This window comes from Zymomonas mobilis (assembly GCF_006715975.1).
Classification (GTDB): domain Bacteria; phylum Pseudomonadota; class Alphaproteobacteria; order Sphingomonadales; family Sphingomonadaceae; genus Zymomonas; species Zymomonas mobilis_B.
On sequence record NZ_VFOF01000001.1, the window covers coordinates 1,878,015 to 1,935,685 of the forward strand.

General features: G+C 45.8%; 49 protein-coding genes and 2 tRNA genes (2 of these 51 cut by a window edge). 21 read left to right on the top strand and 30 right to left on the bottom strand.

Going from position 1 to position 57,671, the window contains the following annotated elements; translation table 11 throughout:
* The 4 genes from metH to FBY58_RS08220 all read right to left on the bottom strand — a co-directional run.
* Nucleotides 1-582, bottom strand: partial view of a methionine synthase gene (gene metH / locus FBY58_RS08205; protein ID WP_141920478.1) — the start only. 2,031 nt of this gene lie to the left of the window's left edge; only the first 582 of its 2,613 coding nucleotides appear in the window; it begins with the start codon at nucleotides 580-582; its stop codon lies off the left edge, out of view.
* A gap of 51 nt (nucleotides 583-633) precedes the next feature.
* A complete protein-coding gene (locus FBY58_RS08210) occupies nucleotides 634-1,692 on the bottom strand; it encodes a homocysteine S-methyltransferase family protein (RefSeq protein ID WP_141920479.1) in 1,059 nt (352 codons plus the stop codon).
* A gap of 66 nt (nucleotides 1,693-1,758) precedes the next feature.
* A complete protein-coding gene (gene metF, locus FBY58_RS08215) occupies nucleotides 1,759-2,664 on the bottom strand; it encodes a methylenetetrahydrofolate reductase [NAD(P)H] (RefSeq protein ID WP_141920480.1) in 906 nt (301 codons plus the stop codon).
* A 5-nt stretch (nucleotides 2,665-2,669) separates the two neighbouring features.
* Complete coding sequence (locus FBY58_RS08220) at nucleotides 2,670-3,614, bottom strand: metalloregulator ArsR/SmtB family transcription factor (protein ID WP_141920481.1); 945 nt, start codon at nucleotides 3,612-3,614, stop codon at nucleotides 2,670-2,672.
* A gap of 254 nt (nucleotides 3,615-3,868) precedes the next feature.
* On the opposite strand from FBY58_RS08220, the gene FBY58_RS08225 reads away from it, so the two are divergent.
* From FBY58_RS08225 to FBY58_RS08240, 4 genes are all read left to right on the top strand, one after another.
* Entirely contained in the window at nucleotides 3,869-4,894 is a 1,026-nt protein-coding gene (locus tag FBY58_RS08225; RefSeq protein ID WP_141920482.1) for a VacJ family lipoprotein, read from the top strand.
* A gap of 1,109 nt (nucleotides 4,895-6,003) precedes the next feature.
* A complete protein-coding gene (locus tag FBY58_RS08230; protein ID WP_260432160.1) occupies nucleotides 6,004-6,288 on the top strand; it encodes a hypothetical protein in 285 nt (94 codons plus the stop codon).
* Between the two features lie 177 nt (nucleotides 6,289-6,465).
* On the top strand, nucleotides 6,466-6,753 hold the full coding sequence (locus tag FBY58_RS08235; RefSeq protein WP_141920483.1) for a hypothetical protein: 288 nt from the start codon (nucleotides 6,466-6,468) through the stop codon (nucleotides 6,751-6,753).
* Between the two features lie 342 nt (nucleotides 6,754-7,095).
* The gene (locus tag FBY58_RS08240) at nucleotides 7,096-7,923 is read left to right on the top strand and encodes a ferredoxin--NADP reductase (RefSeq protein ID WP_141920484.1); all 828 of its coding nucleotides are present in this window, start codon (nucleotides 7,096-7,098) and stop codon (nucleotides 7,921-7,923) included.
* 140 nt (nucleotides 7,924-8,063) lie between these two features.
* Here the strand turns inward: FBY58_RS08240 and FBY58_RS08245 are convergent, their stop codons facing one another.
* A complete protein-coding gene (locus tag FBY58_RS08245; RefSeq protein WP_141920485.1) occupies nucleotides 8,064-9,440 on the bottom strand; it encodes an NAD-dependent succinate-semialdehyde dehydrogenase in 1,377 nt (458 codons plus the stop codon).
* Nucleotides 9,441-9,741: 301 nt separating this feature from the next.
* Nucleotides 9,742-10,632 (bottom strand): thymidylate synthase, encoded by an 891-nt coding sequence (thyA, locus tag FBY58_RS08250; protein ID WP_141920486.1) that lies wholly within the window; start codon nucleotides 10,630-10,632, stop codon nucleotides 9,742-9,744.
* Between the two features lie 390 nt (nucleotides 10,633-11,022).
* On the opposite strand from thyA, the gene FBY58_RS08255 reads away from it, so the two are divergent.
* Both FBY58_RS08255 and FBY58_RS08260 read left to right on the top strand, forming a co-directional pair.
* Nucleotides 11,023-12,360: a GntP family permease gene (locus tag FBY58_RS08255; RefSeq protein WP_260432161.1), complete on the top strand. Its 1,338-nt coding sequence runs from the start codon at nucleotides 11,023-11,025 to the stop codon at nucleotides 12,358-12,360.
* 109 nt (nucleotides 12,361-12,469) lie between these two features.
* Nucleotides 12,470-12,967 (top strand): gluconokinase, encoded by a 498-nt coding sequence (locus tag FBY58_RS08260; RefSeq protein ID WP_141920488.1) that lies wholly within the window; start codon nucleotides 12,470-12,472, stop codon nucleotides 12,965-12,967.
* A 102-nt stretch (nucleotides 12,968-13,069) separates the two neighbouring features.
* Here FBY58_RS08260 and FBY58_RS08265 read toward each other — a convergent pair whose 3' ends face one another.
* Both FBY58_RS08265 and FBY58_RS08270 read right to left on the bottom strand, forming a co-directional pair.
* Nucleotides 13,070-14,104: an outer membrane protein assembly factor BamD gene (locus tag FBY58_RS08265; RefSeq protein WP_141920489.1), complete on the bottom strand. Its 1,035-nt coding sequence runs from the start codon at nucleotides 14,102-14,104 to the stop codon at nucleotides 13,070-13,072.
* A gap of 260 nt (nucleotides 14,105-14,364) precedes the next feature.
* Nucleotides 14,365-15,567 carry a penicillin-binding protein activator gene (locus FBY58_RS08270; protein ID WP_260432162.1) on the bottom strand — a complete coding sequence of 401 codons (1,203 nt, stop codon included), beginning with the start codon at nucleotides 15,565-15,567 and terminating at the stop codon, nucleotides 14,365-14,367.
* A gap of 93 nt (nucleotides 15,568-15,660) precedes the next feature.
* On the opposite strand from FBY58_RS08270, the gene rsmI reads away from it, so the two are divergent.
* Complete coding sequence (gene rsmI / locus FBY58_RS08275) at nucleotides 15,661-16,548, top strand: 16S rRNA (cytidine(1402)-2'-O)-methyltransferase (RefSeq protein ID WP_141920491.1); 888 nt, start codon at nucleotides 15,661-15,663, stop codon at nucleotides 16,546-16,548.
* Complete coding sequence (locus tag FBY58_RS08280; RefSeq protein ID WP_141920492.1) at nucleotides 16,541-16,918, top strand: YraN family protein; 378 nt, start codon at nucleotides 16,541-16,543, stop codon at nucleotides 16,916-16,918. Before rsmI ends, FBY58_RS08280 begins: the two co-directional genes overlap by 8 nt.
* A gap of 116 nt (nucleotides 16,919-17,034) precedes the next feature.
* On the opposite strand, the gene FBY58_RS08285 is transcribed toward FBY58_RS08280, so the two are convergent.
* From FBY58_RS08285 to FBY58_RS08320, 8 genes are all read right to left on the bottom strand, one after another.
* Nucleotides 17,035-17,649: a hypothetical protein gene (locus FBY58_RS08285; protein WP_260432163.1), complete on the bottom strand. Its 615-nt coding sequence runs from the start codon at nucleotides 17,647-17,649 to the stop codon at nucleotides 17,035-17,037.
* Nucleotides 17,650-17,707: 58 nt separating this feature from the next.
* Complete coding sequence (locus FBY58_RS08290) at nucleotides 17,708-19,225, bottom strand: L,D-transpeptidase family protein (protein WP_141920493.1); 1,518 nt, start codon at nucleotides 19,223-19,225, stop codon at nucleotides 17,708-17,710.
* Between the two features lie 205 nt (nucleotides 19,226-19,430).
* A complete protein-coding gene (locus FBY58_RS08295) occupies nucleotides 19,431-20,402 on the bottom strand; it encodes a zinc transporter ZntB (RefSeq protein ID WP_141920494.1) in 972 nt (323 codons plus the stop codon).
* Nucleotides 20,403-20,491: 89 nt separating this feature from the next.
* Nucleotides 20,492-21,358 (bottom strand): UTP--glucose-1-phosphate uridylyltransferase GalU, encoded by an 867-nt coding sequence (galU, locus tag FBY58_RS08300; protein WP_141920495.1) that lies wholly within the window; start codon nucleotides 21,356-21,358, stop codon nucleotides 20,492-20,494.
* 124 nt (nucleotides 21,359-21,482) lie between these two features.
* On the bottom strand, nucleotides 21,483-22,748 hold the full coding sequence (gene lysA, locus FBY58_RS08305) for a diaminopimelate decarboxylase (RefSeq protein WP_141920496.1): 1,266 nt from the start codon (nucleotides 22,746-22,748) through the stop codon (nucleotides 21,483-21,485).
* Nucleotides 22,749-22,762: 14 nt separating this feature from the next.
* On the bottom strand, nucleotides 22,763-23,023 hold the full coding sequence (locus FBY58_RS08310) for a hypothetical protein (protein WP_141920497.1): 261 nt from the start codon (nucleotides 23,021-23,023) through the stop codon (nucleotides 22,763-22,765).
* Nucleotides 23,023-24,396: an argininosuccinate lyase gene (gene argH / locus FBY58_RS08315; RefSeq protein WP_185738200.1), complete on the bottom strand. Its 1,374-nt coding sequence runs from the start codon at nucleotides 24,394-24,396 to the stop codon at nucleotides 23,023-23,025. The genes FBY58_RS08310 and argH overlap by 1 nt, the downstream gene beginning before the upstream one ends.
* Nucleotides 24,397-24,796: 400 nt before the next feature.
* Complete coding sequence (locus tag FBY58_RS08320) at nucleotides 24,797-25,954, bottom strand: iron-containing alcohol dehydrogenase (protein ID WP_141920499.1); 1,158 nt, start codon at nucleotides 25,952-25,954, stop codon at nucleotides 24,797-24,799.
* 219 nt (nucleotides 25,955-26,173) lie between these two features.
* Here FBY58_RS08320 and FBY58_RS08325 point away from each other — a divergent pair, with 219 nt between their 5' ends.
* Nucleotides 26,174-27,169: an NAD(P)H-quinone oxidoreductase gene (locus FBY58_RS08325; protein WP_141920500.1), complete on the top strand. Its 996-nt coding sequence runs from the start codon at nucleotides 26,174-26,176 to the stop codon at nucleotides 27,167-27,169.
* 106 nt (nucleotides 27,170-27,275) lie between these two features.
* On the opposite strand, the gene FBY58_RS08330 is transcribed toward FBY58_RS08325, so the two are convergent.
* From FBY58_RS08330 to FBY58_RS08340, 3 genes are all read right to left on the bottom strand, one after another.
* Nucleotides 27,276-28,106: an aldo/keto reductase gene (locus FBY58_RS08330; RefSeq protein ID WP_141920501.1), complete on the bottom strand. Its 831-nt coding sequence runs from the start codon at nucleotides 28,104-28,106 to the stop codon at nucleotides 27,276-27,278.
* A gap of 264 nt (nucleotides 28,107-28,370) precedes the next feature.
* Nucleotides 28,371-28,446: transfer RNA gene (locus FBY58_RS08335), tRNA-Ala, on the bottom strand.
* A gap of 165 nt (nucleotides 28,447-28,611) precedes the next feature.
* Nucleotides 28,612-28,920 carry a hypothetical protein gene (locus FBY58_RS08340; RefSeq protein WP_185738187.1) on the bottom strand — a complete coding sequence of 103 codons (309 nt, stop codon included), beginning with the start codon at nucleotides 28,918-28,920 and terminating at the stop codon, nucleotides 28,612-28,614.
* A 474-nt stretch (nucleotides 28,921-29,394) separates the two neighbouring features.
* Between FBY58_RS08340 and FBY58_RS08345 the strand changes: the two genes are divergently transcribed.
* A complete protein-coding gene (locus FBY58_RS08345; protein WP_141920503.1) occupies nucleotides 29,395-32,013 on the top strand; it encodes a M1 family metallopeptidase in 2,619 nt (872 codons plus the stop codon).
* A 513-nt stretch (nucleotides 32,014-32,526) separates the two neighbouring features.
* Entirely contained in the window at nucleotides 32,527-33,651 is a 1,125-nt protein-coding gene (locus FBY58_RS08350) for a CDP-glycerol glycerophosphotransferase family protein (RefSeq protein ID WP_141920504.1), read from the top strand.
* 12 nt (nucleotides 33,652-33,663) lie between these two features.
* On the opposite strand, the gene FBY58_RS08355 is transcribed toward FBY58_RS08350, so the two are convergent.
* The 4 genes from FBY58_RS08355 to FBY58_RS08370 form a co-directional block, all read right to left on the bottom strand.
* Nucleotides 33,664-34,683 carry a DUF475 domain-containing protein gene (locus FBY58_RS08355; RefSeq protein ID WP_141920505.1) on the bottom strand — a complete coding sequence of 340 codons (1,020 nt, stop codon included), beginning with the start codon at nucleotides 34,681-34,683 and terminating at the stop codon, nucleotides 33,664-33,666.
* Between the two features lie 197 nt (nucleotides 34,684-34,880).
* Nucleotides 34,881-35,282: a putative quinol monooxygenase gene (locus FBY58_RS08360; protein WP_141920506.1), complete on the bottom strand. Its 402-nt coding sequence runs from the start codon at nucleotides 35,280-35,282 to the stop codon at nucleotides 34,881-34,883.
* Nucleotides 35,283-35,331: 49 nt separating this feature from the next.
* Entirely contained in the window at nucleotides 35,332-35,640 is a 309-nt protein-coding gene (locus FBY58_RS08365; protein ID WP_141920507.1) for a putative quinol monooxygenase, read from the bottom strand.
* A 151-nt stretch (nucleotides 35,641-35,791) separates the two neighbouring features.
* A complete protein-coding gene (locus FBY58_RS08370; protein WP_141920508.1) occupies nucleotides 35,792-36,922 on the bottom strand; it encodes a mechanosensitive ion channel family protein in 1,131 nt (376 codons plus the stop codon).
* Nucleotides 36,923-37,094: 172 nt separating this feature from the next.
* On the opposite strand from FBY58_RS08370, the gene FBY58_RS08375 reads away from it, so the two are divergent.
* Entirely contained in the window at nucleotides 37,095-38,090 is a 996-nt protein-coding gene (locus FBY58_RS08375) for a hypothetical protein (protein WP_141920509.1), read from the top strand.
* A 70-nt stretch (nucleotides 38,091-38,160) separates the two neighbouring features.
* Here FBY58_RS08375 and FBY58_RS08380 read toward each other — a convergent pair whose 3' ends face one another.
* Both FBY58_RS08380 and FBY58_RS08385 read right to left on the bottom strand, forming a co-directional pair.
* On the bottom strand, nucleotides 38,161-38,400 hold the full coding sequence (locus tag FBY58_RS08380) for a hypothetical protein (protein WP_141920510.1): 240 nt from the start codon (nucleotides 38,398-38,400) through the stop codon (nucleotides 38,161-38,163).
* A gap of 351 nt (nucleotides 38,401-38,751) precedes the next feature.
* Nucleotides 38,752-40,620, bottom strand: a complete 1,869-nt coding sequence (locus FBY58_RS08385; protein ID WP_141920511.1) for a hypothetical protein — start codon at nucleotides 40,618-40,620, stop codon at nucleotides 38,752-38,754.
* 217 nt (nucleotides 40,621-40,837) lie between these two features.
* Between FBY58_RS08385 and FBY58_RS08390 the strand changes: the two genes are divergently transcribed.
* Nucleotides 40,838-42,616, top strand: coding sequence for an ABC transporter transmembrane domain-containing protein (locus FBY58_RS08390; RefSeq protein WP_141920512.1), 1,779 nt, complete (start codon nucleotides 40,838-40,840; stop codon nucleotides 42,614-42,616).
* 196 nt (nucleotides 42,617-42,812) lie between these two features.
* Nucleotides 42,813-44,210, top strand: a complete 1,398-nt coding sequence (locus tag FBY58_RS08395; RefSeq protein ID WP_260432165.1) for a glycosyltransferase family 39 protein — start codon at nucleotides 42,813-42,815, stop codon at nucleotides 44,208-44,210.
* A gap of 80 nt (nucleotides 44,211-44,290) precedes the next feature.
* Here FBY58_RS08395 and ilvD read toward each other — a convergent pair whose 3' ends face one another.
* Nucleotides 44,291-46,150, bottom strand: a complete 1,860-nt coding sequence (gene ilvD, locus FBY58_RS08400; protein WP_141920514.1) for a dihydroxy-acid dehydratase — start codon at nucleotides 46,148-46,150, stop codon at nucleotides 44,291-44,293.
* Nucleotides 46,151-46,251: 101 nt separating this feature from the next.
* Between ilvD and FBY58_RS08405 the strand changes: the two genes are divergently transcribed.
* A complete protein-coding gene (locus FBY58_RS08405) occupies nucleotides 46,252-47,166 on the top strand; it encodes a LysR substrate-binding domain-containing protein (protein WP_141920515.1) in 915 nt (304 codons plus the stop codon).
* Nucleotides 47,167-47,351: 185 nt separating this feature from the next.
* Here the strand turns inward: FBY58_RS08405 and FBY58_RS08410 are convergent.
* Both FBY58_RS08410 and FBY58_RS08415 read right to left on the bottom strand, forming a co-directional pair.
* Nucleotides 47,352-47,427: transfer RNA gene (locus tag FBY58_RS08410), tRNA-Ala, on the bottom strand.
* 83 nt (nucleotides 47,428-47,510) lie between these two features.
* Complete coding sequence (locus tag FBY58_RS08415) at nucleotides 47,511-47,834, bottom strand: TIGR02300 family protein (RefSeq protein ID WP_141920516.1); 324 nt, start codon at nucleotides 47,832-47,834, stop codon at nucleotides 47,511-47,513.
* 291 nt (nucleotides 47,835-48,125) lie between these two features.
* On the opposite strand from FBY58_RS08415, the gene aroA reads away from it, so the two are divergent.
* The 3 genes from aroA to rpsA all read left to right on the top strand — a co-directional run bounded on the left by aroA (nucleotide 48,126) and on the right by rpsA (nucleotide 52,085).
* Nucleotides 48,126-49,484 carry a 3-phosphoshikimate 1-carboxyvinyltransferase gene (aroA, locus tag FBY58_RS08420; RefSeq protein WP_141920517.1) on the top strand — a complete coding sequence of 453 codons (1,359 nt, stop codon included), beginning with the start codon at nucleotides 48,126-48,128 and terminating at the stop codon, nucleotides 49,482-49,484.
* A complete protein-coding gene (gene cmk / locus FBY58_RS08425; RefSeq protein ID WP_141920518.1) occupies nucleotides 49,481-50,113 on the top strand; it encodes a (d)CMP kinase in 633 nt (210 codons plus the stop codon). Before aroA ends, cmk begins: the two co-directional genes overlap by 4 nt.
* Before the next feature lie 265 nt (nucleotides 50,114-50,378).
* A complete protein-coding gene (rpsA, locus tag FBY58_RS08430) occupies nucleotides 50,379-52,085 on the top strand; it encodes a 30S ribosomal protein S1 (RefSeq protein ID WP_141920519.1) in 1,707 nt (568 codons plus the stop codon).
* Nucleotides 52,086-52,233: 148 nt separating this feature from the next.
* Here rpsA and FBY58_RS08435 read toward each other — a convergent pair whose 3' ends face one another.
* Nucleotides 52,234-53,073: a PhzF family phenazine biosynthesis protein gene (locus FBY58_RS08435; RefSeq protein WP_141920520.1), complete on the bottom strand. Its 840-nt coding sequence runs from the start codon at nucleotides 53,071-53,073 to the stop codon at nucleotides 52,234-52,236.
* Between the two features lie 274 nt (nucleotides 53,074-53,347).
* On the opposite strand from FBY58_RS08435, the gene FBY58_RS08440 reads away from it, so the two are divergent.
* Together FBY58_RS08440 and FBY58_RS08445 are read left to right on the top strand one after the other, a co-directional pair.
* Nucleotides 53,348-53,632: an integration host factor subunit beta gene (locus tag FBY58_RS08440; RefSeq protein WP_141920521.1), complete on the top strand. Its 285-nt coding sequence runs from the start codon at nucleotides 53,348-53,350 to the stop codon at nucleotides 53,630-53,632.
* Nucleotides 53,633-54,136: 504 nt separating this feature from the next.
* Nucleotides 54,137-55,570 carry an amino acid permease gene (locus FBY58_RS08445; RefSeq protein ID WP_141920522.1) on the top strand — a complete coding sequence of 478 codons (1,434 nt, stop codon included), beginning with the start codon at nucleotides 54,137-54,139 and terminating at the stop codon, nucleotides 55,568-55,570.
* A gap of 70 nt (nucleotides 55,571-55,640) precedes the next feature.
* Here FBY58_RS08445 and FBY58_RS08450 read toward each other — a convergent pair whose 3' ends face one another.
* A complete protein-coding gene (locus FBY58_RS08450; RefSeq protein ID WP_141920523.1) occupies nucleotides 55,641-56,294 on the bottom strand; it encodes an HAD family hydrolase in 654 nt (217 codons plus the stop codon).
* A 291-nt stretch (nucleotides 56,295-56,585) separates the two neighbouring features.
* On the opposite strand from FBY58_RS08450, the gene FBY58_RS08455 reads away from it, so the two are divergent.
* On the top strand, nucleotides 56,586-57,671 hold the 5' portion of the coding sequence (locus FBY58_RS08455) for a TonB-dependent receptor (RefSeq protein WP_141920524.1). 1,281 nt of this gene lie beyond the right edge of the window; the window shows 1,086 of its 2,367 coding nt (coding positions 1-1,086); it begins with the start codon at nucleotides 56,586-56,588; its stop codon lies beyond the right edge, outside the window.

A 57,671-nucleotide genomic window follows, 5' to 3' on the forward strand; every position in this document is an offset into this window, starting at 1 on the left:
GCCACGATGTTCGTCGATGCCAGTGGCGACCGCAAAAATATTCGGATCGAAGATGATGTCTTCTGCCGGAAAGCCGATACCCGTCAGGAGATCATAAGCCCGTTTGCAAATTTCGATTTTGCGATCGCGGGTATCCGCCTGCCCTTTTTCATCGAAGGCCATCACCACAACTGCCGCACCATAGCTCATGGCGACACGGGCATGATCTAAGAAGATGTCTTCACCTTCTTTCATGCTGATCGAATTGATGATCGGTTTACCGGAGACGCATTGCAGTCCAGCTTCGATCACTTCCCAACGGGAGCTATCGACCATGATCGGCAAGCGCGCGATATCAGGTTCAGCCATTAACAGATGCAAAAAGGTAACCATGGCCTCTTTGGCGTCCAACAGACCTTCGTCCATATTGACATCAATGATCTGCGCACCGTTTTCAACCTGTTGACGCGCGACTTCGACTGCGGTCGCATAATCCCCTGACAAAATCAGCTTTTTGAAACGGGCGGAGCCGGTCACATTGGTGCGTTCACCAATATTGAAGAAACGGGCTGCTTTGTTGTTGTCAGCAGAAAGGTCTGTCACTGTTATAATATCCGGAAAATGAAAGGGCAGGCAAAAGGAATTAAACGCGGGTTATTCAGCCGGAACGATCATCGGATCAAGTCCGGCGAGACGCATTGCGGGCGCTAATTCTGCCATTTTTCTGGGAGGATAGCCTTTTACTGCCGTGGCCATAGCAGCGATATGTTCCGGCGTAGAACCACAGCAACCGCCGACGATATTGACCATGCCGGTTTGCGCCCATTCTTCGATAAAATGGCCGGTTGTTTCCGGCATTTCATCATATTGGCCAAGATCGTTTGGCAAGCCTGCATTTGGGTAGGCCATCAGCAGGGTATCCGCCAAACCGGAAAGCGTTTTGACATGAGAGCGGAGCTTGTCCGCACCAAAGGAGCAGTTAAGACCGATGGTTAACGGATTGGCATGACGCACCGAATACCAGAAGGCTTCAATCGAATGGCCGGAAAGATTGCGTCCCGACATATCGGTGATGGTCATCGAAATCATCATCGGAATTTCGCGTTGTAGACGCTGGCTTTCTTGCATCACAGCCATGATGCCTGCTTTGGCATTCAAGGTATCAAAAATCGTTTCGATAAGGATGAAATCCGCACCGCCTTCCATCAAACCGGCGATTTGATGGGCGTAAACGTCTTTTAAAGTATCAAAATCAATCGCCCGATATCCCGGATCATTAACGTCAGGCGATAAAGACAAGGTTTTATTGGTGGGGCCAACTGCTCCGGCGACGAAGCGAGGGCGACCGTCTTTGGCCTGATATTCATCAGCAGCTTTTCTAGCAATCGCCGCCGCCTGCCGGTTCATTTCGGTTACCAGAGCTTCTGCCTTGTAATCAGATTGGCTGATTTTATTGGCATTAAAGCTGTTAGTCGAAACCATATCAGAACCGGCATCAAGATAGGCACGGGTGATGGCATCAATAACGTCAGGGCGGGTCAAAACCAGAAGGTCATTATTCCCTTTTTGGTCATGATCTAGCTTGTAATCGCCCCGATAAGCGGCCTCATCGAGATTATAGCGTTGAATCATGGTGCCAAAAGCACCGTCCGTCAGCAAAATGCGCTTGCTTGCTTCTTCCCGCAGACGTTGTGCTGCTGCACTTTTTTTCATGGCTTTTATCCCTTTTAACCGCTTTGATTAGCTAGATAGCCATTGTTCTTCGAACTGTCATCACTTTCAAAGAGCGGGCTGCCTACCAAGCAACCGACAAAGTGCGGACGTAATTTTAGCCCGATTCATGGTGTAAAAATGGAAAGACTCGACGCCTTCTTTTGCAAGTTGGCTACACAGGTCGGAAACAACCGCCATCGAAACCATCTGTTTGACGGAAGGTTCGTCTTGATCGAGACTGGCCATCAGATGATCCAGCTTTTCAGGTATCGCAATACCACAGCTAAGCGCCATACGCTTTAAGCCGCTGATATTAGAAGTCGGCATGATGCCCGGTAGAATTTCAGCGGTGATACCAGCGGCGACCACCCGATCACGAAAGCGCAAGAAGGCTTCTGGTGAAAGGAAAAATTGGCTGATTGCGCGCGTGGCTCCGGCATCGAATTTGCGTTTTAAAAAGTCGATATCGGCTTCTGGGCTGAGCGCTTGCGGATGTGTTTCGGGGTAACAGGCCACCGATATTTCAAAATCGGCAATCCGTTTCAGACCCTCGACCAACTCGATAGCATTGGCATAACCATCGGGATGTGCCTGAAAACGCTCTCCACCGGGAGGATCGCCCCTTAACGCAACGATATGGCGGATGCCGGCATTCCAGTAATCCCGTGCAATATCGTCGATTTCGTCACGGCTGGCATTGACGCAGGTCAGATGCGCGACCGCAGGAATAGTCGTTTCCCGAGCGATACGGGTGACCGTCGCCCGCGTTCTTTCGCGGGTTGATCCCCCTGCCCCATAGGTAACAGACATGAAGCGCGGTTTAAGCGGTGCCAAACGTTCGACCGATTGCCATAAAAGCTTGTCGGATTCTTCATTTTTAGGCGGGAAGAACTCAAAAGAAATATGGGGTTCTTTATCACCCAGAAAAGGCACTGTGGCAAAATCCGGATTTTCTTTAAGTATCCTATCCATGTAATTCAGCTCTTTCGTGAAAGATTATCCGAACGCGTTGCCAGCCATAACTTAACCGTCAAGCTGCCCCCCTTTAACTGTTCGATTTGTTTAGTCTCAAGGCCAGAAGCCAAAAACCATTCGTTGATTTGTTCGTCCGAAAAACCAAGGCGGGCATGGGCATTGTTGATACGGAGTTCTTCTTTGTCATGAGATGCGAAATCAATAATCAACAAATGCCCGTTTTTATCGAGAACCCTTGTTGCCTCCTCTATCGCGAGGGCAGGCTGTTGGGCATAATGCAAGACCTGATGTAAAATGACCCAGTCAGCCGTTTGCTCTTCCAAAGGCAAGGCATACATGTCACCCTGACAAAGGCTGGTCGGGGGTAAATTTTTGCCTGTCAATTTGGTGCGGGCGATCCGAAGCATTTCAGGGCTGCGATCAAGGCCGATCATCTTTTCGGCTTTTGATCCAAGCAATTCCAACATGCGTCCTGTGCCGGTGCCTATATCAACCAATCGTCCGATTTTCCGATTACCGACCATAGCCAGTATCGCCTGTTCGACTTCGGATTCAGCGATATGCATCGAGCGAATCGTATCCCATTCCAAGGCATGGGCTTCGAAATAGCGGGAAGCGGCAGCTGCCCGATCAAGCAAGACCGCCTTTAAGCGTGCCTGATCGGTATTGCGCCAAGATTTTTCTTGATCCCAGATATCCAGCGCAGAAAAAAGCGGTTTAAGGCGCTCTTTTTTTCCAAGGTGAAGAAAAACCCAGCTGCCTTCCTTCCGTCGGACGACCAGACCGGCATCAACCAAAACTTTTACATGACGAGAGACTCGGGGTTGGCTTTGCCCTAATATTTGGGCTATTTCCCCAATGGATAATTCCATTTCATGCAATAACAATAAAATACGTATGCGCGTCGAATCCGTTAAAGCACGAAAAATCGCCAGTAAATCATCCATAAATGTTGATGGCCTTTTCTACCCTGTTATCATTTTGTTACTTTTAACTTTTTGAAAATATAATAATAGGAACTGTCACTTTGATAGAAATCTAAGAAACCGTTTCCTTTTGCTTGATTTGTCGGAGAAACGCTGGATATGGATCATTTCCAATGATTAATTCAAGATATAAAGATATCTTTATGAGGATAATCGTTGATACTAATAAAAGTCAACGACTTGTGTAATTGTTTTTGCTATGGCACCGGTTTGTGATGATTGCGCCAAAATATCTTCTTAGGCCCAGCCTTGTTTCTCTGTCCGCGCTCGCCCTTTTGGGCGGTTGTACCATTACGCCTGGTACAGATTCCCTTGCCCAGAAAGATCCTCTGGAAAAATTTAACCGCAAGGTTTGGATGGTAAACACCAAGGCGGATAAATGGGTGATGCAGCCGGTAGCTAAATATTATAACCGGAAAGTGCCCGAGCCGGTTCGTAAAGCTGTTATCCGCATCTTTGCCAATCTTGAAGAGCCTTTTAACGCCATTAACAACCTATTGCAGGGGAAACCCTATCTGGCAGGTAAGAATATCGCCCGTTTGGCTATTAATTCAACGGTCGGTATTGGAGGTATTCGCGATCCAGCTACCAAGGTAGGTGTGGTTTCTACCGTTGAAGATTTCGGTCAAACCATGGGACGTTGGGGCATGAATGGTGGCCCTTATTTCGTCTTGCCTTTCATGGGGCCGACAACCATGCGGGATGCGATTGGCACCGGTATTGCCCAATGGGTTGACCCCTTTAGCTATTGTGTCCGCGAATGTCATTTCGTTCCCAATGCGGCGACTTATGCCATTGGTATCGTCAGCGTTGTTAAAATGCGGGCGCAAGTGGCGGAATCTGGCGCAGATTCTTTTCTGGAAAGCAGTCTTGATCCTTATGCGGCTGCCCGTTCGGCTTATTTGCAGCATCGCCATGCTCAAATTCTGGATCAGGATGCAGCAGGCAATAAATCGAGCAATGCTTCTATAACCGATGCCGATTTGAGTGGCAGCGGATTGGATGATCCTTCATCCTCTTCAACAGGTGATCCTGCATTGGATAATGCGGTCGCTGATTTGGAATCCAAGGCCAATAACAAGACCCCAGATCAGACAAGTCAGACTGTTACACCAAAAGATGCAGCCGCAGCAGCCACGCCCAAAACGATAGAAAATAATAGTTCACCAGCAGCACCCCAAGAACAAAATCCCCTGTCTTCTTCCAAAGAGAATCCGAAGCCGAATAAAATCGGCCAATAAGTCGGGATAAAAAGACATCTATTGTCTCCCGACAAATCGGAAACTAACCGGAATTAGAGGTGCTTTGCTCTTGGTGATAGGACTTATCTGCCGGATTTTTTAGGTTTGGGACGAAGGCAACCTTGGCGAAAGGCATATTCTCATTTCAACAAACCCGCAGGTTGCCTTCCCTACATATGGGCTGAGGATATAAATGATGGCACGGCGAATGAAGGTCAGTTGAGAGCAGAAAGCCAATAGGTTTCCTGCTGAGAGCAGAAGGACAGGATATCAGCGGCAAAAATGAGGGTAGGTCGAGATTCGGTTCAATGAAAGCCATACGGCAAGGGCGGCTTTAAAAAACGACGGAAGCCTCTAATTACAACAAATACAGGTATTTTTGATGCAATATATTTCTAATAAATCGATGCTTTATTAAAAACGAAAAATAAATCTTATGGCGTCAAGATATCGGCGGCAAAGGACAGCCGCTTTATTCATTATATATTATCTATCCTTTTTTTATATTCATATTTCTTAATTAAAGGTCATATTACAGCAAGAAACAGCTTGTTTATCGTCATATAAAATTATTAATCTTCCTACAAAATAAGCGCATAATTTTAAAAATCTTATTATTTTTACATCTTGTAATTTTAAATATTAGTAAGAAATTTATCTTAAATTCAAATATTTTCAGAGCACTTGCATAATATGTACCAATAATAAAAAATGAAAACCATAAATAAAAATAATAAAAAGTATCCATTACCAAAATATTATTTTTATATATTTCAAAAAAGCACAAAAAACGGAATAAATGAAAATATTTTGTATTTTAATGATATTTATTTGTTATTTTAAAACTTTCGCATATTATTTTATAAAGAAAAAATGGGGCATCTAAATCATTTTTGATATTTATAAGCCCGATTAAAATATCAGAAAAAAGATTGACCCTTTCATAAGAAAATATAGTAAGTATATTTGATTTCAGCTTGGTTCCCGATAGCCTATAATGGCTTTTTCATTGCGGAAACCTATAGTTTTCGTTAAAGAGCGAAATGCAGGTTTCTACAGGAAACAGGCTGAATAAATAAAATAAACACAATATAGTGCTTTTTTCAGGTTTGCATTACATTCAAAAGGTTAGCCTTATTATGAAGAAGATTATCGCCCTGTCACTCGTTGCTGCTGCTTCTATCGGTCTGTCAGCTTGCTCGAAGCCTGCCAATGAAACAGCTACTGAAAACAGCAGTGTCGTCATCGACACCAATGGCGCTGATAACGAAGCCATCTTGGACACCAACGCAGCCGACAACGCTGCTGTTGACAATGCGGTAGTTGAAAATGGCGTTGCCAACTCCACCAGCGTTCACGTCACCAAGACGAAAACCACCAAAACCGAAAAATAATTTTTTCGTAATAGCGCGGTTCATCCCGCTGCTGTTTTCAAAAAAGGCCGTTTTTCAGGAAACGGCCTTTTTTTGTACCCTTTTTGGGTAAAACTCCTAAAACTCTTTCTATTCACCGCCTTTTTGTTGCGATGGCGGAATATTTCGTGGAACATAGATTCTCCAGAAAGGAGAAATATGCTCACCCCTGTCCGCATTCTTAAGCCATTAGCTCTTGCTGCTTCCTTTATTTTTTTGGGAGCGTGCCATCATTCTTCCAATCGTGCTTTACCTGACCAGAATCAGGAAATGGCGAATGCTGACGAAATTGCAGCCGATGACGATGAAAATAGCAGTAATATCGAAGCCGATATTGAAGATGTCCCGTCTGACAATCTGAAGATGCCAGAAAATGCTGCCCTTGATTCAGAGAGTGCGCGTTATCCTTCTGCCGTGGAGCATCCGTCCAAAACGAAAAAGAAATAAGACTTCCCTTTTCCGATTTTTACAAAACAAAGGCTTGTTGATCGTTTTTTACGATAACTGTTATTGTGATTTATTCGCAAAAACAACTTGTCTCTTCACTGTTATATCGGCATTTTCGATTATCATTATAGCAATCGAATATAAGACATCTTTCGTAAATAAATATTTAATTTAGATTGCCGTATTTTTGCAAAAGAAATAAAAATTTTACAAAAATTCGAGAATCAAAGGATCACAACCTTAATATTACCATTATAAAATAAATCTATTCTATAATAAATAGTAATATTTATTATTTTATACCGGAAATATAAATTTTAATCGGATTGTTAAGGAAAGAAAATGAGCGAATTCGCTGAAATCTTAGACGAGACCACGGGATTACAGCCGAATAAAGTCCTGACGGTTGAAAAGGTACAATGGGTAAAGCATTGGAATGACAGGCTGTTTAGCTTTGCGATTTCAAGACCTGGTAGCTTTCGTTTCCGTTCCGGTGAATTCGTGATGATCGGTTTACCCGGTGAAAGCAAGAAGCCGTTGTTGCGCGCTTATTCCGTCGCAAGCCCTTCTTATGCCGAGGAACTGGAATTTCTTTCCATTAAAGTTGAAGATGGCCCGTTAACATCGCATCTTCAGAAAATCAAAGCAGGCGATGAAATCTATTTGGGACGCAAGCCCACCGGCACATTGGTAGCGGACACCTTGCTGCCCGGTAAGCGCCTTTTCCTGTTGGCAACGGGCACCGGATTGGCACCTTTCCTGAGCATTATCCGCGATCCTGATATTTATGATCGTTTCGAAAAAATCATTTTGGTGCATAGTGTTCGCAGAGTAAGCGACCTTGCTTATTATGATGACCTCGTAAACCAGATTGCAGATGATCCTTTGGTTTCTGAAGAAGCTGCGCAGCAGTTCACCTATATTCCAACGGTTACCAGAGAAGAATTTGAACGCACCAGCAGGATCAACACCATGATCGAAGATGGTTCGCTGTTCACTGATCGCGTTGGTTTACCGAAAAAGCTTGATCCTGCCAGTGATCGTTTAATGCTGTGTGGCAGCATGGAAATGATTAAAGATTTTGAAGACATGTTGAATGAGCATGGATTCAAAGAAGGTTCGAATAGCCAACCCGGTGATTTCGTGATCGAACGCGCTTTTGTTGACTAGAATTTAAAAGCAGTTTTCCAGTTAAAAACAGGCCATCGATGATGGCCTGTTTTTTTAGATATACTACATAATAAAAGCCGATCTGGGATATCCAGACCGGCTTTTCTATTTGCTCGATTTAAACGTGATTTTGAGAAATTTTAGGCAGCCGAGCCGTCTATCAATTTCCAGTTGATGAATTCCTGAATACCGAAATGAGACAATTCACGTCCGTAACCAGAATGTTTCACACCACCAAAAGGCAGTTCCGGTGCCGTCCATAATGGTTTGTTGATGGCGACCATGCCGGTTTCGATTTGTTCAGCTACTTCGCGGCCTTTGTCTAGATCCGGCGCAAAGACAGCCCCACCAAGACCATAAGGAGAGTCATTGGCCAATTCGATGGCAGCGGCTTCATCCTTGACCGCATAAACATGTGCAACGGGCCCGAAGAATTCTTCAAAATAGGCCGGATTGTCACGTTTAATATTGGTAAGAATACCGGCTTCCATGAAGGCACCCTTGCCTTTTATGGCTTTACCACCGCAGACCAGTTTTGCCCCGTTCTTTACGGCCTTTTCAACCTGTTCAACGATTTGGTCACGGGCTCCGGTTGATGAAAGAGGCCCCAACTGGGTGGATTCATCCATTGGATCGCCGATTTTGAGCGATTCAAACCGCTGTTTTAGCTTTTCGGTAAAAAGCTCGGCACGTTTTTCGCCGACAATGATGAAGCGCTTGGCTGCACAGCAAACCTGTCCGGCGTTAAACAACCGACCATAGGCTGCTTTTTCAATCAATTTATCGTCAATATCGACCCCATCCAGAACGATAAAGGCATCACTGCCCCCAAGTTCCATGACGGATTTTTTCCACATTTTCCCTGCCTTGGCGGCCAATTCGGCACCAACAGAGGCACTGCCCGTCACCGTGACACCGCGCACCCGAGGATCTTCGATGATCTGGCTGATCTGATCGGGAGAGGCATCAAGATTGGTGTAAATACCTTTTGGTGCGCCCGCTTCTTCTAAAACGGCTTCAAAGGCATGCGCGCTTTGTGGCACAGAGGAAGAATGCTTGACCAACAAAGCATTACCCGCAACCAGATAAGGCCCTGCAATACGGGCAAGCTGGTAATAAGGGAAGTTCCAAGGCTCAATTGCCAAAAGGAGGCCAAGCGGGAATGCCTTGATAACGGCACCCGGTTTTTCTTCTACCTTCTGTGGAGCCAGAAAGGCCGCCCCATTTTTGGCGTAGTAATCAAGAATATCTGCCGACAATTTGACTTCGCCACGAGCTTCTTCAAGCCGCTTACCCATTTCGATGGTCATGAGCTTGGCGTATTTATCAATATCAGAACGGAAAATATCGGCTGCTTTATGAAGCACCTTGCTCCGTTCAGCAATCGTCCGTTGGCTCCAGTCGTTTTTGAAAACCGTCGCCGCCCGATCAACCGCTTCTTTCACCTGAGCATCAGAAAAACTGGGATATTTTTTGACCGTTTCGCCAGTGGCTGGATTGACACTTTCATATGCCATAGGGGAACCTACCTTTCGTATTACTTCAGTTTTGATCAGTATTTCTTTTTAATAAAAAGAAATATCGCCTAATTATCATCTAATTTTTGTGGAAAATGATCTGCATCATTAAAAAAACAGCTAAAATACTCCCTTAAAAAGAGAAATTAGTCGCAATATGCAGGTAAATTAGTTTTCAAAACCGAACTTCATTATTCCTTAACCGGAATAACATGTTGATTATTTCTACATCGGTTATCTAATCAACGAGCCCGAAAGATAATGGTTCCCCTTTTCGAAATTTTTTAAAAATACTGTATAATCAGACCGCCACAGCGCCTTTGATTGGCGGGTAAGGATCGTATCCAGTGACAGCAAAATCGTCGATTGTGTAACCGGTAATACTGTCGGGATGGCTTTTTAACTGTAATGTCGGAAAGCCTCGTGGTGTGCGGCTAAGCTGTTCTTTCATCTGCTCAATATGGTTGCGGTAAATGTGGACGTCCCCGCCTGTCCAAACGAGATCTCCGAGAGCAAGGCCAGCCTGATCGGCAAGCATGGCCTGTAAGGCGGCAGCACCTACCAGATTAAAAGGCAGCCCCAAAAAGACGTCAGCGCTTCTTTGGTAAAGAAGACTGTTCAAGCGGCCATCAGAGGTAACGTGATATTGATAAACCATATGACAAGGCGGCAAGGCCATGTCTTTTAATTCGGCAACATTCCAGCCATGAAATAACATGCGACGACTGGATGGATTGGTTTTCAGGGTTTCGATCAAAGTGGCTATCTGATCATAAACTTGCCCGTCGCTACCTTGCCACCGCCGCCATTGGCGGCCGTAAACAGGCCCGAGATCGCCCCAACGGCGCGCGAAATCATCGTTATCAAGGATACGAGCTTCAAATTCTTTTTTGGTAAGCTTTTCGCCTGTTTCTGCCTGATAATGAGCCAATGGCCAGTCAGTCCAAATAGACACGCCTTGTTCGACCAGAGGTTTAATATTGGTGTCACCAGATAAAAACCACAGCATTTCACGAATAGCTAAACGGTAAGATAATTTTTTAGTTGTCAGAATCGGGATCTGTCCGTTGGAAAGATCAAACCGCATCATGGCGCCAAATAGAGACAGTGTTCCGACTCCGGTGCGATCATTACGCTGATCGCCTTTTTCCAGAATATCCGAGACGAGGCGAAGATATTGATGCTCGGGCAAGTTGTATTTTCCTCTTCTTTAAAGAAAATATTACATAAGTGATATTTTTTTATAATTACTTAGCATAGACAAAATAAAAACAAATATACATTTTAGATATATTGTTAAATTAAATTAAACCCCCTCATGTTTTTTTATTAAAAATTATTTTAATGTAAAAATTTTTACATAAGAAGTAAATAAATTTAATTTTAAATACAGAATATTGAAAATTGATACTTAAGAGACAGTTAAAAATCATTATTAATTTTAAAAAATTTCATTATTTTCTTGCAAAATAGACTGAATGCTGGCTTTCCCATAGATGGAATTTCTGCATCTTGCGTCAGGTCTTTAAAAGGTCTGGCCAAAAAAAAGAACGGATGAGTAACCATGCACTCTAATGGAACAATGCTCCTTTTATATGCATTGGCGTCCATCATCATTCTGATCTTGATGATTGCAAAGTGGCGTCTAAACCCTTTTGTCTCTCTTATTTTAGTTTCCGTTGGTATGGGCGCCGTCACTGGCATGCCTTTAACCAAAGTTTTGTCGGCTTTTCAGGATGGTCTCGGTTCCGGTATCGGATCGACGGCGAGCGTTATCGCACTCGGCACCATGCTGGGTAAGATATTGGCCGAGTCTGGTGGTGCTGAACGTATCGCTAAGACGACCATCGATATCTTTGGCCCCAAACTTATCCACTGGGCTATGCTCGTCATCGCCTTTATCGTGGGTATTCCGATTTTCTATCAGGTCGGTTTTATCCTGTTGATTCCTCTCGTGTTCACCTTGGGACGCGCCAGCGGAATTTCTCTTGTTAAACTGACGATCCCGCTTTGTGCTGGTCTGGCTACCGTTCACGGTCTGCTGCCTCCGCATCCCGGTTCAATGCAGTGCGTTGAAATGCTGCATGCTGACGTTGGTAAGACCATTCTTTATGGTTTCATCGTCGGTTTCCCTGCGGCTATTCTCGCCGGTCCTATCTATGGTAACTGGATTACGCCTCGTATTCATTTGCCTGCCCACAACCCATTTGCAGAAAGCCTTGAAGGCAACAGCGATCAGGACAAAAACCTGCCGGGTTTCTGGCTGACGATCTTCTCGATCTTGCTGCCTGTGTTGCTGATGGTTTTTTCCAGCGGCGCCAATATTTTCCTGCCCCATGGTAACAACGTTCGTGCTTTCATGAACTTCATGGGTGATCCCGTTGTATCCCTGCTTATTGCTTTGCTGGTCAGCATGGTTACCTTGGGCTTTTGGCGTGGTTTCAGCAGTGCTGACATGCTCAAATTCACCAATGACTGCCTTGGCCCAACGGCTGGTATTTTGTTGTTGATCGGTGCCGGTGGCGGATTCAGTGAAATCCTTTATCGTGCCGGTGTCAGTAACGCCATGGCCGATCTCTCCCATGTTATGCATCTGTCCCCGATCATGTTGGGCTTTATCATTGCGGCGGTTATCCGCGTTGCAACCGGCTCACAGACCGTTGCCATGTCGATGTCCGGCGGTATGTTAGCGCCTATCATTTTCAGCACCCCGAGCTTCCATAGCCCTGAATTGCTGGTTCTTTCGATCGGTGCAGGTTCGTCCATTCTTTCCCATGTGAATGATGGTGCTTTCTGGCTGTTAAAAGAATACCTCAATATGACGGTCAGCCAGACCTTCAAAACTTGGACGGTTTCTGTCACCATCGCTTCAATCGCTGCTCTGATCCTTACCTTCGGGCTTCAGTTACTGGGTCTTTAATTTTGGGGAAGGAAGGCTTTTTCAAACAAGGCCTTTCTTCCGTAAAAAAGACCTTTTATGCTCGGAAAAAGAACAGAACTTCTGTTAGACTAGTAAAAAGGAATGCGTCATGATTATCGTTGTTATGGGCGTTTCAGGTTGTGGTAAAAGCACCGTCGGTGCCGATCTTGCCAAGCATCTCCATTGCGATTTCCAAGATGCTGACGATTTTCATCCACAGGCTAATAAAGATAAAATGTCGCAGGGTATCCCCCTGACTGATGAAGACCGTTGGCCATGGTTGCGCGCTATCCGCGACTATATGGACAAAGAAAAAGCAGCCGGACATGATGTTGTCTTTGCCTGCTCTGCTTTGAAAAAAGTCTATCGTGACCTGTTAAATGACAAGCATGATGTTCACTTTGTCTACCTGCAGGGTAGCGAACAGTTGATTGCTGATCGTTTGGCACATCGTTCCAGCCATTTCTTCAATCCGAAACTGCTGCACAGCCAGTTTGAAACGCTTGAAGAACCGACGGCTGATGAAGGTGCTTTTTCGGTTGATATCCGCAACGATCCAGACGCGATTGTCGAAATCGTCAAAAAAGAATTGCCGAACTGGAAATAACTTTTTCAGTCCAAGCTTTCAAAAAAAGCCGCCTGTAAAGGCGGCTTTTTTTATAGACGTTCCAAAATTTTAACCGAATTTTTGTTATCGCAAAAACCGCTATTAATTACCAGAAGCAGTGCCGTTTTTTGAGGAATCCTCGGCGGATGGTGCTGATGGCAACGGTGCGGAATTAACGGGCTTATTTGCCTGTTCTGGAGGATCTTCATGGCTTCCGACATCATCTGATGGAACGGTTAGCTTGTCATCCTGTGAAGTCGCAGCAGCCGGAACCTTGGGATGGGAATCATCCGTGGTGTTTATGGCCGCATCAACCGTATCATTTTCAGGATTCTGTAAATGCACCTGCGTAAAGGCTTGTGGATAATGCTCTTTGATGAGGTGGTAGGCACGGCTATACCATTTTGAACCGGGGAAGTTGGCACCCAAAACAGCCGCGGCATTACGGGCTTCGACACGTAAACCAAGTGCCAGATAGGATTCCGTCAAACGTTCCAAGGCCTCAGGCACGTAAGTCGTCGTTTGGTATTCATCAATGACGCGCCGAAATCGCAGAGTGGCAGCCAGCCAGAGATGGCTTTGTTCATAAAAACGGCCAATCGCCATTTCTTTTCCGCCCAAATGGTCATGAACCAAATCCATTTTTAATCGGGCATCAGCGGCATAGGCACTATCCGGATAACGCCGGATAAGATCATTCATGGAATCAAGGGCTAGCTGGGTCGTATGCTGATCGTGGTTAACATCCTGAATCTGTTCATAATTATCCATCATGATCAGATACATCGCATAAGGCGCATCTTTGTTACCTGTATGGATAGATAAAAAGCGCTGTGCCGAGGCAATGGATGCCGAATAATTATGGTCCCGATAATTACAAAACGCACTCATCAACTGGGCACGCCGCGCCCAGATCGAATAAGGATGCTGGCGCTCTACTTCGTCAAAAAAAGCCGCAGCAGCCTTGTATTGGCTGTTATCCAGACTTTGTTTGGCGGCATTATAAAGCGTATCCACATCCCGTGCGACATAACGGGTATCGGTCTTTTTTTTACCCCGACCAGCACAGCCAGCCATGGGCAAAATCGCAATAGCGGTCAAAGCTATTACCAAGGAACGAGAAAATTTTGAGGCCATATTCTGCCTCTATAATATTTTTTCGTTTAAGGAAACGGGACTCTTTCATTCACAGACGGTATTTTAACAGAAAAAGAGCGCTTTTGAGCTTGAAACGGACACATATTAAAATGCTAAAATAGCCGTTTCCATGAAAAATAATTATAGAATTAAAATTTTTAGCATGGCTATCGGATTAGAAAACAACAACTCAAGACCGGATATTCTCTGGTAGAACAAAAATATCCGGTATCTTGGTCTCAAAAAATTATATTTTCAGGTTATTTACTAAACCCCGATGGGGCGGGATCAATCACGTTAATACCGTCAGCAGAAACCTTTTGTATGGCTAGAGCATGTTCGGAAACGCCCTGATTATTAAAGCGGAAAGCGCCGTCGATGCCCATAAATCCATTGGGAGCAAACAGCTTCTTTTCAGGGAAATCACCATCAGACGGCCAGTTGGGTGAAATGCGAGCGGCTAATAATACCGCATCATATCCGAGGCTAGCCAAACGAGGAGGATTAACCCCGTAACGGGCTTTATATTTTACAGATAACTGACGAAACATACTGTCAGGGACAGAGGCGAACCAAGCATCATAAAGAGCTGGAACATTTTTCAGCGTATTGTCATTTGACCATAATTCATTCCCCAATATCTGGGGTTTCACGCCGTCTTTCTTGGGCAATAAGGGTGCTACCATTCGCGCGATCCGAGAAGAATCGGCAATCAAAACGGCATCATAATCCTGCCCCAGTTTGGTAACAGCATCGCTAATTTCTTGAGGTGTGCGATTGTAATTAGCCATCGCGGCTACGCTACCACCGCTCGCGGCAACAGTGCGGAGCAAGGAAGCCGAGGCTTTCCGTCCATAAACGCCATTCGGGAGCAGCGCTGCAAAGCGAGATAATTTGTGATCCAAGGCGTATTTAACGACACGTTGAACACCGGGCCCAACGGTAAAGCTCATCGTATAAACGCCATTTCCGGCAATTGTGCTGTCATTGGAGAAGGTAATCATCGGGATATGCGCATTACGGGCAATCGGTGCCATTGCGCGAATATCACCGGAAAGAACGGGCCCTAGAATGAGTTTATTCCCGTCAGCAATCGCCTTGTTAACGGCAGCGACGGCACCCTTGGCACTATCGTAATAAGTGATTTTGATGCCTGTATGACGGTCGGCAATATCAGACACAGCCATTTGAGCGCTGTTCGCGATAGATTGGCCAATATTAGCAAAAGAACCCGATAAAGGGACAATGACCGCGACAGAATGCACAGCCTGTGCACGGGGCGCGTTAGGTGATTCCGAGTTATTAGAAAAAGAAGAATTATCCGCAGTCTGGTCTCGGTCAGACTGTTTTTCTATGGATGAAGAAGTGGGTGTATTGGAAGAGGCTGTTTTAGGATGAGATCCGGAAGAACCACCGCAGGCCGTTAACGTGGCGGTTAACAACAAACCGGATAAAAAAAGCATATTTTTTTTAAGCCGGTAGCGAAAAACATTCATATTGACCTCATTCTTTTATACATTGCGGTGGGGGCCTCTCCTCTGCCATGACAAGAGACTATGACTTTACCTGTTCAAGATAACGCCCAAGATATCCAACCCGACAAATTACAGCCCGGTTTGTATATCGTTGCGACCCCGATCGGCAATCTTTCTGATTTATCTTTAAGAGCTGCTGACATTTTGAAAAGAGCAGACCTTATTGCTGTAGAAGATAGTCGGGTAACTGCCAAATTATTACAGCATATGGGTATTAAGCGACCGATGATCGCCTATCACGACCATAATGCGGATTATTTAAGACCACAACTTTTACCCCGCCTGAACCATGAAGCGATTGCTTTAGTATCGGATGCGGGCACCCCATTGATTTCTGACCCCGGATTTAAACTGGTTCGTGATGCGCGCCAAGCGGGCGCTTATGTCACCACCATTCCAGGGGCTTGTGCAGCCGTTGCAGCGCTGACTCTGTCCGGCCTTCCCTCGGATCGTTTTCTGTTTGTCGGCTTTTTGCCACCGAAAGAAAATGCCCGAAAAAAAGCACTGACGGAAATAGCGGCTATTTCAGCCACATTGATTTTTTACGAAACCAGTCCAAGGCTGGTATCGGTATTGACCAGTTTGCAAGAAATTTTAGGTAATCGTGAAGCGGCCGTTGTCCGCGAAATCACCAAAAAATTTGAAGAATGTCAGACGGCACCGCTTTCGGAATTAATTACCCATTATGAGCAAAAGCCCCCCAAGGGCGAATTGGTTATTCTGGTGTCACCCGCCGATAAGAAAGCCGAAATAGGGCAAGATGAGGTCATCTCTCTGCTTCAGGCGGCGCTGGTAGACCATCCTGTCGGGAAAGCGGCGGCTTTGGTTGCCAAACAGACCGGATTATCACGCCAAGATTTGTATGATCAGGCGATGCATCTACGCCAGCAATCTTCGGCTGATGAATAAGAGCCGATATTTAAAAAGAAAAAAGGCAGAAAAGCTAGGTCGGCTAGGCGAGGTAATAGCGGTCTGGTGGTTAAGGTTGCATGGATGGCATATTGTTGAGCATGGTCGACGTGTTAAAACCCGATTAGGTGAAGTCGATATTATTGCCAGACGGGGTAAATGCCTAAATTTTATAGAGGTAAAAACACGGAGATCGAAAGAAGAACTGGATCGAGCGATTGATTATGCGCGCCTAAAACGGGTTGCTGCCGCAGCCCGTTATCTAGCGCCTCGCTTCATGCAGCCTGAAGACGATGTGACAATAGATGTTATCTTGTGGCAGCCATGGCATTGGCCACGTCATCTTCGAAATGTTTGGCATGAAAATTGACTATAAACAAAATACAGACATTTATTTTGTGATTTTTCACATAAAAAATTTAAAAAAATAGCCTGACGCAGAAAAACCCGTCAGGCTAGATTATAAAAATAGAAAGCGATTAAAGGCTATTTGCCTCGTGAGCCACGGGCAATAGAATCTGCAATAGCCGCACTTTTTTTCATTTCAGCATTTTGCTTTTCAAGCTGATTTTTCTCGTTTTCTTTCTCTTCAGCTTCTTTTTTTTCTTTATTCTCTGGTTCGAGCACATTGCTCGGCGAGAGTTCTTTTACAGCTTTATGATACTGGTTATCATATTGTTCGTTGATAGATGGATCAGAAGGACGGTCGCCATCTTTAATATGTGCCGTCATCGGTGTCGTCATGCCCGTTGCCATGGCATCAGACATAATCTGGCTATCTTTAGATGTTTTGCCGTAACCTTGTTTAGATAGATCGGCAGTGCCTTTATCAATGACCTTGTCTTTCGGCAATTGTTTGGTCATCGCCTTGGTACCATCATCCGGCATACTGATAGGCTTTTCAGGAGCGGGTGCGCTGCTTAAAGGCCCGATTTCTGGCCCCGGTGGAACCGTGTTGGTTAACGGTTCCGTCTGCTCCATTTCTTTCGGAGTTAACGGGGTTTTATGATCAGCCTGATTTTGATCAGCTTTTTTATGATGATCAGAACAACCGGTAACAACGACCCCTGCGGCTAAGGCCATCGCTATTAACCTGTGCATATTCATAGCTGGAGAACGCCCCTATATAAAAAATAACAAGAATTTTGCTGTGCCATAATCAATTATTGTTGGATTGTCCCTGAACAGATTGCGCGATCGTTTCGATTTTTTGCGCCAGTAACTCGTCCCATTTATAAGGATCATTTCTGAAGCTGAGCGCATTTTCACCGTTACCGAAGGCTGTCCAGTAGAACAGGAAGACCGCAACAGGTTGTTTTAACCGAACGCGCTCGGTTTCGTTTTTGTCAATTTCACTGCGCAATCGATCGCCTGTCCATGCAGGATCGGCTGAAAGCAGTCGTTCCCCTAGGGCAACAGGATGTTCAAGGCGGATACAACCATGACTTTCAAGACGGCTAAAGCGGCTAAATGCGCCGCGGCCTGGCGTATCATGGAGATAAACAGAATAGTTATTCGCAAAATCGAATTTCAACTGACCAAGAGAATTTCTGGGGCCTGGTTTTTGTTGTAACCGTTGGCCCTGCCCATTTTCCCCGATAATTTTAAAGCCAGCCGACTGAAGATAACCCGGATGGGCTTTTTCTTTTGGCCATAATTCTTTTTTCGCAATGGAATCAGGCACATTCCAAGGTGGATTAATAACCAAGCTGTAGATGGTTGAACGCAGCATCGGCGTTTCATTACCTGGCCGACCTGTCACACTTTTCATCGACATGACAGGCTGATTTTTTTCAAACAGGGTCAAAACCGCAGCCGCGACATTCACCTGAATCCGATTTTCCGGCAAGTTGCGGGGAAGCCAGCGCCAACGTTCCATATTCGCCATAATCTGATGAATTCGGAATTTAACGGATTGGTTCAAGGCTTCAACCGTTTGTCCAGAGACAACGCCGCTTGGGTTTAATCCGTAACGTTGTTGCGCCCGCCGAACGGCCGCTTTCAAACTGGCATCGAAATGGGATGAACCCGTATCCTCTAGCTCTTTATCTTCGATAGCGAGGCGCTTGCGAAGCGTTTTTACCCGCACACCTTCACTACCAACAGTTAAATCTGCCCCAACTGGAATAATCGGCCAGCCACCTTTTTCAGCGATTAAACGATAGTAAATCAAGCCGTTTTTTAGACCTGCATAACCAGAATAAGGCGGTGCTAAATTAGCGGCCCATTCGCCCAAGCTGTTATTATTGATAGCATTTTTAAAATCCGGCCATGGATCATAAAAATCTGGTTTCATACCCCAGTTTTTATCGAAATCATTGGAAGAAAGCCGCCCACTATGAATAGCACGAGCGTAATCAAGGCTAGCCGCGATTAAGCTATCCCCGCTGAGATGATGCGCGCCAGCATCTTTTTTCTCACCAATCAGACCATCATCCCCTGCCCTATCGAGCAGATGATTGAGAAAAGCCGTCTGTTTTTCGGTTAAATTCAGACTTTCACGACGGGATGGCTGGGCCGCATTATGCGCCGTGGCCGTCTGCCCATTACCTGTTGCGGTCGTATTCGACTGAAGGGTTACTTGACCTTCAGTCGTATTACCTTGCGCAAAAGCAGGTATGGCTGACAAGAGGCAGGCTGGAAACAGAAAAGATTGATATAAACATTTGTGCTTCACCTGCTTTGGTCCCCTATTTGATGTCAGCACAACGCTTCCACGATCATTAAAATAGTGCATTTAAAAAAAACGAAAAATCAATGATTTATCCATCGATTTTGCATTCAATACTCGGTTAATTTTCTTTATTAAGTAAATAATCTTCTGTCTAGAGAATAGCCAATAGAAATAAACGCCGCCCTATTTTATCTTCGCTTCTGTGGCTTTAACGACGAAACCACTGCTTTTGGGCAAAATAAAGCGTAATAACAACGGCTATTAGAATACAAATCGCGATGACACCGTTAAATGCCCAAGGGGCATTGGCATAGGGAATGCCCGAGACATTCATACCGAGTAAGCCGGTTAAAAAGGTCAAAGGTAAAAATATTAAAGCCACAATAGAAAGTAATAAGCCACGCGTATCTATTTGTTCAGAGCGAAGATCAGTTAATTGTTCATGTAATAACGCTGCCCGTTCCCGAATAGCTTCGAGTTCTTCTGCCATACGGGCGAAACAGTCAGCGGCACTATGTAAATGAATACGGTCATCATCAGCGAGCCACGGCAAATGAGAATTAGCCATCGTTTCAAGCGCTTGACGTTGTGGCGTAGCAAAACGACGATAGCTGATCGCTTGCGAACGGACAGACGCAATGATGCGCCGCATTTCCCAAGCATCGTCTGAACTAAGGCGGGCTTCGCAGCTATCGACACGATCCCCCAAGGCCGCCACCACGGGATCAAGTGTATCGGATACTTTTTCAGCGATTAAGGCAATAAGATCGCCCGGATCATGAATTGCCCCGCTGTCCATAGCATCGACAATAGAGTTATTAGCCGCCAGCTCATCAAAGCAGACCGAAATAACAACGGAATGTTCGACCCATAAACGGATTGAGATCAATCCGTCAGGATCATCCTTTGGTGTAATGCCAAGACCACGAAGGTTAATTAAGGCGCCGGTATCGATAATTTGGAAACGTGGGCGCGTTTCAACCGCACTTAAAGCCGAGATAGTCGGCTCTATAATCTTAGTATGACTTCTGAGCCATTCAGCGACTTTATCTGGACTGTCTTGCAGGCGAATCCAGATAAAGCTGTCACTGCTGTCATAGGGGAGAAAGGTAGAAAGCTTATCGATATTGATAATATCGACGGTTCCGTCTTTTTTTAAAAGATAAGCTTTGATTTCCATGATGCGCCCCGTGACAAAGATCAGCCTTCTTTGCCAACCTCTGTGGCGAGGCCATCATGTATCAAGAAAAGAAGGCTTAATCCGTTAGATTAAAAATTTTGACGATGCAGATATTCTCTGACCGCAGGGCCTATATCGGGCCTTTCCAAGGCTAAAGCAACATTGGCCTGAATAAATCCGGCTTTATCACCGCAATCATGCCGGATGCCGCCGAAGCGACAAGCATGGAAAGGTTGCTTTCCGATAAGCTGTGCCATGGAATCCGTTAACTGGATTTCGCCACCGACACCGCGATTATCCTGTGCCAATAAGTCCATAATTTCGGGCTGAAGAATATAACGTCCCGTCATAGCTAAACGCGACGGCGCTTTTTCTGGTTTTTCAACCAATCCCTTGACTTCCGTGACATCGCCATCCGTCTTGCCTGGATCAATAATACCGTAACGATGGGTGTGTTCTTCGGGAACTTCCATCACCGTGACGACATTGCCACCTTTTTCATTATAGGTATCGACCAACTGCGCTAAGCTAGGTTTTTCCGGATTCCAGAGCAATTCATCGGGCAAGAGAACCGCAAAAGGTTCGTCACCGATGAGATCACGAGCACACCAGACAGCATGCCCCAAGCCAAGAGGCTCTTGCTGGCGGATAAAGCAGGCGCGCCCCGGAGCGACCCGCGTCCCTTCCAGCAATTCCAGCATGGCTGTTTTGCCTTTGGAAACAAGAGAAGATTCTAACTCATAAGCGATATCGAAATAATCTTCGATGGCCTGCTTACCGCGCCCCGTGACAAAGATCAGTTCTTCAATACCGGCTGCCCGTGCCTCATCAACAGCATATTGTATCAAAGGTCGGTCAACGACCGGCAACATTTCCTTGGGCATCGCCTTGGTCGCAGGAAGGAATCGAGTGCCTTGGCCTGCAACAGGGAAAATTGCTTTACGGACAGGTTTCATAAAAAAACTTTTCTGCTGTTAGAATTAGACAATTCAAAAAAGATAGTCCGCTATTTTGTAGGCGGACTCTTTTGAAGAACGCAAGACTAATCATAAAAGTTTCGAATGAATATAAGCTGATAGCCTACAACCATTCCGGTTTTTGTTCATCCCGCATCAAATCTTCGACAGATTGTCTTTTCCGGATCAGAGAAGATTTATCGCCAGAGACCATCACTTCTGCAACCAGAGGACGAGAATTATAAACGCTGGCCATGGTTGCCCCATAGGCACCCGCAGACATGAGCGCCATAAGGTCATCCGCCTTTACAGTTGGGATATGGCGGTTGCGGGCAAAGATGTCTCCCGTTTCGCAAACAGGTCCAACAATATCAGCATGATAATAGTCAACGGCAGGCGTGACCGCTTTTATCTCATGATAGGCATCATAAAGCGTTGGGCGAACCAGATCATTCATCGCCGCATCAAGGATAACAAAACGGGCAGTCTTGCTTTCTTTGACACGGATAACCTTTGATAACAGAAGACCAGCATTCGCAATGAGTGACCGCCCCGGTTCAAAAATCAGGCGACAATTCCAGCCTTTGGTCACGCGCTTGATCATTTCGCCATAAGCTTCAATGCTGGGCGGTTCGGGTTGATCGTCCTTATACCGAACCCCTAAACCACCGCCAAGATCCGCCGTTTCGATGGGATGACCAGCTTTTTCCAAAGCCACAATGATTTCGTGAATACGCTGTGCTGCCGCTTCAAAAGGCGCAAGATCGGTAATTTGGCTACCGATATGGCTAGCGATTCCTTGTATTTTTAAAGACGGGTAGCAGGCTACTTTTTCATAAGCTGATAAGGCTTGTTCGGCAGCGATTCCGAATTTTGTATCGGCCTTCCCCGTGGCGATTTTAGCATGCGTATGCGCATCGACATCGGGATTAATCCGCAAGGCAACCGGTGCAACTTTGCCCAAGGAAGCTGCGACCTCTGCTAACATTTCGATTTCGGGAACGGATTCTATATTGAATTGCCCAATACCGATTTTCAGCGCGTATTCCATTTCTTCGGCGGTTTTTCCAACGCCAGAGAAAACAATCCGTTCGGGCGGAATACCCGCAGTAACGGCACGCTGGATTTCTCCGGCAGAAACGACATCAGCGCCCAAACCTTCGGCAGCAAAACTTGCCAAGATCGCTTGGGATGGATTGGCTTTTACAGCAAAAGCAATCAGCGCTTTGCCTTTTCCTGCACCATCCAAAGCGTTGGTGAAACGGCGCGCGCGCTCGGTCAGATAAGCATGTGAATACACATAGCAAGGCGTCCCATATCGAGCGGCAATTTCAGGAAGCGGAATATCTTCGACACAAAGGGTGCCGTTTTTCATCGAAAAAGGGATCATTGCTTATAACTTTTCTAACGGGGCGGAAGATCGAAATAGTCTTCTGTCCGAACGGTCGAATGTAACAGAATGTCTTGTGTACGTCCCGGTCGCGCCTGACTGGGCGGGTTCATCAAATCCTGTCGATCGGGCATTACGCGCGCGGTTTCCGGTTTCACAGGGGGAGAATGACCGGGCGGCATGGAAAGCGTACCACGCTGACCACAGCCACCCAGCATCAAAGCCGCTGGCATCAATCCCAGCGAGAAAACCGAAAAGCGGAAGAAGGCACGCATCAATGTAACCCTAAGGCCTGTTTGGCATCTTTGATGCGAAGACGAACCTGATCGGGGGCAGTTCCGCCATAGCTGCGACGAGAGGCAACGGAAGCATCAACCGAAAGCACAGCCTTCACAGATTCATTGATACGAGGATCAATGGCATTCAGATCATCAATAGATAGCGCATCCAAAGCGACACCCTGGGTTTCTGCCAAACGCACAGCTGAACCCGTAATATGATGAGCCTCGCGGAAGGGAATACCTGCCTGACGAACCAGCCAATCGGCCAAATCAGTGGCAGTTGAGAAACCAGCTTCGGCGGTTTTTCTCATCTTTTCAGGAATAAAAGTAAGCGTTTCAATCATACCCGTCATAGCGGCAAGGGCTAAAGACAGAAGATCATGTGCTTCAAAAACGGGCGGTTTATCGTCTTGCATATCTTTTGAATAAGCAAGTGGTAAGCCCTTCATCGTCATGACCAAGGCATTCATACAACCGGCAATGCGTCCGCTATGTCCGCGCACCAATTCAGCCGCATCAGGATTACGCTTTTGCGGCATGATGGATGAACCGGTGGAATAGGCATCAGGCAAAGAAACAAAACCGTAAGGCTGGCTTGCCCAGATAATAATTTCTTCTGCCAAACGAGATAAATGGATCGCCGTTTGGGTCGCCGACATCAGATAATCTAAAGCAAAATCGCGGTCTGAGACGGAATCCAACGAATTAGCGGTAGGTGCATCAAAGCCCAGCGCTTCAGCTGTTTGATGACGATCAATACCAAAACCGGTACCCGCCAAAGCAGCCGCGCCCAAGGGGCATTGGTTTAACCGTTTACGGGCGTCGTAAAAACGCGAACGATCGCGGGTAATCATCTCGTAATAGGCCATGAGATGATGCCCCAGCGTGATCGGTTGGGCGATCTGTAAATGGGTAAAGCCCGGCATGACAGTTGCGGCATGTTCTTCCGCCCGATTGACCAAAGCCATTTGGAGCGCGGTAAGCCCTTTATCTACCATATCAATGGCATCACGAACCCATAATTTGAAATCGGTAGCGACCTGATCATTACGAGAGCGCGCCGTATGTAAACGACCAGCCGCCGCGCCGATTAGATCAGCGAGGCGTTTTTCCGTAACCATATGGATATCTTCAAGAGACCAATCTTCCGGCACACCTTTTTCAGCATATTCGGCAGCAATCTGGTTAAGGCCTTCAAGAATTTTTTGGCCATCTTCAGCCGTGACAATGTTACGGGAGACCAACATTTTCAGATGTGCCTTGGAACCGGCAATATCCTGCTGCCATAATCTCTTATCAAACGGGATGGATGCATTGATTTCCCGCATGATCGCTGTTGGCCCTTCGGAAAAACGGCCACCCCACATCGCATTCGAATCTGTCTGACGCTCAGTAATCATCTGTCTCCCGACTGGGTCATTATCCTGAATTTACCGTGATGAAGGTAAAACAGCCATAATTATTCAGTAATATAATCGCCTATATCCATGGCCATAATGCAAAACACAACTGATTTTAAGCGATAATCCGGCTCTGTCTGGATAGTATCCAGAAAATTATAATATCATTATGGCAGAGAAAAATATCTGAATAATATAATCTTTTCAGATGCGCCTTTTATAGAAGGCAGATTCAAGAAATGAAGTGATGGTTGCATCCATCACGCCTTTATTTGAGCGGCAGCCCAATCAAGAAGATATAGAAAAACGGTGCATCAGAATATCCGACACACCGTTTTTTCAATTCTTGGTTTAGCTGATTAGGTGTTTACAGGCTGGCAAGCAAAATAGCACGGCTGACCTCTGGCGTGATGGCCTTGTGTTCGCCTAGCTGGGTCATGCCATGGGCTTCCAATTCCTTAATCAGCATATCGATAGAATCTTTACCCACATCATAATCTTTTAAATGGGTAGGAATCCCTAATTCTTCAAAGAAATTGCGGGTTTTTTCGATGGCGGCATCAATACGCTCATCATCAGAACCTTGATCGATATGCCAGACATTTTTGGCATATTGAAGCAGCTTATCTTTTTTGACGGGTCGTTGATTTTGCAACAGCGCTGGCAAGATAATTGCCAAGGTACGACCATGGTCAATACCAAAAGCCGCCGTTAATTCATGGCCAATCATATGGGTAGCCCAATCCTGCGGCACACCGGCACCGATAAGACCGTTCAAAGCCAGAGTCGCTGTCCACATAAAATTAGAGGCGAGATCATAATTTTGGGGGTCTTTAAGTAATTTGGGGCCTATTTTGATTAAAGTGCGAAGCAAGCCTTCTGCAAATTCATCCTGAACCAGACCGTTCACCGGATAGGTCAGATATTGTTCAGTGATATGGATAAAGGAGTCAACCACCCCATTGGCCAATTGGCGCGGAGGCAAAGTGTAAACCTTTGTTGGGTCAAGAATTGAAAAGACCGGAAAGACATGGTCATTATGGAAGCCCCGTTTCGATTTGATCGATTTGCGGGTAACGACGCTGTTCCTGTTCATTTCAGAACCTGTCGCCGGTAAAGTAAGGACAGTTCCGACCGGCAAGGCTTCTTTGATCTTTTTACCGTCGGTTTCTAAAATTTCCCACGGATCACCTTCATAAGGCACGGCGGCTGCGACGAACTTCGTCCCGTCAATGACCGAGCCACCACCGACAGCTAACAGGAAATCAACCTTTTCCTGTTTTACCTGCTCGACAGCCTTCATCAAGGTTTCGTAGCTGGGATTGGGTTCGATGCCGCCGAATTCAAAATAGGTTCGGTTACCAAGCGCTTTTCTGACTTCATCCAAGGTGCCCGTCTTTTGCGCGCTGGAGCCACCATAAAGAACAAGAACACGGGCATCTTTCGACAAGAGCGTATCAAGCTGTGCAATACGGCCTTCACCGAAAACAATATGGGTCGGATTATAATAATCAAAATTCAGCATCAGTCTCTTCCGCCTTATTATGCGTCGTAGGAATTATCAGCGATTATTTCCGTTATTTGGCAATCAACCTTTGACCGGACAAGAGATGTCCTATCTTTATGAAAGAAAAAAGATGGCCTGCCTGTTGTGAGATAACCCAATACGCCAATTTTATTGGGATAGCCTTATCAGAGAACACTGTCTTTAACGATTTTATCGGATGCGCAGGAGAATATGAGAATGACAGAAAAGACGATGAAAGAAGTCATTATCAAAGAAGCGGGTGCTGCCGATGTGTTAGCCCTCCACGAGGCCGCGATCCCTGCCCCGAAATCAGGTGAGATATTAGTTAAAATTGCGGCAGCAGGCATCAATCGGCCAGATATTATCCAACGCATGGGACAATATCCATTGCCACCAGAGGCATCCCCGATACCCGGCCTTGAAATTGCAGGGATCGTTGTTTCAGTCGGTCGCGATGTGATCGGATTTAAAGCTGGTGATAGAGTATGCGGCCTGACAAACGGTGGCGGCTATGCAGAATATGGCGTTATTCCAGCACAACAAGCCCTTCCCATCCCTGAAAATCTGTCGATGATCGAGGCAGCTGCCATACCAGAAACCTATTTTACGGTATGGGCTAATCTGTTTGATATTGGTCAGGCGAAATTGGGGGAAAGCCTGTTGGTGCATGGCGGCAGCAGCGGCATTGGAAGCACCGCTATTTTATTGGCACAGGCTTTTGGTTTGAAAGTTTTTACGACTGTTGGGAGTCCAGAAAAAGCGGCTGCTGTCGAAAAGCTGGGTGCAAAAGCCATCAATTATAATGATCAGGATTTTCTGGAGGTGGTAAAAGAAGAGACCGAAGGGAAAGGCGTTGATATCATCCTTGATATTATCGGTGGCCCTTATTTTTCACGGAATATGAAAGCTTTGGCCTTTGGTGGAAGGCTGATCATTATCGGTGCCATGGGAGGACGCATTGCCGATAAATTCGATCTTTTGCCCCTGTTATTCAAACGAGCAACGGTAAGCGGCTCAACTATGCGCGCAAGAAGTTTGGAAGAGAAAGCCGAGATTGCCCAAGCTTTAAAAACAAAGATCTGGCCGCTTTTGGAAAAAGGGTTATGCCGCCCCCTGATTGATAGCGTCTATCCGTTGCAACAGGTACAAGATGCCCATAGACGAATGGAAAGCCGCGCCCATTGTGGAAAGATTGTTTTGACGATGGAATAGCCGCTCCTGATCATTTTCAGGAAGGCCAATTAAGTGTTTCACGATTTAAGACATCCCAGACAGACCGGTATCAAACCGGTCTGTTTTTTAGGAAGATGAAATCGATTTACAGGATAGCCAAATGTTGTTTTCGGGTGGGTGCTGGAAAAAGTTCATCCAATTTTGCTAGAACCGCCTCATCCAAAACGATATCCAGAGCGGCAAAATTCTCTTTTACATGGGAGACATGGCCTGCTTTCGGGATAACCATGATATCTGGATGGCGCATGACCCATGCCAACCCCAACTGGGCAGGCGTAATACCTAATTCCTGTGCCAGTGCTATCAAGGCGGGATTCTTCAACAGGCGACCTTGTTCAACCGGACTATAAGCCATGATCGGAATCTGGCGTTTTCTGAGCCAAGGAATAAGGTCAAATTCAGGCCCGCGACGGGTCAAATTATAAAGAATTTGGTCAGTTGTGCAGGCTTGACCACCGGCAGCAACCCATTCTTCCATATCATCGGTATCAAGGTTACTGACACCCCAACGGCGTATCTTTCCAGCCGCCTGCAAAGCTTCCATGGCCTCGATCGTTTCCGCAAAAGGCACACTGCCCCGCCAATGCAAAAGATAAAGATCAAGGTAGTCCGTACCAAGACGTTTCAGGCTGGCTTCGCAAACTTTGGGAAGCGCTTTCCGTGAAGCATTTTGAGGATAGGCTTTACTTACCAAAAAAAGGCTTTCGCGTGGGGTGCCTTTAATCGCTTCACCGACACAACTTTCAGCAGCGCCCTCGCCATACATTTCGGCGGTATCAATCAGGGTCATGCCAAGGGCAATGCCTTCTTTCAGCGCCGCGACTTCGGTAGCGCGGTTATGCGCACTGCCCATCATCCATGTACCTTGCCCCAAAGCAGGCACTTTGGTGCCATCCGGTAGCTTCACATATTTCATCTTATCCTCGCTATGACAGGAATCGAGAAGATCAGTCTATCAAAACTATGCCGAGTCCATGAAGCGATAACCAGCAAGAAGGATATCCGCTTTGCTGGCTTTCTGCGGAAAGAAAAAGCCGAAAAAAGGCAATATTGACCAGCCCCAATCCGAGGCAGACAGAAAGAGCCGTTTTCGAAAGTCTAAAGATTTTATTTGGAGATAGAATGACCAGAATAAGATGCAAAACGGGATAAATTACAGCCATTATATTCAGGAAATGGCTGGTGGAGCTGAGGGGAATCGAACCCCTGACCTCTGCAGTGCGATTGCAGCGCTCTCCCATCTGAGCTACAGCCCCGTTTAGCGCATGGTGTTTAGCGTTCTAACCGATATCTTGCAACTATCCTTTTCTGCTTTTTTGAAATTTTAATAAAGACAAGCTGAATTATTTCTTTTTAAGGATGGGTAATAGGGATGTTTTGTCATGCCTTGTTCGCCTGTTTGATCCTGTCTCCCTAGATTGTTAGCTAAAGAAACAGAAAAAGCCGAAGGCAAAAAGCGGAATTGACCATAATTCCATCGGCAGACAGAGGAATTGATGCGGCGCATTATAGAAAATACGTAACCAGAACCCCTTCTTGGTTTCCAACGTCCTTCGGTTCAAATAGCGTCCAAGACTCCAATTGACGATCGCGACAGACCAAGCAAAAAGAGCGGAGTGGTCACTTCTAGATGTCCAGCCGATTTTCTTTATCAAAAAATCTTCGGCGGCAATAACAAGAATAAAAATAAAAAAGGTAAGAAGACCACGACCCCGATAGAGAATAATCATTACCGCTTCCAGCCTTTCTCTATTATCCGGCCCCTGCATTTCGTTTATTATAATATTTTATAAAGCAGAAATTTTAATTTCCACATTCTCTACTATCTGTTATGCCCGAGAACGTAAATAACCCATTTTAAATTGATAGGTCATTGTTCTCTTCAAGGATCATAGCATGGTTGCAAGCCTTTTTCAGGATGAACCGGAATTTATAATTTCCAAATTGGTATAGAAATCCATAAATTTTTATAACAACGAAACAAAAATAATGAACTTTTTATCCTGATAGACGTTTTGTTAGGGATAGGTTTAAACAGTGTAAAAATCGCTATGGAAGCAAGATCACAATTAATAAAGATTAAATATAAAATTGTCTTTATATAATAATGCAACTCTTCATAAAAAGTGATTTATTTACATAATACAATGGCATAGCATTATTATTATTTATAGATGATGTGCCAAGCTTTTAAAGGTGCCTTAATGTTCAGGAAGTCCCGATTAAAATCTTTTCTTCGGCATGCCCCTCTCCTCTTATTGCCTGCATTGGCGACAGCCGCCTTTGCCAATCCGGATGGCCGTCTGCCCGAAGACATCAAGCCCCTTCATTATGATATCTCGGTCGAACCCAATGCCAAAGATCTCATCTTTAGTGGCCGTGAAAAGATTACAATCAATGTTCAGGCACCTGAGCATGTAATCGCCATGAACGCCGCCGATTTGGTGATCGACAACATCACGTTGGATGACCAAAAAGTCGAATGGAAGTTGGATGCGGCGGCTCAACAGCTTTTGATCAACACGACCAACAACGGCAATATTCCGGTTGGTCAGCATGTGTTGACGATCAATTACCGTGGCAGAATAAACCAGTCTTCAGCCGGTTTGTTTGCGGTTGATTATCAGGATAATGATGGCCCGCAGCGGATGTTGGTCACCCAGTTTGAACCTGCCGATGCGCGTTATTTCGCGCCGATGTGGGATCAGCCGGATGACAAGGCTACCTTTACCATGGCAGTGACGGCTCCAGCTGATGAACTGGCCTTTTCTAACATGCCGGTTGTAGCAACGGAAAAGCATAGCAAAGATCTGGTCACCACCCGTTTTGCCGAAACCCCGAAGATGTCTAGCTATCTTCTGTTTTTGGGTGTTGGTAAGCTTGACCGTAAAGCCGTCAAAGTCGGTGACACGGAAATCGGTATCATTACCCGCCGTGGTGCCAGCGATCAGGGCGATTATGCTTTGAATGCGGCTTCCCAGATTCTGACATATTATAACAACTATTTCGGCACGCCGTATCCTCTACCCAAAATGGATATGATTGCCGTCCCAAGTTCTTCGCAGTTCTTCTCTGCAATGGAAAACTGGGGCGCTATCATGTATTTTGATCGCGCCGTGTTATTCGATCCAAAGCGCAGCCCTGAAAGCGCCCATCAGACCATTTTCAATGTGGTTGCCCATGAAATGGCACATCAGTGGTTTGGCGATCTTGTCACCATGCAGTGGTGGGATGATTTATGGCTGAATGAAGGCTTTGCTTCATGGATGGCCGCCAAGGTTTCTGGCGATCTGAACCCAGGTTGGAATGTGCCTGCTCAGACAGTGGCTTATGCCCGTCAGGCGGCTTTCTCGATGGACGCCAAATCAACCACCCATCCGATTATCCAGCATGTCGGCACGGTTGATGAAATCGATCAGGCTTTCGATACGATTACCTATTCCAAGGGTCAGGCTGTTATCCGTATGATCGAAGCCGCGATCGGCCCAGATCAGTTCCGTGACGGTTTGCGCCAGTATATGGCCGCGAATAAGTATAACAACACCACGACCAACGATCTTTGGACGGCATTAAGCCAAGCATCTGGCAAAGACGTGAAACGTTTTGCGGATACCTTTACCCTGCAAGGGGGTGTTCCGTTGATCCGTGCCAGTGAACCGGTAACGGCAGGCGGCGTCACTCGCATCAATCTGGCTCAGGATCGCTTTGCTCTTGATCCGGCATCCCATACGTCACGTAGCTGGGTTGTGCCGGTTGCCATCGGTGCTGCTGGACAGCAGCAGCCTGCTGCTACGGTTACGGTCAGTGGTCCAACTTATCAAACGGTTCAGGCTCCGGTAGATTCTTTACCGATCCTAAATCCGGGTCAGTTTGGCTATTACCGGACACTTTATGCGCCGCAGCATTTCAAAGCACTCAGCGATAAATTGCCGAGCCTGCCTTTGTCTGATCAGATTGGCTTTGTCAGCGATAGCATGGCGTTAGCCGGTGGCGGATATCAGAGCTTTGACCAGCATTTAGCTCTGTTAGAGCAGATTTCACCGGATTCCGATCCACTGTTATTGAATGTTGTTTCCGATCAGATCGCCAGCTTTGATGGACGGCTTGATCACAGTGCTGTTCAGACGGCTTTCCGTCAGAAAGCTTTGGCTCGACTGAGACCTGAATTGGCTAAAATTGGTTGGACGCCTTCGGTGAGTGAATCGACCGCAGCCAGCGATTTGCGGGAAAGCTTAATTCCGTTGCTTGGTAAAATGGGCGACAAGGAAACCATCGAAACGGCACAGCGCTATTTGAATAGCGGCGTCGATTCAATCCCAGGCTCCATTCGCGAAGCTGTTCTGACTGTTGTAGGCTATAATGCCGACAATGACATGTGGGACAAGCTGCGTGATATGGCGAGAAAAGAAAAAGACCCGAGCGGTCAGCGTCAGCTTTATCATGCCTTGGCTTCGACCAAGAGTGATGAGTTAGCGAGAAAAACGCTTGAGCTGGCTTTGTCGGATGAAACCAGCACGCCTATTCGGGCCGCCTTGGTTTCCATCGTTGCACATAATCACCCTGATCTCGCCTTCAACTGGGCTGTCGATCATCGTGAAAAGGTCAATGCCTTTATCGAAGAGACCGCACGGGCGCGCTTCATCGTCAATCTGGCTTTGATGGGTGATAACATGCGTCTGGCAGGTCAGGTAAAGACCTATTCCCAGAAGTATTTGCCAGAGCGCTCACGTCAGTCTGCGCAGCGGGTTATCAACCAAGTGACCTATAACAGCGTACAGCGTCGATTGGTTGAACCGGCCTTACAGCGTTGGGCTAATCAATAATCTTTTTTAACCCAATTATCACATTGAAAATCCCGTCTTCTTTATGAAGGCGGGATTTTTGATTCTATGGTGGCAGAACAAAGATATTTTAAAGTTAAATGACTCAATAAACAATTTTTTCTAGCCGCTTTGTCTTTACAATTTCATGCGCAGTTGCGCGTGATAGACAAAGAGCAAAAAATCGAATTAAATTGTTAAATATAAATAAAGATAAATCCACAAAATTACCAATATTTAAACAAAGCATAAAATTAACCAATATTATATAATACTTAAAAATACTTCCAAATGCTCAAAAATAATCGAGCAACAAAGCCGAAATAAAACCCCAAAAACAGTTAAATATTGTTTCAAACTGTCCTTCTTTAGGGAGCATTTCTTCTAATAAGTATTTACCGAATCACTTCAACGGTATCTAGATTAGGGGCAGAGAGAAAATCTTTTTGCTTAGTAATCATTTTACTACCCAAAGCGTCAATTTTGGGCGGTAAAATCCAAGAAGACTGTCCCGCCGTGAAAATTGCATTCATTTATATAGCTGAACCTTACCAGTGTTATCATACGGCTTCGGTTGCCAGTAAATTAGCTGCCATGCCGAATTGTGAGGTCACAGAATATTATAGTTTTCCAGAAACAATGGAGCATTTAGTCAGGATTAGAGCTGCCTTGAATGAGCCTAATCTTGAGGCGCATCCCCTGAAAAAATCATGGAAAGCAAAGTTTTTAAAATTAGCCAAAAGGCTAGATCAAGAACGCATATTAGTATTGCGGGAGAATGTTCAGGCATTAAACTGCTATGACGCGATTGTCGCGACCGAATATACAGCGGGCATTCTGAAAAAAATGGGATTGAAAGCCAAGCTCATTTTAATGATGCATGGTGCAGGTGATCGATATGTTAATGATGAACATCTGGTCAAAGAGTTTGATTTAACCCTTATTTCCGGCAAGAAAACCAAAGAGGATTTCAAGCGTAAGGGCTTTATAAAAGACGAGACAACACGTGTTGTAGGCTATCCTAAATTTGATGTTTTCGAAGCCATACGGAAAAAACAAGCGCATCCCTTTAGCGATGACTGCTCTTTTGCGCTTTATAATCCCCATTATAAAAGGAATTTGAATTCTTCTCCCGTTTTTATGAATGCCTTAATCAAAGGCTTCACGGAGCAGCATAAATATAATTTGGTTGTCGCCCCACATATCAAGCAATTTTATAAAAGTTTCGGAATCAAGAAATATCGGCTTAAAAGGCTGCAATCGGCCAAAGTATTGATTGATACAGGCTCTCCAGCCATGCTGGATATGACCTATACATCCCAGACATCGCTTTATATCGGTGATGTCAGCAGCCAGATATATGAATTTTTGGCTATTCCCCGCCCCTGTATCTTTTTAAATCCACAGAAAATAAAATGGCAGGATGATCCGCATTTCCTGCATTGGACGATGGGGGATGTCGTTGAAGATATTGATGATCTGATGCCTGCGGTAGAACAAGCCATAGAACGGCATGCTCTCTATCGCCCGACCCAAGAAAAACTATTCAAAGAAACATTCGGCTACCCTTTGTTGGGAGCATCCCAACGGGCAGCCGATGCGATAATGGATTTCGTGGCCAAAAGCATGGCCTCTAGGTAGAATAAGAGCAGTTTAATTTGTCAGATTGCGGCGGTTCATCATGATCGAATAGATTAAAGAACCCCCAATCCAGACAATGCCGCTCAAGCCGCTGATGATCTCAGGTACTTCGATTTTGACATTAAGCGCCGTGATAAACGCCAAAGTGACGATGGCGTAAAAGGCACCGGCTTCAAGATAGGGATATTGGGATAAATGGCCGCCTTGAACCAAGGCAACGGTCATTGACCGGACAAACATGGCACCAATGCCAAGACCGATCGCAATCAGCACAATGTCATTGGTTACGGCAAAAGCACCGATAACCCCGTCAAAAGAAAAAGAGGCATCCAAAAATTCCAGATAGATGAAGGTCGCCAATCCGCCGCCACCTTGGGTTGGCCGCCCCATCAAATGCTCGAATTGTTCCAGCAGGAAATAGGCAACCATGCCGAATAAAGCTGCGATTGAAAAAGAATAGCCATCTTTGTGATCAAACCAGAGGACAAAACCAGCTAGAATAGCAAAAGTTAGAATATAGCTGACAAAAGGAATGACGCGCAGTTTCATCAAGGGGCGTTCGATACAACTGATCCAGACCGGAGAATGGGTATCTTTGACAAAGAAGCTTAAGCCTACCAGCATTAAGAAGGCGCTACCAAATCCGGCGATGCTGGCATGGGCGGCGGTTACGACCTCTTCATAGCGTTGATGATGGAATAGTGCGATTTTAGTGGCTTCCCAAGGATCCACCCAAGCCGAAAAGGAAACAATTAACAGCGGGAATAAAATGCGCATCCCAAAAACCGCGATGACCATACCCCAAGTCAGAAAGCATTTTTGCCATTTGGCTGTAAGATTTTTCAGAACGGAAGCATTAACAACCGCGTTATCAAAGCTGAAAGCGGTTTCTAAAATAGCTAAAAGAAAGGCTAGAAAAGCGGCGTCAAGACCAGCAACAAGACTATGGCCTTGTGCATAATAACCAAAACAGAAAGCCGCCACTAACCCTAGGATTGTAACAATAAAAGATTCTCGAAAATGCCTCAGCATGTAAATTTTCCCGCCTGAAAAAGGATGTCATCTTTTTTTGGATTGCGTCGGACATCCTATTGGCAAGATTATTCGTTGAAAAGAAGCGTATTCTGGTTCTTTTCACTCTTTGAAATATAAACAAAGGTCATAATGCAAAAAAGTTGCCGCTGTCTTTCAACAGCGGCAACTTTTTCAAGTCAGATTAAATTCTGAATTTAGAAAATGGTTTTCAGTTTCGTGACGTCAGATTTGCCGCCCTGAACCTGGTTGACCAGAGTTTTGTTGAAAGCAACGGTGTGGGCAGAATTGATATGCTTCTGGAAAGCATCTTCACTGCGGTAAACTTCATAGACAACATAGCTGTTATCAGCAGCGTTACGGGTCGGCATGAAAGCAACGTTACCGGCTTCGGCACGAACCTGTGCAGCGAGACCTTTTAATTCGGTACCAACCTGCTGGTCATACTGAGGCAGCGGATGCATAACAGCAACGATCGTTATATAGGCTGGATTGTCAGCAATAACGGAAGGACGGGCAGAAGCCGGTGCGGAAACGGCAGAAACGGCACCAACAGCAGCTAAACCTAAAGCGGCATATTTATAAAAAGAACGTAACATAGTAATCCTCATCCTTTTAAAGATTATTTTGATTTTCTTGAATTAAAAATTAAAGAATATCGCTTACTTCCAAGACCTGCGACTTGCCACCTTTTGCAGTGGTTTCCAACATTTTGTTAAATGACCTTGTGTAATGGGCATTAACATGCTGCAAAAACGCAGTCTCGTCCTGATAAATCTCATAGACAATGTAGCTATGACTTTCAGAAAGATTCCGATAGGGCTTAAAAGTAATATTGCCCGGTTCCGCTTTAACCTTCAGCGCTAGATCACCCAGGCCTTGCTCAATTTCTTCATCATGACCCGGTAACGCATTAATTACAGCGACAACCGTTTTATAATCTTTTTTATTTGGCATTGCTGCACCCGTCGTATGATTCTTTTGTCAGGACAACAGAAAAATATTTATCCTGTTGCTGCCTGAATAAACACCTGAAAAATGAAAAAGTAATCATCCTTATTGATAAATTTTTATAATGAGATGTAATTCAATCATTTTCCGTAGGATATCAACTATTGGAACCCTCTATTTTCCCTGTATTTTCAGCATTATAGTTATAATTTGTCACAGTCGGATAGGCGAGCTCGATCCCTTCCTTTTCAAGGCGTTTCAAGATGTTGATACAGGCCTGTGTCCGGACTGAAAAATAGTCGTCAAAAGAGCCTGATTGGACATCACAAACGACTTCAAAATCGAAAGAAGAAGCACCGATGCCCGTCATGCAGCTGCGGGCAACCTGACAGAGAGAAATTTTTGAGGTTTCTTCTCGTAAGATCGAGATCAGCTTTTCACATTGATCGGGCGTCGTGGAACAAACGACACCGATTTGTAATGAAAAACGCCGTCTGGTCTGTTCGCTGAGATTATGCATTTCAACATTGACCAACATATTGTTGGCAACAATGATCTCTTCACCGGTTCCAGCACGGACTCGGGTCGTTTTCAGACCAATTTTTTCGACAGTTCCGGTGTTATCTTTCCAGCTGATAAGATCACCCTTCATAAAAGGCTGATCAAAAATGATGACCAAAGCAGAGAAAAGATCGTCAAAGATACCTTTAGCAGCAAGACCAATGGCGATACCGCCAATACCGAGACCCGCGACCAGCCCTGTTACATTCACGCCGAGATTATCAAGGATAACAACCGAAGCGATCGCAAAGAGAGCCACCGTCACCAAAAGCCGGATCAGATTAAGCGCGCTATCAAGATTACGATTGGCGTTATTTGACTGTTCAACCCGATAGCCGATTAGGCCAAGAATTAACTGACGTGCCCAGATCGCAAATTGTAACGTGCTGGCAATCACCCATAAAAATTGGATAACATCCGAGAGTCGCGAGGTATGTCCAAAATATTCGGTGACCAAGCGGATAGTCAGAATCGCCAAGAAAAAAGCGGTGGTTTTTCCTACAGCCTCTCCGGCAAGCGTCGTCCATTCAGTTAAGAATGCGCTGCGCTTGAGAGAGTTTTCTATGAAACGTCGGAACCAGAGAAGGCCGAAAAAGATGAGGACGCCTACCCCGAGGGCACAGAGTAGCTGAATATAATGTCCCAAGAACCATTCACTTATTTGATGGTTTAGGATGGCTATTTCCTGAGGTGAGGTCAGAATAGCGGTGTGATTTTGTTCCTGCATTCTTTTCCCTGAAAAAAATTATCGGGTGAAATCCACTTTCAAGTGAAGGAATATTCACGTTAAAAAATCTTTATCACAGCAGGGTAATAGATTTTTTCTTAAATACGCCAGAATGCAATGTTAATTATTTAATCGTTTTTATCCGTTAAAGCTATGAATCTGATTTTGCCGAATGAAATCTATGGAGAACGCCGAAATGGCAGGGGTAAAGCCAATGGAAGAAAAGAGAGAAAAACGGCTTGTCGTTCTTTCTTCCGGTATGTTTGCGGTGGCAGCTGTCTTTTTCTGGATAGCGATGCCAGCTGAGATTTTTGCCAGCTTGACCCGCAATACGGCGGTCGCTTGGATTACCGGCGATATAGAGGGGTACCGTCTGTTATCCCGAATACGTCTGGCGATTCCTCTGGCCGCGATTCTCGGCGGAATAGTTGCTTTTATAATGTCAGGGTTATTTGCCTATCATCGGTATAGGGCAGCCTTCAATTTAAGAAAAGAAAATCCTGAAGGCGCATTCTATCCTGAAGATTCATCGAATCAAGTGCAGGAAAAGGATCTGTTCGAGGATAATTTTTCATCCTCTGATTTAAGAGAAGCGAGAGGCGTTATCATTGATAACGATGAAATTATCTTGATGCCGGCAGCTTCTGAAAATTTTTCTGCACAAGAAGAGCGATTCTCTTTCGAAGAGCAGACGAAAAGTCAGGCGGCCGTTATCATTCTGGATAACAAGGCGAGCTTTTCAGAAGCCGACAACGAAACGCCGTTGCAGTCTGATAATCAGACAGAAGCAGATATTGGTCATAAAGATTTAAAAGAAGACGTTTTGTCACTGTCTCAAACGCCCCTTACGCCTGTGAATGAAGAGCAGGGTAAAAGCACACCGAATAATTCAATCGGCACAGAAACAGAAGAAGCCATAACGCTGTCAGTTAATAAGGCGCAAACGACCAACCTCATCGAACACAATCCAAAAGCCGAAGAGACCCTTTTCTTGTCTTCTGAACAGATTTTACAAAACCCGATACAGGACTCCCCTTATCCTGTATCGGCACCCCCGACGACGGCGATAAAGCTGTCTCAATTAGACCGCGATCAAGCTCTTCATCAGGCATTAGCTTTAATAAAAGAAATGCGTGAACAACTCATCTCGGCGACGGAACTGCAATGAGATAGTTTTATATCCCTAAATGGATTTAAATTTTTAACATTCTGACTAGAAATTTTCCGCCATTTTGAATCTAAATTGAAACATTATGACGATGCGATAAAATAAAAGGCGTTTTTTTCCTTTCGCGACGGATAAAGGCGCCATGTTCTTCCAAATAGGCAAGAACCCGTCCCAAGGTACGACGCCGTGGTTCGCGACCGCGCCGCAAATCAAGCACAAAACGGGGGTCATTAAGAGCATCCCGCCCAAAGCGCGTTGGGGTCATGCCTGTAGCACTCAGATATTTTTCAATTTTGCCTAACAAGTACATGATTATCACTCCTAGTTTAATTTTACTTTTTTAACCGTTTGTTCTCCTTATGTTCTCAATACTTTCCTACTTGTCCATCAATTTTCGTCGCCTAATTCCACCATTTTGAATTTTTTTGTTTAAAAATGCTAATTAATCCAGATTCGGTGAATCTGGATTAAAGACGGCTGAAATTTTTGAGAAAATAAGTTTGAAAAGATAATAAATGCTTAATTTTGGATATATTTTGCCTTTTTTTTATAAAAATTACATTTCATCTCAAAAACTACCCGACAGGTCTTTCAGAAAAGTTAAAAAGCGTTAATTGAGTAACTAACGCTTTTTTCCTCCATAATGGACTATGTTTTAACCTTAGCTGACGGTCGAAGATGAGGAATTATATATCACGTTCGGCAAAGGCGCATTTTGGCGAAGCTGGAATTTTTCAGGCAGAATACGGCCATTTTTTAAGAAGGCGCGCTCAACCGCAGGCATGGCGGACAATTTTGACCAGACCGCACGGGAATATTGAGGCCGGATATCAGGAAAGCGACCTTCTGGTTGCAACAGCTTTAAGAGAGACTCGGCCTGTGAAGGGTTATCTAACGTTGAGATAGCCAAATTAACCGCTTCTTCGGATTTTCCAGCACAAAATAACGCTTCAATAACAGCCTGTTTGTTGTCGAGATGGCTTTGGCGCATTTCTTCCGCCATTTGATTCGCTTGCCCCCGCTGCCCTAATTTCATCATTGAACAAACAGCACTGCGCTGGAACCATGCAATGTCGGTTGGGGTCAGAGACAGACTGAGATTGGACAGCATCTTTTCGGAAAGATTACGAGATTCGTAATATCGCCCTGATTGGCCGAGCCATTCGGACAAGCGAATATCCACAGGTAAGATAGTTTGGCGACGAGTAGGGTCGAGTCGGCTCAAAGGCTGTAGCCGCCCGATGGCGCCAGATATAGCGCCGCCCCCACCCAGTGCGAAACGAGCATCAGCCGAACGGACAATGGCCTTGATATTATTATCAGAGATATGCGGGGTGATTTTGACGGAATCACCCAGTTGCACGGCCTCTTGAAGATGACCAGCCAGAATAAAAGCGCGTATGGATTGGTTAATAAAGACCGCATTATCGGGCTGATTAGCATAAGCATTAAGCCACAGACCGGCAAATTGCCGTAAGCTATCCTGACTATGTGTGCCAAGCCGACGTTCAATTTCTGGCCAAATCACTTCATAGCGGCGGGAAATTGCCATTTCCATCAGCCGTTCAGGATCTGCAATTTCCCTTAACAGATCAGCAGCATCTTCATTCTGATGCTTTTCAAGATAAACAGTAACTGCCTGTTGGATTAAAGGATCACGGGTATCAGGCCCTTCCGCAATGCCCCAACTGCTCCGCGACAGGCCGAGAACCAATTCTTGCCAAACTGTAGGATCTTTCTGTTTTTGCGCCTGACTTAAAATCGCCTGCACCATATCGCGATCAAATCGGGCAATACGGGCTGGATCTTTATCTGTTAGCAGCAGCAATCTTTCCGCCGCTTTGGGGAAGTTATCCTGAGAAAGGGCGATCAAGATACCAACGCTGATGACGGCACCGTTATCAGGCTCGATAGAGACGATATCTTCATAGGTAGAGATGATTTTGCTGTCATATCCAAGGCTTGCCAAACAAGGGATGCGCAAAAGCTGGACAGAAACCCGGTCATGACCTTTCAAAGAAGGCAGTATCGGATCAAGTATGGTGAGAGAATCCGCACATTTATTCTGACGATTTAAATCTGTCGCTTGGGCAATTTTTTCCTGCAAAGCCTGTGGAGACAATGCCGTAGTGGAACTTGTTGAGGCCACAGACTCTTTTGCCAAAGAGGCGTTTTGAACAGAATTCGTTGCCGCCGTGGCAGAGCTATTCGCGTCTGAGGGAGGCGTTGATTGACTGTTAGATTTATCCTTACGGCTATTCTCGATTGGTTTTTCTATCTGGCTGTCAGAAGCGGTTGGAGAAGTTAATGCCCCCTTCTGTGCAGCGATAAAAGAGAATGATGCCGCCTGTTTTTTATCCGTAGCTGTTTTTAAAGGGCTTTCATTCTCAGTTGAGAAAGCTGGGTCAAAAATAATTTTCGATAATAAAGGCATCCTACCAGAAGCTGAGCAAGGTGTGGTCAGGGCGGGTAAAACAGTCAACATGGCCATGACGGGCATATTGCTCAAAAGTCTAGGAAAAATCGGCATCAAGGATGCACCTCAAAATCATAACGGAATATTCACTACGGATAAAGAAAACGCTCTTAATGCATCACAGGTTCATTCATTTTTTTCTTTTGGTAGCAAAAAATGATATCTCGCTTGCAATAAAACGCATTTTCAGGCTTTTCAGCGCAAGCCGGTTTTAAAGATACTCTTCATAAATATCTTTATAGAAGGGGCAAACGAAATCAGGAATAAAATCGTGAAGCAATCGACAAAAGCGATGCCGAAAAAAAGACAGAATATTAGCCAATTACGAATGCTGTGGCAGTTTGCCAGTCGCTATCCCGCATGGATTATCGGGGCATTGCTGGCGCTTCTTCTGTCTTCAACGGCCACTATTGCGATACCGGCTGCCTTTCGGATGGTAATTGATCGCGGTTTTAGCAATAGCGGGGCGCATGATATCAATCTCTATTTCTGCTATATGCTGGGGATTATTGTTCTGTTAGCAATGGCAACAGCCGCTCGTTTTTATTGTGTTTCATGGCTGGGTGAGCGCGTCATTGCTGATATTCGGGTAACCATCAACCGCCATTTGATGAAAATGCCGCCTGCTTTTTTCGAACAAAATCGCCCGTCCGAAATTGCATCCCGTTTGACGACTGACACGACCCTGATTGACCAGATCGTTAGTTCCACCGCATCCGTTGCGCTTCGCAATCTGATTACCGGCATTGGGGGCACCCTCTATCTGTTTATGTTGGCACCTCACCTGACGGCGATGTTGCTGGCTGGTATTCCGGTTGTGGTACTGCCCATTATTTTTCTGGGACGCCGATTGCAGAAGCTATCCCGCAAAAGTCAGGATCGAATAGCGGATTTAAGCAGTTTGCTTAATGAAACTTTAGGCGCGATGAAAATTGTGCAGGCTTTTGGACAGGAAGAGCGCGAATCCGATCGTTTTGGACAGGCCGTTCATCTAACTTTTGAAACGGCAAGAAAGAGGATTACCCTTCGCTCCTTCATGACCGCACTGGTCATTTTACTAGTCTTTACAGCGATTATCCTGATCATGTGGCGCGGAGCGCTCGATGTTGCCGCCGGTTTGGTTTCAGGCGGTACGATCGCAGCATTTGTGCTGACGGGGGGTGTTGTTGCAGGTGCCTTCGGGGCGTTGAGTGAAGTCTATGGCGATTTGCTCCGTGGTGCGGGGGCAGCTAGTCGGTTGAATGACCTGTTAGCCGAGCAGCCTATTATCCATTCGCCTAGCCACCCGCAGGCGTTGCCTCATACATCCCAAAGCCATTTAAGCTTCCGTAACGTTTCTTTCCGTTACCCATCCCGTCCCGATACAGATGCCTTAAAAGATTTTCATTTTGAATTGAAAGCTGGCGAACGGTTGGCAATTGTGGGCCCTTCTGGTGCAGGGAAAACGACTTTATTCCAGCTTATCCAACGTTTTTATGACCCGACGTCGGGCGCAATCGAGATGGAGGGTGTTGACCTAAAGCAGGCATCCTTAGAAGATATTCGCACCCATATTGCGGTCGTTCCCCAAGAAACGGTTATCTTTGCGGCCTCTGCCCGTGATAATTTGCGATATGGGCGATGGGATGCCAGCGACGAAGAGATCTGGCAAGCGGCTCGAGCGGCCAATGCCGAAGAGTTTTTAAAAGTCCTTCCCGAAGGACTGGATAGCTTTTTAGGAGAAGGCGGCGCCCGATTGTCAGGGGGGCAGCGGCAGCGTATTGCCATTGCCCGTGCTCTTTTACGGGATGCGCCGCTATTGCTGTTGGATGAAGCCACATCAGCACTGGATGCGGAATCGGAACAGGCCGTTCAACAGGCTTTAGAAAAATTGATGAAAGGCCGGAGTTCGATTATTATTGCCCATCGTTTGGCGACAGTGCGCCATGCGGATAGAATTATTGTCATGGATAAAGGACAGATTGTCGAAGAAGGCAACCATGATCAGCTGACCAAGCAAAATGGTCTTTATGCTCGTTTAGCACAGCTACAATTCAATGGTCAGGAATAAGAGTAACCCGACAGTCATCAAAAATAATCCATAATATAATAACAATATCAGTCAAAATTTTTGACAAAAAATCTATTATGGTTATTTCTAACAGGGGGCTTTTTTAAACGTAACAACTTAGAGGCGCGTTTTGCCTATTTTTGATAATTTTTCTTTCCGCCGCCCTTCTTTTCATTTCCTTATCACTTTAGGAATTTTGGTAGGATGGATACTTGTCTTACTTTTAATATCAGACCGAATTAGTCTGATATTCACCCATATCCCTTTTGATTATAATGAAGGGTGGAATGCCTATCTGGGTGAACGGGCAGTCGGACTGGTAAAGGCGCCACTTTATCCCGATCCCGATGGCAGTCTTATATTTAATAACTACCCGCCCCTTTCCTTCTACCTTGTCGGAGGGTTAGGTTATCTGATCGGGGATATGGTCTGGGCCGGCCGGATATTGTCTTTGGTTGCATGGCTTGGCACGATGGGGCTTGTTTATCGCCTAATTTTGCAGGCCGGTGGCAATCGCTTGGGCGCCCATATCGGCATTTTGCTTTTTGCTCTTTATAGCAGTTATTTCTTTCACAGCTATATTGCCATGAATGACCCGCAATGGATGGCTCATTTTTGCATGATGCTGGGGTTATCGCTGATTATCAAAAAACAGACCACAAGCCGCGTTATAATGGCAGCACTGTGTTTTATTACAGGCGGTCTTATCAAGCATAATCTGCTCGCCTTGCCATTGGCTGTGACAGGATGGCTTTTTCTTCGTGACAGAAAGCTAGCTATGCTTTGGCTTGCAATGGGATTGTCTGGAATCCTTATTGCGTTGGCTGGCTTTACATCGCTCTATGATAGCCATTTTATGATAGCCGATATTCTTCATCATAAACGGGTTATTACATTCAACCGATTGCCAAGAGCTTTGGGGCGGTTGGTTATTTTTATCCCTTTAGCTATTTTAGCCTTTCCGCTCCTGATAAAAAGCTTTCGGTCATCTGGGAATAAAACAGCTATAATGCTGGCGGCTTTCGCGCTTTTATCCTTATTTTTCGGGATTTTTGAATCTCTGGGTGAAGGCGTTTCCTATAATGCTTTTTTTGAAACCCTCATTGCTTTCAGCATTATCACGGGTTTGATATTTTCCAACCGAATGCCCAATACGCGGTCTTTTCTATTTTCCGCTGTGGCCGCTTTCTTGCCCGTGTTGGCGACGGCTGTTTTTTGTTTACCGCATATTCTGGATCACGAATATCAGCTCCAGAATGAAAAGCAGCAATGGAATGATGTGATAACCCGCATAAGAGCGACCAAAACGCCGGTTATCTGTGACATTTCAGAAATATGTTACTGGGCAGGCAAAGACTATCGCCTTGATTTTTTTAACTATTATCAGGCGGTGAAACGGGGCGCGTCATTGGAACCTTTAAATCGGGCTATTATAACGCCGATACCAGCGACAATGGTGAAGGTAACAATATCAAAAAAATGCCCGACGTTTCTTCTTCTATGGCAGATGATTTTATCCCATCCTCATAAAACACAGACTCTGTCGCCTCATGTTGAAATGATAGAGATGATCCCGCCGAAACAGAAGAATTGAGAATGGGTAATTTTTCAGAATGCTTAGAGAGATATTCTGGCAGCGTCCTTTGATGCTGCCAGAATAAAAGATTTTTGTTTCTAGGAATTTTGCTCGAGCTGATTAACATCACGAACAGCGCCACGTGCCGCATTCGTCGTTAAGGCCGCATAGGCTTTCAAAGCCGAAGATACTGGACGTTTACGATTTTGCGGTTTCCATGCCGCAGCCCCCTTCGCTTCCATTTGGGCGCGACGGCCAGCGAGAACAGCATCATCTACATCCAGATGGATAACCCGCTCAGGGATATCGATCACAATCGTATCGCCAGTTTCAACCAAAGCGATCAATCCACCTTCAGCTGCTTCTGGTGAAACATGGCCGATAGACAGACCCGAACTACCACCCGAGAAGCGACCATCTGTAATCAAGGCGCATGATTTACCAAGGCCTTTCGATTTCAGATAGCTGGTCGGATACAGCATTTCCTGCATACCAGGGCCACCTTTGGGGCCTTCGTAGCGGACAATCACGACTTCACCAGCTTCGACATCGTTACCCAGAATACCGGCAACGGCGGCTTCCTGACTTTCGTAAACTTTGGCTTTACCGGTGAATTTCAGGATGGATTCATCCACCCCTGCGGTTTTGACGATGCAGCCTTCAGGTGCCAAATTACCAAATAAGACAGCAAGACCACCATCGGTAGAAAAGGCATAGTCTTTTGAACGGATAACGCCTTTTTCGCGATCGGTATCCAGTTCATTGTAACGGGAAGATTGGCTAAAGGCCTGTTGCGTCGGAACCCCGCCCGGAGCAGCGCGATAGAAGAAGCGGGCGGAATCGCTGCAGCTATTACGGCTGATATCCCATTCTTCTAAGGAAGCCCCTAAGGTTGGAGAATGAATGGTAGCCAAGCTCGTATTGATCAATCCGGCGCGATCAAGCTGACCTAAAATGGCCATAACGCCCCCTGCCCGATGGACGTCTTCCATATGGACATCATTTTTGGCGGGTGCCACCTTACATAAGCAAGGAACATGACGCGAAAGTCGATCAATATCGGCCATTGTGAAAGGCACATTGCCTTCTTGTGCGATTGCCAGCAAATGCAAGACGGTATTGGTGGAACCGCCCATTGCGATATCGAGACTCATGGCATTTTCAAAAGCGCCCAGTGTCGCAATAGAGCGCGGCAATACCGAGGCATCATCTTGTTCGTAATAACGCCGTGCCATATCGACGATTGTCCGCCCCGCTTTCAGGAAAAGCTGTTCCCGATCGCTATGGGTTGCCAACATCGAACCGTTACCCGGTAAGGAAAGCCCCAGAGCTTCGGTCAGGCAATTCATGGAATTGGCGGTAAACATGCCCGAACAAGAACCGCAAGTGGTGCAAGCAGTCCGTTCAATGGTCGTAACTTCTTCATCAGCGTAGTGATCGTCGGCAGCAATAATCATGGCATCAACCAGATCAAGTGCGCGTTCAACGCCTTTCACAACAGCTTTACCGGCTTCCATAGGGCCACCGGAGACAAACACAGTCGGGATATTCAGGCGCATCGACGCCATCATCATACCAGGCGTAATCTTGTCGCAGTTGGAAATACAAACCAAAGCATCAGCGCAATGGGCGTTCACCATATATTCGACGGAATCGGCAATCAATTCGCGTGAAGGCAAAGAGTAAAGCATTCCGCCATGACCCATGGCGATACCGTCATCAATAGCGATTGTATTGAATTCTTTGGCAATGCCGCCGGCTTTTTCAATTTCTCTGGCAACGAGCTGCCCCATATCTTTTAAATGGACATGACCCGGGACAAATTGCGTGAAGCTGTTGGCGATAGCGATAATCGGTTTGCCGAAATCTTCGTCTTTAACACCGGTGGCGCGCCATAAGCTTCTGGCACCGGCCATGTTACGACCATGAGTCGTGGTTCTGGAACGATAGGGAGGCATTATTCTTCCTGTAGAAATTTGAATAAATCTGTTTTAAGCCATCTGGAAAGCAGAGTGAAATATATTATTCTCTTCAAATAAAGTCGTAAAAAATATTAAAAATGGATATTCGTCAGCTTAGACATTTTCTTGCTGTGGCTGAAAATTTGCATTTCGGAAAAGCGGCCGAGCAAATTGGCATCACACAGCCCCCGCTTAGCCAATCCATTATGGCCTTGGAAAAGGAGCTGGGCACGCCGCTTTTTCTGCGAAGCAAGCGTCATGTCTCTTTGACATCCTTTGGCCTTGAATGGCTGAATTATGTCAAAACCGCCTTGGAAGGCGTGGATGCGCTACCTCAAATTGCAGAAAGATTGAGAGAAGGCACAAAGGGGCATCTGGATTTATCTTTTGTCAGCACGGCTGATTTTAATATCCTGCCCATATTGGTCAGGCGCTATCGTTCGCTTTATCCTGATGTCGAATTGTCCTTGAGTGAAGCGACCAGCGATATTCAAATATCGGATCTGACTAAAGGCCTTCGCCATGCAGGGATTATTATTCCGCCAAGAAGCAGCGAATTACCGGCTGGATTATGTTATAAAAAGCTGGTTTCCGAACCGTTAATTGCGGCGGTTCCTGCGCTTTGGATTAAAGAACAGCGTTTTTCCCTGATCAATCGAAAGTTATCACCAGATTCCGTACGGGATGCGCCGCTGATTATTTTTCCGCGCCATTTTGCTCCCGCTTTTTACGATCTGGTTATCGATTATTATCAGGCCTGTGGTGCCTATCCTAATATTGCCCAGCAAGCGATCCAGATGCAGACGATCATCAGCCTTGTTGCCGCTGGTATGGGGATTGCACTTGTTCCGAGATCGCTGCGTCATATGGCGCGCCGAGATGTCCGCTATATTGAATTACAGAAACCGGCGGCTTTTTTGGAAACAGGAATTGCTTGGCGAAAAGATGACTACACGCCGACCCTAACCCGTTTTTTAGAAGTTACCCGCGAAATGCTGGCGGTTATTTCCTGAAAATGTGTCGATTTTAGCCGTGATGGCGGACTTTTCAGAATAGGCCGCCGTCAAAATATCAAAAGTGCGATTGCGGATATAATGGATAAAAAAAGGTAAGCGAGGCCTGAAAAAAATAGTCCAAGAGGAAAGCTGGGCAGAAAGCAGACATAAAAAAACCGCATCTAAATGCGGTCTTTAAAAATTGGTGGAGCCGAGGGGGATCGAACCCCTGACCTTCGCAATGCCATTGCGACGCTCTCCCAGCTGAGCTACGGCCCCAATTTTATGCCTCTGTTTTTTAACAGGTGCGCGCTCTCTATAAACAATCTGCGCGCCCCTGCAAGTGTTAATTTTAATTTTTTTTAGTTATTTTCATCTTCATCGTCAGAAGTATTGACGCCGATATCTTCATTTCCACCCAAATCATCGACATCATCATCAGGGGAAACATCATCGGTATCATCCAGATCCAGATCTGCTTCCAGATCCGTATCGTCGGATTTGCTCGAATCCTCGGTCTTTTTCTGTTCTTCAAAAGGTAAAGGCTGTTTTGATTTGAGAATCGGATCAGGATTCCATTCTGTACCGCATTCGATGCAGGTCACAGGATCTTCATTGCCGAGATCATAGAAACGGGTTCCACATTTTGGGCAAGTCCGCTTGGTGCCCCATTCAGGCTTGATCATGAACCGTCCTTCCAGAGTTTTCCGATGATTGAAAGTTTTACACAAAATTTACGTAAAAAATAAACTGAAATGCCAAAGCAAAATAGAGTATGAGGATTTATCCTACCGGATTAGAACTGCACCAGCCTTAAAAAACAAGGCATTCAGAAATAATCCGAACAGATGAATATCGCGCGCCTTGCCATAGCCTAGGCCACATGTCAAAAGCCAACGCCGGTTTTCTAGGCCGTTTTGTCATTTTTTTCTATATTCGGCTGTTAAGATAACATTGATACGAGATGAGATTAGCTGATGACCCGTCTTTCCTCCTGCCCTCTTGTTAGTCGCAAGGCGCCGCCACTTTCTGGTAAGGTGCATGTCCCCGGTGATAAATCCATTTCCCATCGGGCCTTAATGCTGTCCGCTTTGGCGGTGGGTGAAAGCTTTGTCGAAGGCCTTTTGGAAGGCGAAGATGTGCTGGCAACGGCAGAAGCCATGCGCGCCATGGGTGCCGATATCCGAAAAGACGAAAAAGGGTGCTGGCATATTCATGGTGTCGGCGTTGGAAGCCTTTTGCAGCCGCAGACCGCTTTGGACATGGGTAATTCTGGAACCTCTACACGTTTATTGATGGGTGTTGTTGCATCTCATCCGATTACGGCCACCTTTATTGGTGACGCGTCTTTATCCAAAAGACCGATGGGACGTATTTCGACCCCGCTTTCTCTTATGGGGGCGCGTTTTTCAGGGGCAGAAGGTAACCGCTTGCCGATGACAGTAACCGGACTTTATCCGGCGGTGCCGATTGAATATCGTCTTCCGGTCGCATCCGCGCAGGTTAAATCGGCTATTTTGCTGGCTGGTTTGAACACCCCCGGTGTCACACGCGTCATCGAACCGGTGCCGACTCGTGACCATAGTGAGCGGATGTTAAGGGGCTATGGCGCCAATCTTTCGGTCGAAGAAAATGATGGTGTTCGCATTATCTCTATCCATGGTGAGGCCGAATTAAAGCCGCAGCATATTATAGTGCCAGGTGATCCTTCTTCTGCGGCTTTCTTGGTTGTAGCAGGCTTGATTGTCCCCGGTTCCGATATGATTGTCGAGAATGTCGGTCTCAATCCGACACGCGCAGGGCTTTATACCATGTTAAAAGCCATGGGTGGCCAGATTGAATATCTCAATCCGCGCGAAGTTGGCGGCGAGCCAGTGGCTGATATTGCGGTTAAACATTCCAATTTGAAAGCCATCGAAGTGCCACGGTCGATTGTGCCGTCAATGATTGATGAGTTCCCGATCTTGTTCATTGCCGCCGCCATGGCAGAGGGTAAAAGCACCTTACAAGGTTTGGCAGAATTACGGGTCAAGGAATCTGACCGTATTGCGGTAATGGCAGAAGGCTTGAAAGCCTTAGGTGTTTCTTTGGAAGAGAAAGAAGACGGCTTGGTTATTGAAGGCTCGGCGGGTGAAATGCTTGGCCAAAAAGATAAAATGGTTTCGATCGCCTCCCATCTCGATCACCGCATTGCCATGAGCTTTGCGGTTGCGGGTCTGGTTTCAAAAGGCGGTGTCGAAATTGATGATCGTCGCCCGATTATGACGAGCTTTCCGGTCTTTGGCGAATTGTTCAAAGAATTAGGCGCTGAATTCGAAATGGGACTTGTTAAATGATTATTGCCATAGATGGCCCCGCCGCATCGGGAAAAGGCACAATCGCCCGCGCTTTGGCACGTCATTATGATTTGCCCTATCTCGACACTGGCTTGCTTTATCGCGCCGTGGCAGCGTCCCTTTTAGATAAACAAGGCGATTCCGGAAAGGAATCAGATGCCTTGGAAGCCTGTGATTTTTCAGACTCACTCTTGTCCGATTCCCGACTCCGCACCGAAAAAACTGGAAAAGTCGCTTCAGAAATTTCTGCCTTTCCGAAAGTCCGGCAAGCATTGATTAAAAGACAGCGTGATTTTGCTACCCAGCAAAGCGGTGCGGTTCTGGACGGACGAGATATCGGAACAGTCATTGTTCCTGATGCGGATGTAAAACTATTTATCACGGCATCGCCCGAAATTAGGGCAAAAAGACGCTATGATGAATTGGTAAAAAATAATCCGGATTTGACCTATGATACCATTCTGGACGATATCAAAACTCGCGATCTGAGGGATAGTAGCCGGAAAGAAGCGCCCCTGAAACAGGCTGAAGATGCAGACTTGCTCGATTCAAGCTTACTCGGTATAGATATGGCCATCGAGCGTGCAGTGGCGCTTGTAGAAAAACAGCTAAAAACGGTGCAGGGCTGATTGAAAAACGGCGATCATTTTTTGCCGTAGACCATCAGAGCTGGCCGTGTTTTATGCTGCGGTTATTAGAAAGAATCGAAGGTCGGCTATCATTTTTGTCGGTTTTTGAACTGTGGATAACCCTAAAATCTGCAAACGTTGCCTTATCGGGGCAAGCTGTATGAACGGTGCTATACGAGGTATGAGGCCTGTATAGCGGTTCGGCCAAAAGACCTCCGGATACAACCGGATGGCCGGAAAAATTTCTCAAGGAATATAGAACTGCATGGCCACTATGGCAAATCCTACTCGCGATGATTTTGCAGCATTGCTTAACCAGACGCTTGGTGAAGAAGAAGGCTTTGAGGGACGTGTTGTAAAAGGCACCATCACAGCTATTGAAAATGACATGGCTGTTATTGATGTTGGCCTGAAATCTGAAGGCCGCGTGCCGTTGCGCGAATTCGCAGCACCGGGTCAGAAAGCCGAATTGAAGGCTGGCGACGAAGTCGAAGTTTTCGTTGACCGCGTTGAAAACAGTCAGGGTGAAGCAATGCTTTCCCGTGACCGCGCTCGTCGTGAAGCGGCATGGGACAAACTGGAAGCTGAATTTGCTAACTCCAGCCGCGTTGAAGGCGTCATCTTTGGACGGGTAAAAGGCGGTTTCACCGTTGATCTTTCCGGTGCCGTTGCCTTCTTGCCTGGTAGCCAGGTTGATATCCGTCCGGTACGCGATGTTGCTCCGTTGATGGACATCCCGCAGCCTTTCCAGATTTTGAAGATGGATCGTCGTCGTGGGAATATCGTGGTATCCCGCCGTGCCGTTCTGGAAGAAACCCGCGCAGAACAGCGTTCCGGTTTGATCCAGTCTTTGGCTGAAGGTCAGGTCATCACCGGTGTTGTCAAGAACATCACCGACTATGGTGCCTTTGTTGACTTGGGTGGTATTGACGGTCTGTTGCATGTAACCGACCTTAGCTATCGTCGCGTTGGTCATCCGAGCGAAATGATCGCTATCGGTGACAGCGTTACGGTTCAGATCATCCGCATCAACCGTGATACGCAGCGTATTTCTCTCGGCATGAAGCAGCTTGAAACCGATCCTTGGGAAGGCGTTGGCGCCAAATACCCAGTCGGTGCCAAATTCATGGGTCGCGTCACGAACATCACCGAATATGGTGCGTTTGTTGAGCTGGAACCCGGCATCGAAGGTTTGGTTCACGTTTCCGAAATGTCATGGACGAAGAAAAACGTTCATCCGGGCAAAATCGTTTCCACCAGTCAGGAAGTCGAAGTTGTCATCTTGGAAGTGGATGCCGAAAAGCGTCGTATCTCCCTTGGTCTGAAACAGGCTCAGCCGAATCCGTGGGAAAGCTTTGCTGAAGCTCATCCGGTTGGCTCCACTGTTGAAGGCGAAGTCAAGAACTCAACCGAATTCGGTCTGTTCATCGGTCTCGACAATGATGTTGACGGTATGGTTCACATGTCCGACATCGCTTGGGGTATGTCCGGTGAAGAAGCTTTGAGCCTCCACCACAAAGGTGAAGTCGTTAAAGCTGTTGTTCTCGACGTTGATCCTGAAAAAGAACGCATTTCTCTCGGTATGAAGCAGCTGGAACGCGGCAATGTACCGGCAGCGAATGCTGGTAGCTCTTTGCAGCGTAATCAGGTTGTCACCGTTACCGTTCTTGCTGTCACCGATGGTGGTTTGGAAGTTCAGGCTGGTGATGATGGCGCCATTGGCTTCATCCGTCGCAGTGACTTGGGCCGTGATCGTGACGAACAGCGTCCGGATCGCTTCCAGGCTGGTCAGAAGCTCGATGCTATGGTGGTCGGTTTCGATCGTCAGAAGAAGCCGAACTTCTCCATTAAAGCCATGCAGGTTGCAGAAGAAAAAGAAGCAGTTGCTCAGTATGGTTCGTCAGATTCTGGCGCATCCTTGGGTGATATTCTTGGTGCAGCCCTCAACAAGGCTCGCGATCAGCAGGACTAGTTCCTACTGACACGGAATAACAAAAGGGCATGGGCTGTTTTCAGCTCATGCCTTTTTTGTAACTATTGAATATAAGAAAAAAGGAATCTTAAAGGACGCGGTTTTTCGTTGTTCGATAACCCGCTTGTTCAAGATTATTTATTGAAGTTTAAAGCGACAGCCGACCCGTTATATTCGATACGGTAGCGCCGCCAATCCAAATGGTATCGTCGATTTGATCGACATAGATTCGACCATCACGTCCCAAAATTTTACCTTGGCTTACAACATAACTTTTTGGTGCCAAACCGCTACCGATTAACCATTGTGCCATGCTGGCATTAAGGCTTCCACAGACGGGATCTTCATTGACTCCATGCTTCATGGCAAAGGCTCTAACTTCAAATTGAGCATCGTTACCGTCTTTTTCGCCATCCCATGCGCCAATCACACCAAAAGCAAGATCAGACATAGAAGCAAAGTCAGGTTTTAGTGCCAAAACCGCTTCACGGGATTTCAACATAATACCGATCCAACCAGGGCCATTATCCACCCATGCCGAAGCAAGAATAGAAGAAACCGGAATGCGCAAACCCTCCGCAATTCTTTCCAGTAAGGTTTGCTCAACATCCCCTGATCGAACCAAAGTGGGTGCTGCAAAAGACAGGCGGTTATTTTCAGATCGAAGAGGAATAAGGCCAGCCTGACATTCTTGGATAATAATATTCTTTTTGGGTTTCCCTCCCGCCGTCATCCAAGCATGGCAACTTCCTAATGTAGGATGTCCGGCAAAAGGAAGTTCTGATTGCGGTGTAAAAATACGCAATCGGTAATCAGCCTCAGGCGAAGTCGGTTTAAGAAGAAAAGTCGTTTCGCTCAAATTCGTCCAAATGGCAAAAGCCTGCATTTCTTCGGTCGATAAATTATCGGCAGCAGACACAACCGCGACAGGGTTACCTTTGAATTTTCCAGATGTAAAAACATCCACTTGCTGGAATCCATATTCCATAATGGCAACTCCTGAATAAGTTAACGGTTATTGGAACCGGATAAACAGTAATGCGAATCAAAATATGAAAACAATGCTGTTTCATTGATGCATCAGGATGACTTTAATCCCGATAATCTCAGGATCTTTTTATCATCCGTTATTAATTCTAACTTTTCGATGACTTTATTTAACAAAAAATATATTTTATTGTCGTTGGTTAAGAAGATTCTGTCCGGTGAATATTTTCTCACCCGGGATAATAAGACCGGACTGATCAGGAAAAGGAAATGCGATGATTCGTTCCGAACTGATCCAGACATTAGCAAATGATAATCCCGAACTCTCATCAGAAGAAATAGAACATATTATCGATGTTTTTTTTGACGGGATTACCCATCATCTGGCCAAAGGTGGTCGGGTAGAGATTAGAGGCTTCGGCGCTTTTTCCACCCGTTTTCGGGACGCTCGTATTGGCCGAAATCCAAGAACCGGCACGCAAGTTGAAGTGAAAGCCAAACGTGTCCCCTATTTTAAACCGGGAAAAGAGGTAAGAGAGCATCTTAATATTGAAATTTAGCTTGCATTTTACCCCCAAGCACCGCTATGCGGATTCGGCATAATGTTGCGGGCGTGGCGGAATGGTAGACGCTACGGACTTAAAATTTTGAGTGCCCTTTTGGAAACGAAAGGTGCAGAACTGCTCAAATTCGGGGAAAGCTGTAAAATGCTAATCCCGAGCCAAGCCTGAAATATTTCAGGAAGGTGTAGAGACTAGACGGGCAGCACCTAATCCCTTGTAAAAGGGTATGGTGAAGGGATAGTCCAGACCCCAAACACTGTTTTGGCAGTGGCGGTGAAAGCCGTGGTAGGTAAGAAAATCCGTTGGGCATTTGCCCGTGAGGGTTCGAGTCCCTCCGCCCGCACCATAATGCTAGATTTGAATAAGACGGTTTTTAATTCCGGAATATTTGCACTATTTATGCAAATATTGTCGGGATTCGATGGTGTTTATCTATTTTATAACTAGGGTTCCCTTGACCCACCTCCCCTTTTTACGGCAAAAGGCCAAAAAGGGGACTGCATGTTAAAAAAATATTTTGGCTCTCGTAAAAAATTTCATTCTCTTACTTCTAAACAGTCTCATCCCAACAAAGATAACCAAGCCCTTTCCCGTAATTTATCTTGGCCGCATCTGATTGCTTTAGGTGTTGGTGCCATTGTCGGAACCGGAATTTATACATTGGTAGGTGTCGGCGCAGATCGCGCGGGACCTGCAGTGGTTATTGCCTTCATTATCGCTGGCCTTATCTGTGCGACGGCTGCCCTTGGTTATGCTGAACTAGCCACATTGATACCAGAAGCCGGTGGTGCTTATACTTATGCTTATATGGCCATTGGTCGTCATATGGCATGGATTGTCGGCTGGAGTCTTATCCTTGAATATTCATTAGCCAGCTCGACGGTTGCAGTTGGTTGGTCCGCTTATCTTGTCGGATGGCTCCATTCCTTTGGAGTAAATTTACCGGCAGCCTTGTTAGCGGGCCCCCATGATGGCGGTATCATCAATTTACCCGCCGTTATCGTGGCGTTATCCATCGCTTTATTATTAACAGCCGGCGCAAAAGAAAGCGCCACCCTGACTTTGGGATTGGTTATTCTGAAATTGGCGGCATTGGTCTTATTCGTTATTCTTACCCTGCCCGCTTTTCATTTTACTTATTATCATCCCTTTATGCCTTATGGATTTATCAGCCATCTTTCACCTGATGGGAAAGTCCGAGGTGTTATGGCCGCCGCCGCTATCTTGTTTTTTGCCTTTTACGGTTTTGATACTGTTGCAACGGCAGCGGAAGAAACCAAAAATCCGAAACGCGATTTAACGATCGGCATTATTGGTTCGATGACTCTATCCGTGCTGATTTACATTGGTGTGGCAGCTTGTTTGTTAGGCGCAGCGCCTTTTACCAGCTTTGTTTCAAGCGGTGAGCCATTAGCGCTTATTCTAAGAAATCTGCATCATGAAACCGCGGCAAAGTGGATTGCTGCGGCCGCCCTTGTGGCTTTACCATCTGTGATTATGGCAATGATTTACGGTCAAAGCCGTGTATTTTTTGTGATGGCCAGAGATAACTTGCTCCCGCCTTTTTTGGCGAAAGTCAACAAAAGCGGAACGCCTAGTCAGGTGACATTGTTCACGGGTGTTATTATCGCTTTGATTGCTGGTTTTTTCCGTTTGGATGAATTGGCTGAATTAGCCAATGCAGGCACCTTGCTGGCCTTTATTGCGGTCGGTCTTTCCCTGATTATTCTGCGCGTTCGGGAAAGCGAACGGGTACGGCGTTTTTCTTGCCCGTTTCCCTTTGTTGTAGGCAGCATTACCATTGTCGGCTGTCTGTATTTGTTTAGCAGCTTGCCTTTGCATACGACGGTTCGCTTCTTTTTATGGAATGCGATCGGTCTCGTTTTTTATGGCAGCTACAGCCTGTATAAACGCTGCAAACAGCGTTCAGCCTAACACGCTTATTTCTGGTTATTTTGCTTATAGAGTGAAGTTATTTCATTCTATAAGCAAAACAGAATGCGGTTTAGGCGTTGAGTTTTTTCTCTAGAAAATCTGTAATTGATGTAAAATCAGGGCAGGAAACCTCGATCGGGAAATCCGATATCGGGGTGCCATATCCATAAGAAGCAAAAACGAACGGAATGCCCAACAAGGCCGAAGCTTCCTGATCCGTTTCACCATCACCGATAAACCAGCAATTCTTCTGCTCGCCCTTCATTTCATCCAAGGCAATATTGAGTAATGCCGGATCTGGTTTGCGAGGCAATTTGGGTCGTGCCCCCACCATAGCGGTCATATATTTATCAAAACCCAAATCACTCATGATCTTTTCGACCATATTTTGAGGTTTATTCGAGCAAATAGCCATTTTCATACCCAAGGCATGAAGTCTTTCGATGCCTTTTCTAACACCGGGGAAAAGGCTGTTGTCATCTGTATCACGTCCCAGACAAAGCCGCCGATATTCGGTAACATCCGCCAAGGCATCAATGCAGTCATCACCGAACAAACCTGCGATCATCGCTTCACCGCCCAATGTAACGAGTGGCCGCGTTTCTTCCGGTTTAATAACCCGCTGGCTACCGCGTTTTTGCAGCATTTCATTTAAAACATCAGAAGTGACATAGACGGTGTCGACCAGCGTCCCGTCCAGATCGAATAATAAATCAAAAGTCATAATTCTTCCCAACCCGAAGTTGAAGATACGCCACGTATAGAATGAGCCTTCATCTTGCTTAAAGAGCAGAGAGATTTTCAGCAAGACAGCCGGACTGTTGAGAAGAACCTACCGCATTATGGCGCGCACGTCGTCACGGGTAACGCGAAATTATGTATTTTTTGTTTGCTCAAATGTAATGAAATTTTATTGCAATAAATGTGAAATAAAATTGCAACCAATCATATTTAAGAGGTCGATTTATATAAAACAACGCACTTTTTAATAGTGGCAGGATCAGAAAGTATTTTAATGTCTTTCCAAGCACATTCGAAGGCCGCTATTATTATAACTACTTTCAGTTTTGGAACGATCTTATTACCACCATCGCTACAGGCGCATAAATCTTCTGTTAGTCACTATAACAAAGAATCGCTTCATAAAGCATCTGCAACCGATAATAAAAACAATAGCGATACTATAGATAAAGATAAATCAAAAAACACAGAAAACAATTCTGGTGATAATAAAAATATCTACTGGAATGGTAAAGAAATAACCGTCATTGGAAAAGCTGAACGGTTAGCGCCATCTTCAGTTCCTTTGAATATTATTCAACCGACATCCATTGTTCAAAGCGCTTTCATGGCGAATAATATCATACCATTGGCTAGCGTGGACGACATTATCAAATACCAGCCAAGTGTCTGGACCCAAAATCCGAATGGCCCTGGTATTGGTAAAGCCGAAACCATGAGTTTGAGAGGGTTTCAGGATGGCCAATATAATATGACATTTGACGGAATCCCCTTTGGAGATGCCAGTGATTTACACCATTCAACATCCTCTTTGTTCATTGCCCATTTCTTGGGACAGGCTGAAGTAGATCGAGGCCCCGGTACCGCATCGACCATCGGCGACGCGACCTTTGGCGGCACGATCGGCTTTACATCAAGAACACCGGCTTCGAAATTCGGCATTACGCCCTATGGCACCTATGGCAGCTATAATACGCGGGCGGGCGGTTTAGAAATTGACAGCGGAGAGACCATTGCCGGTAAAATGGTTCTCGATTTACAGCATGAAGCGACCGATGGTTATTTGACCCATTCGAATGAACGCCGCAGTAACATCATGTTTAAAGATGTTGTAAAATTAGGCCCTGATATAACCCTGACCGCGGCGACGACCTTTAACAAAGAACATCAATATACAACCCAAGGGGCAACCTTGGCGGAATATTCTAAATATGGGAATAATTACGGCCTATGCGATGATCGCAGCCTGCAATGTTACTATGGTTATAACCCCAGCACCTATAAATCGGATTTTAGTTACATCAGCTTGAAAGCTAAACCCTTATCTTGGCTGGAATTAGAGAATAAAGTCTATTCGGTT

Coding starts and splice junctions, on each gene's coding strand:
- FBY58_RS08345 (WP_141920503.1), top strand. CDS start 29,395: ATGTTCAGGAAGTCCCGATTAAAATCTTTTCTTCGGCATGCCCCTCTC.
- FBY58_RS08330 (WP_141920501.1), bottom strand. CDS start 28,106: ATGAAATATGTGAAGCTACCGGATGGCACCAAAGTGCCTGCTTTGGGG.
- FBY58_RS08380 (WP_141920510.1), bottom strand. CDS start 38,400: ATGTACTTGTTAGGCAAAATTGAAAAATATCTGAGTGCTACAGGCATG.
- FBY58_RS08295 (WP_141920494.1), bottom strand. CDS start 20,402: ATGGAAATCAAAGCTTATCTTTTAAAAAAAGACGGAACCGTCGATATT.
- lysA (WP_141920496.1), bottom strand. CDS start 22,748: ATGATCCCTTTTTCGATGAAAAACGGCACCCTTTGTGTCGAAGATATT.
- argH (WP_185738200.1), bottom strand. CDS start 24,396: ATGTGGGGTGGCCGTTTTTCCGAAGGGCCAACAGCGATCATGCGGGAA.
- FBY58_RS08450 (WP_141920523.1), bottom strand. CDS start 56,294: ATGACTTTTGATTTATTATTCGATCTGGACGGGACGCTGGTCGACACC.
- FBY58_RS08360 (WP_141920506.1), bottom strand. CDS start 35,282: ATGTTACGTTCTTTTTATAAATATGCCGCTTTAGGTTTAGCTGCTGTT.
- FBY58_RS08320 (WP_141920499.1), bottom strand. CDS start 25,954: ATGCTGAATTTTGATTATTATAATCCGACCCATATTGTTTTCGGTGAA.
- FBY58_RS08265 (WP_141920489.1), bottom strand. CDS start 14,104: ATGGCCTCAAAATTTTCTCGTTCCTTGGTAATAGCTTTGACCGCTATT.
- FBY58_RS08225 (WP_141920482.1), top strand. CDS start 3,869: ATGATTGCGCCAAAATATCTTCTTAGGCCCAGCCTTGTTTCTCTGTCC.
- FBY58_RS08240 (WP_141920484.1), top strand. CDS start 7,096: ATGAGCGAATTCGCTGAAATCTTAGACGAGACCACGGGATTACAGCCG.
- ilvD (WP_141920514.1), bottom strand. CDS start 46,150: ATGCCTCCCTATCGTTCCAGAACCACGACTCATGGTCGTAACATGGCC.
- FBY58_RS08440 (WP_141920521.1), top strand. CDS start 53,348: ATGATTCGTTCCGAACTGATCCAGACATTAGCAAATGATAATCCCGAA.
- FBY58_RS08375 (WP_141920509.1), top strand. CDS start 37,095: ATGAAATCTATGGAGAACGCCGAAATGGCAGGGGTAAAGCCAATGGAA.
- FBY58_RS08445 (WP_141920522.1), top strand. CDS start 54,137: ATGTTAAAAAAATATTTTGGCTCTCGTAAAAAATTTCATTCTCTTACT.
- FBY58_RS08245 (WP_141920485.1), bottom strand. CDS start 9,440: ATGGCATATGAAAGTGTCAATCCAGCCACTGGCGAAACGGTCAAAAAA.
- FBY58_RS08355 (WP_141920505.1), bottom strand. CDS start 34,683: ATGCTGAGGCATTTTCGAGAATCTTTTATTGTTACAATCCTAGGGTTA.
- FBY58_RS08310 (WP_141920497.1), bottom strand. CDS start 23,023: ATGCGTGCCTTCTTCCGCTTTTCGGTTTTCTCGCTGGGATTGATGCCA.
- rsmI (WP_141920491.1), top strand. CDS start 15,661: ATGACTTTACCTGTTCAAGATAACGCCCAAGATATCCAACCCGACAAA.
- metF (WP_141920480.1), bottom strand. CDS start 2,664: ATGGATAGGATACTTAAAGAAAATCCGGATTTTGCCACAGTGCCTTTT.
- FBY58_RS08415 (WP_141920516.1), bottom strand. CDS start 47,834: ATGATCAAGCCTGAATGGGGCACCAAGCGGACTTGCCCAAAATGTGGA.
- aroA (WP_141920517.1), top strand. CDS start 48,126: ATGACCCGTCTTTCCTCCTGCCCTCTTGTTAGTCGCAAGGCGCCGCCA.
- FBY58_RS08285 (WP_260432163.1), bottom strand. CDS start 17,649: ATGCACAGGTTAATAGCGATGGCCTTAGCCGCAGGGGTCGTTGTTACC.
- FBY58_RS08385 (WP_141920511.1), bottom strand. CDS start 40,620: ATGCCGATTTTTCCTAGACTTTTGAGCAATATGCCCGTCATGGCCATG.
- cmk (WP_141920518.1), top strand. CDS start 49,481: ATGATTATTGCCATAGATGGCCCCGCCGCATCGGGAAAAGGCACAATC.
- FBY58_RS08405 (WP_141920515.1), top strand. CDS start 46,252: ATGGATATTCGTCAGCTTAGACATTTTCTTGCTGTGGCTGAAAATTTG.
- FBY58_RS08280 (WP_141920492.1), top strand. CDS start 16,541: ATGAATAAGAGCCGATATTTAAAAAGAAAAAAGGCAGAAAAGCTAGGT.
- rpsA (WP_141920519.1), top strand. CDS start 50,379: ATGGCCACTATGGCAAATCCTACTCGCGATGATTTTGCAGCATTGCTT.
- FBY58_RS08340 (WP_185738187.1), bottom strand. CDS start 28,920: ATGATTATTCTCTATCGGGGTCGTGGTCTTCTTACCTTTTTTATTTTT.
- FBY58_RS08270 (WP_260432162.1), bottom strand. CDS start 15,567: ATGCTTTTTTTATCCGGTTTGTTGTTAACCGCCACGTTAACGGCCTGC.
- FBY58_RS08260 (WP_141920488.1), top strand. CDS start 12,470: ATGATTATCGTTGTTATGGGCGTTTCAGGTTGTGGTAAAAGCACCGTC.
- galU (WP_141920495.1), bottom strand. CDS start 21,358: ATGAAACCTGTCCGTAAAGCAATTTTCCCTGTTGCAGGCCAAGGCACT.
- FBY58_RS08220 (WP_141920481.1), bottom strand. CDS start 3,614: ATGGATGATTTACTGGCGATTTTTCGTGCTTTAACGGATTCGACGCGC.
- FBY58_RS08255 (WP_260432161.1), top strand. CDS start 11,023: ATGCTCCTTTTATATGCATTGGCGTCCATCATCATTCTGATCTTGATG.
- FBY58_RS08235 (WP_141920483.1), top strand. CDS start 6,466: ATGCTCACCCCTGTCCGCATTCTTAAGCCATTAGCTCTTGCTGCTTCC.
- FBY58_RS08325 (WP_141920500.1), top strand. CDS start 26,174: ATGACAGAAAAGACGATGAAAGAAGTCATTATCAAAGAAGCGGGTGCT.
- FBY58_RS08365 (WP_141920507.1), bottom strand. CDS start 35,640: ATGCCAAATAAAAAAGATTATAAAACGGTTGTCGCTGTAATTAATGCG.
- FBY58_RS08435 (WP_141920520.1), bottom strand. CDS start 53,073: ATGGAATATGGATTCCAGCAAGTGGATGTTTTTACATCTGGAAAATTC.
- FBY58_RS08210 (WP_141920479.1), bottom strand. CDS start 1,692: ATGAAAAAAAGTGCAGCAGCACAACGTCTGCGGGAAGAAGCAAGCAAG.
- FBY58_RS08370 (WP_141920508.1), bottom strand. CDS start 36,922: ATGCAGGAACAAAATCACACCGCTATTCTGACCTCACCTCAGGAAATA.